The organism is Mycobacterium sp. 852014-50255_SCH5639931 (genome assembly GCF_001665605.1).
Taxonomy (GTDB): Bacteria; Actinomycetota; Actinomycetes; order Mycobacteriales; family Mycobacteriaceae; genus Mycobacterium; species Mycobacterium paraffinicum.
Map to the genome: position 1 here is coordinate 285,699 of NZ_LZSV01000017.1, position 56,650 is coordinate 342,348.

General features: G+C 67.4%; 58 protein-coding genes and 2 pseudogenes (2 of these 60 only partly in view). 43 read left to right on the plus strand and 17 right to left on the minus strand.

Features of this window, described 5'->3' with window-relative positions; genetic code table 11:
* Positions 1 to 89, plus strand: the 3' portion of a protein-coding gene (locus A5758_RS11110; RefSeq protein WP_067203551.1) for a GNAT family N-acetyltransferase. It extends 577 nt beyond the left edge of the window; only the last 89 of its 666 coding nucleotides appear in the window; its start codon lies off the left edge, out of view; its stop codon occupies positions 87 to 89.
* A 42-nt stretch (positions 90 to 131) separates the two neighbouring features.
* Here A5758_RS11110 and A5758_RS11115 read toward each other — a convergent pair whose 3' ends face one another.
* Positions 132 to 1,037, minus strand: coding sequence for a class I SAM-dependent methyltransferase (locus tag A5758_RS11115; RefSeq protein ID WP_067739799.1), 906 nt, complete (start codon positions 1,035 to 1,037; stop codon positions 132 to 134).
* 221 nt (positions 1,038 to 1,258) lie between these two features.
* On the opposite strand from A5758_RS11115, the gene secY reads away from it, so the two are divergent.
* The 8 genes from secY to A5758_RS11155 all read left to right on the plus strand — a co-directional run bounded on the left by secY (position 1,259) and on the right by A5758_RS11155 (position 7,840).
* The gene (gene secY / locus A5758_RS11120) at positions 1,259 to 2,584 is read left to right on the plus strand and encodes a preprotein translocase subunit SecY (RefSeq protein ID WP_067203547.1); all 1,326 of its coding nucleotides are present in this window, start codon (positions 1,259 to 1,261) and stop codon (positions 2,582 to 2,584) included.
* Complete coding sequence (locus A5758_RS11125) at positions 2,581 to 3,126, plus strand: adenylate kinase (RefSeq protein ID WP_067203546.1); 546 nt, start codon at positions 2,581 to 2,583, stop codon at positions 3,124 to 3,126. Before secY ends, A5758_RS11125 begins: the two co-directional genes overlap by 4 nt.
* Before the next feature lie 2 nt (positions 3,127 to 3,128).
* Positions 3,129 to 3,929 (plus strand): type I methionyl aminopeptidase, encoded by an 801-nt coding sequence (map, locus tag A5758_RS11130; protein ID WP_067203544.1) that lies wholly within the window; start codon positions 3,129 to 3,131, stop codon positions 3,927 to 3,929.
* 162 nt (positions 3,930 to 4,091) lie between these two features.
* Complete coding sequence (locus A5758_RS11135; protein WP_082939258.1) at positions 4,092 to 4,637, plus strand: sigma-70 family RNA polymerase sigma factor; 546 nt, start codon at positions 4,092 to 4,094, stop codon at positions 4,635 to 4,637.
* A 41-nt stretch (positions 4,638 to 4,678) separates the two neighbouring features.
* On the plus strand, positions 4,679 to 5,407 hold the full coding sequence (locus tag A5758_RS11140) for an anti-sigma factor (protein WP_156622598.1): 729 nt from the start codon (positions 4,679 to 4,681) through the stop codon (positions 5,405 to 5,407).
* A gap of 15 nt (positions 5,408 to 5,422) precedes the next feature.
* Positions 5,423 to 6,634: an NAD(P)/FAD-dependent oxidoreductase gene (locus tag A5758_RS11145; RefSeq protein WP_067739803.1), complete on the plus strand. Its 1,212-nt coding sequence runs from the start codon at positions 5,423 to 5,425 to the stop codon at positions 6,632 to 6,634.
* Between the two features lie 17 nt (positions 6,635 to 6,651).
* The gene (locus tag A5758_RS11150; protein ID WP_067740005.1) at positions 6,652 to 7,227 is read left to right on the plus strand and encodes a DUF4389 domain-containing protein; all 576 of its coding nucleotides are present in this window, start codon (positions 6,652 to 6,654) and stop codon (positions 7,225 to 7,227) included.
* Positions 7,214 to 7,840 carry a class I SAM-dependent methyltransferase gene (locus tag A5758_RS11155; protein ID WP_067739805.1) on the plus strand — a complete coding sequence of 209 codons (627 nt, stop codon included), beginning with the start codon at positions 7,214 to 7,216 and terminating at the stop codon, positions 7,838 to 7,840. The genes A5758_RS11150 and A5758_RS11155 overlap by 14 nt, the downstream gene beginning before the upstream one ends.
* Here A5758_RS11155 and A5758_RS11160 read toward each other — a convergent pair.
* Together A5758_RS11160 and A5758_RS11165 are read right to left on the minus strand one after the other, a co-directional pair.
* Entirely contained in the window at positions 7,827 to 10,226 is a 2,400-nt protein-coding gene (locus A5758_RS11160) for an FtsX-like permease family protein (protein WP_231987291.1), read from the minus strand. The genes A5758_RS11155 and A5758_RS11160 overlap by 14 nt on opposite strands.
* An 89-nt stretch (positions 10,227 to 10,315) precedes the next feature.
* Positions 10,316 to 11,011, minus strand: coding sequence for an ABC transporter ATP-binding protein (locus tag A5758_RS11165; protein ID WP_067203529.1), 696 nt, complete (start codon positions 11,009 to 11,011; stop codon positions 10,316 to 10,318).
* A gap of 116 nt (positions 11,012 to 11,127) precedes the next feature.
* Here A5758_RS11165 and A5758_RS11170 point away from each other — a divergent pair, with 116 nt between their 5' ends.
* From A5758_RS11170 to A5758_RS11190, 5 genes and pseudogenes are all read left to right on the plus strand, one after another.
* Entirely contained in the window at positions 11,128 to 12,870 is a 1,743-nt protein-coding gene (locus A5758_RS11170; protein WP_082939654.1) for a thiamine pyrophosphate-binding protein, read from the plus strand.
* Complete coding sequence (locus A5758_RS11175) at positions 12,851 to 13,498, plus strand: hypothetical protein (protein ID WP_067203524.1); 648 nt, start codon at positions 12,851 to 12,853, stop codon at positions 13,496 to 13,498. Before A5758_RS11170 ends, A5758_RS11175 begins: the two co-directional genes overlap by 20 nt.
* Positions 13,499 to 13,502: 4 nt before the next feature.
* The gene (locus A5758_RS11180) at positions 13,503 to 14,522 is read left to right on the plus strand and encodes a 3-oxoacyl-ACP synthase III family protein (RefSeq protein WP_067739810.1); all 1,020 of its coding nucleotides are present in this window, start codon (positions 13,503 to 13,505) and stop codon (positions 14,520 to 14,522) included.
* Positions 14,522 to 15,698, plus strand: a pseudogene (locus tag A5758_RS11185) (histidinol-phosphate transaminase). Before A5758_RS11180 ends, A5758_RS11185 begins: the two are co-directional and overlap by 1 nt.
* A complete protein-coding gene (locus A5758_RS11190) occupies positions 15,596 to 16,108 on the plus strand; it encodes a MarR family transcriptional regulator (RefSeq protein ID WP_066945783.1) in 513 nt (170 codons plus the stop codon). Before A5758_RS11185 ends, A5758_RS11190 begins: the two are co-directional and overlap by 103 nt.
* A gap of 98 nt (positions 16,109 to 16,206) precedes the next feature.
* Here the strand turns inward: A5758_RS11190 and mmsB are convergent, their stop codons facing one another.
* From mmsB to A5758_RS11205, 3 genes are read right to left on the minus strand one after another with little or no spacing between them, the layout of a single operon-like run.
* Positions 16,207 to 17,091 (minus strand): 3-hydroxyisobutyrate dehydrogenase, encoded by an 885-nt coding sequence (gene mmsB / locus A5758_RS11195; RefSeq protein ID WP_067203521.1) that lies wholly within the window; start codon positions 17,089 to 17,091, stop codon positions 16,207 to 16,209.
* Between the two features lie 11 nt (positions 17,092 to 17,102).
* On the minus strand, positions 17,103 to 18,263 hold the full coding sequence (locus A5758_RS11200) for an acyl-CoA dehydrogenase family protein (RefSeq protein WP_067739814.1): 1,161 nt from the start codon (positions 18,261 to 18,263) through the stop codon (positions 17,103 to 17,105).
* A 6-nt stretch (positions 18,264 to 18,269) separates the two neighbouring features.
* Positions 18,270 to 19,790 (minus strand): CoA-acylating methylmalonate-semialdehyde dehydrogenase, encoded by a 1,521-nt coding sequence (locus tag A5758_RS11205; protein WP_067739816.1) that lies wholly within the window; start codon positions 19,788 to 19,790, stop codon positions 18,270 to 18,272.
* A gap of 215 nt (positions 19,791 to 20,005) precedes the next feature.
* On the opposite strand from A5758_RS11205, the gene A5758_RS11210 reads away from it, so the two are divergent.
* From A5758_RS11210 to A5758_RS11280, 15 genes are all read left to right on the plus strand, one after another.
* Positions 20,006 to 21,199, plus strand: a complete 1,194-nt coding sequence (locus tag A5758_RS11210) for an NAD(P)/FAD-dependent oxidoreductase (protein WP_067739819.1) — start codon at positions 20,006 to 20,008, stop codon at positions 21,197 to 21,199.
* A 48-nt stretch (positions 21,200 to 21,247) separates the two neighbouring features.
* Positions 21,248 to 22,588: an FAD-binding oxidoreductase gene (locus A5758_RS11215; protein WP_067739821.1), complete on the plus strand. Its 1,341-nt coding sequence runs from the start codon at positions 21,248 to 21,250 to the stop codon at positions 22,586 to 22,588.
* A gap of 227 nt (positions 22,589 to 22,815) precedes the next feature.
* Entirely contained in the window at positions 22,816 to 23,577 is a 762-nt protein-coding gene (locus A5758_RS11220) for an anti-sigma factor (protein WP_067740009.1), read from the plus strand.
* A 48-nt stretch (positions 23,578 to 23,625) separates the two neighbouring features.
* A complete protein-coding gene (locus tag A5758_RS11225; protein ID WP_067739822.1) occupies positions 23,626 to 25,383 on the plus strand; it encodes a thiamine pyrophosphate-binding protein in 1,758 nt (585 codons plus the stop codon).
* Positions 25,364 to 26,035 (plus strand): hypothetical protein, encoded by a 672-nt coding sequence (locus A5758_RS11230; RefSeq protein ID WP_067739824.1) that lies wholly within the window; start codon positions 25,364 to 25,366, stop codon positions 26,033 to 26,035. Before A5758_RS11225 ends, A5758_RS11230 begins: the two co-directional genes overlap by 20 nt.
* The gene (locus A5758_RS11235) at positions 26,032 to 27,051 is read left to right on the plus strand and encodes a 3-oxoacyl-ACP synthase III family protein (RefSeq protein ID WP_067739826.1); all 1,020 of its coding nucleotides are present in this window, start codon (positions 26,032 to 26,034) and stop codon (positions 27,049 to 27,051) included. The genes A5758_RS11230 and A5758_RS11235 overlap by 4 nt, the downstream gene beginning before the upstream one ends.
* Positions 27,051 to 28,085: a histidinol-phosphate transaminase gene (locus A5758_RS11240; RefSeq protein WP_067740011.1), complete on the plus strand. Its 1,035-nt coding sequence runs from the start codon at positions 27,051 to 27,053 to the stop codon at positions 28,083 to 28,085. The genes A5758_RS11235 and A5758_RS11240 overlap by 1 nt, the downstream gene beginning before the upstream one ends.
* Positions 28,086 to 28,239: 154 nt before the next feature.
* Positions 28,240 to 29,481, plus strand: coding sequence for an NAD(P)/FAD-dependent oxidoreductase (locus A5758_RS11245; protein WP_231987280.1), 1,242 nt, complete (start codon positions 28,240 to 28,242; stop codon positions 29,479 to 29,481).
* On the plus strand, positions 29,474 to 30,577 hold the full coding sequence (locus tag A5758_RS11250; protein ID WP_067739828.1) for a methyltransferase: 1,104 nt from the start codon (positions 29,474 to 29,476) through the stop codon (positions 30,575 to 30,577). The genes A5758_RS11245 and A5758_RS11250 overlap by 8 nt, the downstream gene beginning before the upstream one ends.
* Positions 30,578 to 30,620: 43 nt before the next feature.
* On the plus strand, positions 30,621 to 32,048 hold the full coding sequence (locus tag A5758_RS11255; RefSeq protein WP_067739830.1) for an NAD(P)-binding protein: 1,428 nt from the start codon (positions 30,621 to 30,623) through the stop codon (positions 32,046 to 32,048).
* Positions 32,049 to 32,093: 45 nt separating this feature from the next.
* Positions 32,094 to 32,642: an RNA polymerase sigma factor gene (locus A5758_RS11260; protein ID WP_067739832.1), complete on the plus strand. Its 549-nt coding sequence runs from the start codon at positions 32,094 to 32,096 to the stop codon at positions 32,640 to 32,642.
* A complete protein-coding gene (locus A5758_RS11265; RefSeq protein ID WP_067739834.1) occupies positions 32,639 to 33,340 on the plus strand; it encodes a Rieske (2Fe-2S) protein in 702 nt (233 codons plus the stop codon). The genes A5758_RS11260 and A5758_RS11265 overlap by 4 nt, the downstream gene beginning before the upstream one ends.
* Positions 33,341 to 33,370: 30 nt before the next feature.
* On the plus strand, positions 33,371 to 33,757 hold the full coding sequence (locus A5758_RS11270) for a cupredoxin family copper-binding protein (RefSeq protein WP_067739836.1): 387 nt from the start codon (positions 33,371 to 33,373) through the stop codon (positions 33,755 to 33,757).
* Complete coding sequence (locus A5758_RS11275) at positions 33,754 to 34,674, plus strand: metallophosphoesterase (protein ID WP_067739837.1); 921 nt, start codon at positions 33,754 to 33,756, stop codon at positions 34,672 to 34,674. The genes A5758_RS11270 and A5758_RS11275 overlap by 4 nt, the downstream gene beginning before the upstream one ends.
* Complete coding sequence (locus tag A5758_RS11280; protein WP_067739839.1) at positions 34,671 to 35,081, plus strand: hypothetical protein; 411 nt, start codon at positions 34,671 to 34,673, stop codon at positions 35,079 to 35,081. Before A5758_RS11275 ends, A5758_RS11280 begins: the two co-directional genes overlap by 4 nt.
* A gap of 111 nt (positions 35,082 to 35,192) precedes the next feature.
* Here A5758_RS11280 and A5758_RS26045 read toward each other — a convergent pair whose 3' ends face one another.
* The 9 genes and pseudogenes from A5758_RS26045 to A5758_RS11315 form a co-directional block, all read right to left on the minus strand.
* Positions 35,193 to 35,432, minus strand: coding sequence for a hypothetical protein (locus tag A5758_RS26045; RefSeq protein WP_197503871.1), 240 nt, complete (start codon positions 35,430 to 35,432; stop codon positions 35,193 to 35,195).
* A gap of 297 nt (positions 35,433 to 35,729) precedes the next feature.
* Complete coding sequence (locus A5758_RS11285; RefSeq protein ID WP_067739841.1) at positions 35,730 to 36,890, minus strand: acyltransferase; 1,161 nt, start codon at positions 36,888 to 36,890, stop codon at positions 35,730 to 35,732.
* A gap of 244 nt (positions 36,891 to 37,134) precedes the next feature.
* Positions 37,135 to 37,743, minus strand: coding sequence for a dTDP-4-dehydrorhamnose 3,5-epimerase (gene rfbC / locus A5758_RS11290; protein ID WP_067740015.1), 609 nt, complete (start codon positions 37,741 to 37,743; stop codon positions 37,135 to 37,137).
* A gap of 1 nt (position 37,744) precedes the next feature.
* Positions 37,745 to 38,740, minus strand: a complete 996-nt coding sequence (gene rfbB, locus A5758_RS11295) for a dTDP-glucose 4,6-dehydratase (protein WP_067739843.1) — start codon at positions 38,738 to 38,740, stop codon at positions 37,745 to 37,747.
* Between the two features lie 26 nt (positions 38,741 to 38,766).
* The gene (locus A5758_RS11300) at positions 38,767 to 39,633 is read right to left on the minus strand and encodes an LLM class F420-dependent oxidoreductase (RefSeq protein WP_067739845.1); all 867 of its coding nucleotides are present in this window, start codon (positions 39,631 to 39,633) and stop codon (positions 38,767 to 38,769) included.
* A 25-nt stretch (positions 39,634 to 39,658) separates the two neighbouring features.
* Positions 39,659 to 40,501 carry an LLM class F420-dependent oxidoreductase gene (locus A5758_RS11305; protein WP_067739850.1) on the minus strand — a complete coding sequence of 281 codons (843 nt, stop codon included), beginning with the start codon at positions 40,499 to 40,501 and terminating at the stop codon, positions 39,659 to 39,661.
* 29 nt (positions 40,502 to 40,530) lie between these two features.
* The gene (locus A5758_RS26530) at positions 40,531 to 41,127 is read right to left on the minus strand and encodes a sensor histidine kinase (protein ID WP_369816425.1); all 597 of its coding nucleotides are present in this window, start codon (positions 41,125 to 41,127) and stop codon (positions 40,531 to 40,533) included.
* 585 nt (positions 41,128 to 41,712) lie between these two features.
* A pseudogene (locus A5758_RS26535) lies at positions 41,713 to 41,841 on the minus strand (hypothetical protein); the annotation flags it as partial.
* A 179-nt stretch (positions 41,842 to 42,020) separates the two neighbouring features.
* Complete coding sequence (locus A5758_RS11315; protein ID WP_067739853.1) at positions 42,021 to 43,706, minus strand: FAD-dependent oxidoreductase; 1,686 nt, start codon at positions 43,704 to 43,706, stop codon at positions 42,021 to 42,023.
* A gap of 273 nt (positions 43,707 to 43,979) precedes the next feature.
* Between A5758_RS11315 and infA the strand changes: the two genes are divergently transcribed.
* The 8 genes from infA (at position 43,980) to truA (ending at position 48,576) form a co-directional block, all read left to right on the plus strand.
* Positions 43,980 to 44,201: a translation initiation factor IF-1 gene (gene infA, locus A5758_RS11320; RefSeq protein ID WP_046182346.1), complete on the plus strand. Its 222-nt coding sequence runs from the start codon at positions 43,980 to 43,982 to the stop codon at positions 44,199 to 44,201.
* Between the two features lie 40 nt (positions 44,202 to 44,241).
* The gene (rpmJ, locus tag A5758_RS25190; protein WP_003879483.1) at positions 44,242 to 44,355 is read left to right on the plus strand and encodes a 50S ribosomal protein L36; all 114 of its coding nucleotides are present in this window, start codon (positions 44,242 to 44,244) and stop codon (positions 44,353 to 44,355) included.
* A 151-nt stretch (positions 44,356 to 44,506) separates the two neighbouring features.
* The gene (rpsM, locus tag A5758_RS11325) at positions 44,507 to 44,881 is read left to right on the plus strand and encodes a 30S ribosomal protein S13 (protein ID WP_007167900.1); all 375 of its coding nucleotides are present in this window, start codon (positions 44,507 to 44,509) and stop codon (positions 44,879 to 44,881) included.
* Between the two features lie 6 nt (positions 44,882 to 44,887).
* Complete coding sequence (rpsK, locus tag A5758_RS11330; RefSeq protein WP_067203479.1) at positions 44,888 to 45,304, plus strand: 30S ribosomal protein S11; 417 nt, start codon at positions 44,888 to 44,890, stop codon at positions 45,302 to 45,304.
* A 9-nt stretch (positions 45,305 to 45,313) separates the two neighbouring features.
* Positions 45,314 to 45,919, plus strand: coding sequence for a 30S ribosomal protein S4 (gene rpsD, locus A5758_RS11335; protein ID WP_067203477.1), 606 nt, complete (start codon positions 45,314 to 45,316; stop codon positions 45,917 to 45,919).
* Positions 45,920 to 45,996: 77 nt separating this feature from the next.
* On the plus strand, positions 45,997 to 47,040 hold the full coding sequence (locus A5758_RS11340) for a DNA-directed RNA polymerase subunit alpha (RefSeq protein ID WP_067739855.1): 1,044 nt from the start codon (positions 45,997 to 45,999) through the stop codon (positions 47,038 to 47,040).
* A 59-nt stretch (positions 47,041 to 47,099) separates the two neighbouring features.
* Entirely contained in the window at positions 47,100 to 47,738 is a 639-nt protein-coding gene (gene rplQ / locus A5758_RS11345) for a 50S ribosomal protein L17 (RefSeq protein ID WP_067739857.1), read from the plus strand.
* On the plus strand, positions 47,725 to 48,576 hold the full coding sequence (truA, locus tag A5758_RS11350) for a tRNA pseudouridine(38-40) synthase TruA (protein ID WP_082939655.1): 852 nt from the start codon (positions 47,725 to 47,727) through the stop codon (positions 48,574 to 48,576). The genes rplQ and truA overlap by 14 nt, the downstream gene beginning before the upstream one ends.
* Here truA and A5758_RS11355 read toward each other — a convergent pair.
* Both A5758_RS11355 and A5758_RS11360 read right to left on the minus strand, forming a co-directional pair.
* Positions 48,573 to 49,193, minus strand: a complete 621-nt coding sequence (locus A5758_RS11355) for a cutinase family protein (protein ID WP_067203573.1) — start codon at positions 49,191 to 49,193, stop codon at positions 48,573 to 48,575. The two genes, truA and A5758_RS11355, sit on opposite strands and share 4 nt — an antisense overlap.
* A gap of 57 nt (positions 49,194 to 49,250) precedes the next feature.
* On the minus strand, positions 49,251 to 50,111 hold the full coding sequence (locus A5758_RS11360; RefSeq protein ID WP_067739861.1) for a cutinase family protein: 861 nt from the start codon (positions 50,109 to 50,111) through the stop codon (positions 49,251 to 49,253).
* A gap of 119 nt (positions 50,112 to 50,230) precedes the next feature.
* On the opposite strand from A5758_RS11360, the gene eccB reads away from it, so the two are divergent.
* From eccB to A5758_RS11390, 6 genes are all read left to right on the plus strand, one after another.
* The gene (eccB, locus tag A5758_RS11365) at positions 50,231 to 50,926 is read left to right on the plus strand and encodes a type VII secretion protein EccB (RefSeq protein WP_082939656.1); all 696 of its coding nucleotides are present in this window, start codon (positions 50,231 to 50,233) and stop codon (positions 50,924 to 50,926) included.
* Positions 50,927 to 51,156: 230 nt separating this feature from the next.
* The gene (gene rplM / locus A5758_RS11370) at positions 51,157 to 51,600 is read left to right on the plus strand and encodes a 50S ribosomal protein L13 (protein ID WP_007172542.1); all 444 of its coding nucleotides are present in this window, start codon (positions 51,157 to 51,159) and stop codon (positions 51,598 to 51,600) included.
* A complete protein-coding gene (gene rpsI, locus A5758_RS11375; RefSeq protein WP_067739863.1) occupies positions 51,597 to 52,103 on the plus strand; it encodes a 30S ribosomal protein S9 in 507 nt (168 codons plus the stop codon). Before rplM ends, rpsI begins: the two co-directional genes overlap by 4 nt.
* Before the next feature lie 149 nt (positions 52,104 to 52,252).
* The gene (gene glmM / locus A5758_RS11380; protein ID WP_067739865.1) at positions 52,253 to 53,590 is read left to right on the plus strand and encodes a phosphoglucosamine mutase; all 1,338 of its coding nucleotides are present in this window, start codon (positions 52,253 to 52,255) and stop codon (positions 53,588 to 53,590) included.
* A 226-nt stretch (positions 53,591 to 53,816) separates the two neighbouring features.
* Positions 53,817 to 56,159 (plus strand): hypothetical protein, encoded by a 2,343-nt coding sequence (locus A5758_RS11385; RefSeq protein WP_067739869.1) that lies wholly within the window; start codon positions 53,817 to 53,819, stop codon positions 56,157 to 56,159.
* Positions 56,156 to 56,650, plus strand: the 5' portion of a protein-coding gene (locus A5758_RS11390; protein WP_231987281.1) for a hypothetical protein. It continues 339 nt past the right edge of the window; 495 of the gene's 834 nt are visible here — the first part of the coding sequence; the start codon lies at positions 56,156 to 56,158; the stop codon falls past the right edge of the window. The genes A5758_RS11385 and A5758_RS11390 overlap by 4 nt, the downstream gene beginning before the upstream one ends.

Consider the following 56,650-nt stretch of genomic DNA (forward strand, 5'->3'; position numbering starts at 1 on the left):
CCGCCCTGCGCAAATCGCGCACCGAGATGGCCTGGTGCTTCCCCGCCGTGCCGATGGTGGTGCGCGCGCCGTCCGCCAGGCCCGCCTGAGCTACGGCAAAGCCGCTGGCGGCGTAGGGCTTTCGCGGGCGCCTAGCTCAACGTCGCCGTGACGGCGACGATGTTGCGCAGCTGGGACATCTCGTCGTCCGGGAAGACGAGGCCGTAGTCGGCGAAGTACTCGCGCCGCTCCCGGGTGCTCACCCGCCAACCGCGGCCGGTCAGGTACTCCACGACGTTGCTGCGCTCCCCGTCGAAGAACAGCCCCGACAGGTCGATGTCGCATCCCAGGTTTGCCCACCGCTCGTTGAACTGCCGCGCGCGTTCGCTCATCGTCCGGCCGGAGTCGCCGTGGAATTCGGTGGCCAGCTTGCTCCCGGGCGCGCTGAGCTCGGTGATGTTGTCGAAGAGCCGGTCCTGGGCTTCGGGCGGCAGGTACATGAGCAGCCCCTCGGCGCTCCACGACGTCGGTTGCGCCGGGTCGAAACCGCTGCGCCGCAACGCTTCCGGCCAATCGTCGCGCAGATCGACACTCACGGTGCGCCGCTCGGCGGTCGGGGAGGCGCCCAGATCGGTCATGGCGGCGGTCTTGAACTCGACGACCTTGGGCTGATCCACCTCGTAGACGACGCTCCCGGGCGGCCAGCTCAGCCGGTACGCGCGAGCGTCGAGGCCGGCGGCCAGGATCACCGACTGGCGGATCCCGTCCCGGGCGGCGTTGAGAAAGAAGTCATCGAAGAAGCGCGTGCGCACCGCGATCGAATCCGTTTCCAGCTGCAGATCCCGTTCGCCGTCCTCCGCATCCGTGGGAGCGACTTCACCGTCGACCAGTTGGCGGAAGAATTCCAGGCCGACAGCTCGCACCAGCGGCGCCGCGAACGGGTCGTCGATGATCGGGTCGGTGCCCTCGCTGGCCAGCGCGCGGGCCGCGGCGACCATCGTGGCCGTGGCGCCGACACTGGAGGCCAAGTCCCAACTGTCTTGGTCAGTGCGTGTCATGCTGCTCCCCATTTACTTAGCAAATGCAACGAACGAAGAGCACTCTACGCCCCACGGCTTGCGGCTCCCTGTGCTTTTTATGGGTCGTCGTTGACGGCCCTGGACGGAGCTGCCCAGACCAGCTGTTAGTCTCGTACACGGTTTGACGCGCGACGCCGTACGTCCTGGCCTGCGGGTGTTGGGCGCGTAATGCAGGAGACCCCCGGCTCGCAGGAGGAAGAGTGCTTTCGGCTTTCATCTCATCGCTGCGGACAGTCGACCTGAGACGGAAGATCCTCTTCACGCTGGGAATCGTCGTTCTCTATCGGCTGGGCGCTGCTTTGCCGTCCCCTGGCGTCAATTTCCCGAACGTCCAGCAGTGCATCAAGGAGGCCAGCGGCGGCGCGGCCGGACAGATCTATTCGCTGATCAACCTGTTCTCCGGTGGTGCGCTGCTGAAGCTGACGGTGTTCGCGGTCGGGGTGATGCCCTACATCACCGCCAGCATCATCGTGCAGCTGCTCACGGTGGTCATCCCGCGGTTCGAGGAACTGCGCAAGGAAGGCCAGTCCGGCCAGGCCAAGATGACGCAGTACACCCGCTATCTGGCCATCGCGCTGGCGGTCCTGCAGGCAACCAGCATCGTGGCGCTGGCGGCCAACGGCGGGTTGCTACAGGGCTGCTCGCTGGACATCATCGCCGACCAGAGCATCTTCACGCTGGTCGTCATCGTGATGGTGATGACGGCCGGCGCGGCGCTGGTCATGTGGATGGGCGAGCTGATCACCGAGCGGGGCATCGGCAACGGCATGTCGTTGCTGATCTTCGTCGGCATCGCGGCGCGCATCCCGTCCGAGGGCAAGACCATCCTGGACAGCCGTGGCGGGATGATCTTCGCCGCCGTCTGCGTGGCCGCCCTGGTCATCATCGTCGGCGTGGTGTTCGTCGAGCAGGGACAGCGCCGCATCCCGGTGCAATACGCCAAGCGCATGGTGGGCCGGCGCATGTACGGCGGAACGTCGACCTACCTGCCGCTCAAGGTCAACCAGGCCGGCGTCATCCCCGTCATCTTCGCGTCGTCGCTCATCTACATTCCGCACCTGATCACGCAGCTGATCCGCAGCGGCAGCGGTGGAGTGGGCAACAGCTGGTGGGACAAGTTCGTCGGCAGTTACCTGTCCGATCCCAGCGATCCCATCTACATCAGCATCTATTTCGGACTGATCATTTTCTTCACGTACTTCTACGTGTCCATCACGTTCAACCCCGACGAACGTGCCGACGAGATGAAGAAGTTCGGCGGGTTCATTCCGGGCATCCGGCCGGGCAAGCCCACCGCCGACTACCTGCGTTATGTGCTGAGCCGGATTACCCTGCCGGGCTCGATCTACCTCGGCGCCATCTCGGTGCTGCCCAACGTGTTCCTGCAAATCGGCAATGGCGGAGCGGTTCAGAATTTGCCGTTCGGCGGTACCGCGGTTTTGATCATGATTGGCGTCGGCTTGGATACGGTCAAGCAGATCGAGAGCCAGCTGATGCAGCGCAACTATGAAGGGTTCCTGAAGTGAGAGTCGTTTTGCTGGGCCCGCCGGGGGCGGGCAAGGGAACGCAGGCCCAGAAGCTCTCCGAAAAGCTCGGGATCCCGCACATCTCCACCGGTGAGCTCTTCCGCAGCAACATCGAGAACGGGACCAAACTCGGCCTGGAGGCGAAGCGCTATCTGGACGCCGGCGACCTGGTGCCCTCGGAGTTGACCAACCAGCTCGTCGACGACCGCCTCAGCGATGCCGACGCGGCCGCCGGCTTCGTCCTGGACGGGTATCCGCGGTCGACGGAGCAGGCCAAGGCGCTGCACGAAATGCTCGAACGCCGCGGCACCGACATCGACGCGGTGCTGGAGTTCCGCGTCTCGGAGGACGAGCTGCTGCAACGGCTCAAAGCCCGTGGCCGCGCCGACGACACCGACGACATCATCCTGAACCGGATGAAGGTGTACCGCGACGAGACCGCGCCGCTGCTCGAGTACTACCGCGACGAACTCAAGACGGTCGACGCCATCGGCACCTTGGACGAAGTGTTCGCCCGCGCCCTGCAAGCGCTGGGCAAGTAATCATGAGCGCGCTGGCGCGGCTGCGGAGTCGCAAAGTCGTGCCGCAGCGCACCGCCGGTGAGCTGGACGCGATGGCGGCGGCAGGGGCGGTGGTCGCGGCCGCGCTGCAGGCGGTGCGGGCGGCCGCGGTTCCCGGGGTGTCGACGCTGGGCCTCGACCAGATCGCCGAGTCGGTGATCCGGGAGGCGGGCGCGATACCGTCGTTCCTCGGCTATCACGGTTACCCCGCGTCGATCTGCGCGTCGGTCAACGAGCGGGTGGTGCATGGGATTCCGTCGGCCGCCGAGATCTTGGCCCCCGGCGACCTGGTGTCCATCGACTGTGGCGCGATCCTGGACGGCTGGCACGGTGACGCCGCGATCACGTTCGGCGTCGGCACCCTCGACGCGGCCGACCAGGCGCTCTGCGACGCCACCAGGGAATCGCTCGAAGCCGGCATCGCGGCGATGGTCCCCGGCAACCGGCTGACCGACGTCTCGCACGCCATCGAAACGGGCACGCGCGCGGCGGCCGACCGGCACGGGCGCGCGTTCGGGATCGTGGAGGGCTACGGCGGCCACGGCATCGGGCGGCACATGCACATGGACCCCTTCCTGCCCAACGAGGGCTCACCCGGGCGCGGCCCGCTGCTGGCCCCCGGGTCGGTGCTGGCGATCGAACCGATGCTGACGCTCGGGACGGGCAAGACCGTGGTGCTCGACGACGCGTGGACCGTCACCACCTCCGACGGGTCCCGTGCGGCACACTGGGAGCACACCGTCGCGGTCACCGACGCCGGGCCGCGCATCCTGACCCTGGCTTAGCCGGCTGAACCGGCCGTGATCGCGAGCGCGGCGGAGCCGGGTGAAGCGGGTCGTGGCCATTGAACCGGCCGCGATCGCGAGCGCGGCGGAGCCGGGTGAAGCGGGTCGTGGCCATTGAACCGAGCAGCCGTTCGACTCGTTTCAGTAGTCGGAGGTGATGGAGTGGCCCGTGTTGCAGGGAATTGGAGGGCGTCCGGGACCGCCGAAGCCGCCCTGATGAAGGCGCTGTACGACGAACACGCAGCGGTTTTGTGGCGTTACGCGCTCCGGCTCACGGGGGATGCAAGCCAGTCCGAGGACGTCGTGCAGGAGACGTTGCTGCGGGCCTGGCAGCATCCGGAGGTCGTCGGGGATACCGAGCGCTCGGCGCGGGCCTGGCTGTTCACCGTCGCGCGCAACATGATCATCGACGACCGGCGCAGCGCACGGTTCCGCAACGTCGTCGCTTCGACCGACGAGGCGGGGGCACCCGAACGGTCGACGCCGGACGAGGTGAACGCGGCGCTGGACAAGCTGCTGATCGCCGACGCGATGGCGCAGCTCTCCGCCGAACACCGGGCCGTGATCGACCGGTCGTACTACCGCGGATGGACCACCGCGCAGATTGCTGCAGACCTCGGGATCGCGGAGGGAACGGTGAAGTCGCGATTACACTACGCCGTGCGGGCGTTGCGACTCACTCTGCAGGAACTTGGAGTTACCCGCTGAGGGGCTCCGAAAGCTTGAAGGGTGCGAAGGAAATGGATGACATGAAGACGCCGCTGCGGGGCATCGGCCCGCCGGACGATCCGTACGTGATGTGGGATGCCGCATATGTGTTGGGCTCGTTGTCGGCCGTGGAGCGACGCGAATTCGAGGCGCACCTGGCGCACTGCCCGGCGTGCCGGGGGGCCGTCGCCGACCTGAGCGGCGTGCCGGCGCTGCTCTCGCAGCTCGGCCCGGACGAGGTGGCGGCGATCAACGACTCAAACCCGGCCGCCGGATGGTCGGCGACACCGGAGATGTCGCCGGAGCTGTTGGCGTCGTTGCTGGCCAAGGTGAGCTGGCGCCGGCGCCGCACGCGGATAGTGACCTGGGTGGCCTCGTCGGCCGCGGCGGTGGTGCTGGCGATCGGCGTGTTCGTCGGGGTGCAGGGGTATTCCTCGTCCCCGTCGCAGCAGGTGACCGCGTCCTCGGCGCCCATGGCGCAGGTGGGCACCACCCTGCTGGCGTCGACGGTCGAGCTGGCCAGCCAGCACTGGGGAACCTCCATCAACCTGCGGTGCGTGTGCCTGGCCCCGCTCAACGCGCACCACGACACGCTGGCGATGGTCGTGGTGGGTCGCGACGGCAGCCAGACCCGGCTGGCGACCTGGGTGGCCGAACCCGGCCACACCGCGACGCCCGCGGGCAGCATCTCGACGCCGGTCGACCAGATCGCGGCCGTGCAGGTGGTGGCCGCCGATAGCGGCCAGGTTCTGTTGCAGCGTTCGCTCTAGGGGTCGGGAGCTACGGTGTCTGGCCACGGGCGTCCACTGCGGGCGCTGGTGGTGGGCGCCGGCGTCGGCGGGATTGCCGTTGCCCGCGGATTGTCGCGGGACGGGCACGACGTCACCGTCTTCGAGCGTCGACCGGATGTGCGGGCTGCCGGCGGTGCGGTGACGATCTGGTCCAACGGCGAGACGGTGCTTCGGCAGCTGGGCGTCGACATGGACCGGGCCGGTCAGCTGCTGTCGGCCGTGCGGGCGGTGACGGCCACGGGCCATCCGCTTGCCACGCTCGACGTGTCCGCGATGGCGGATCGGCTCGGCGCGCCAGTCCGGATGGTTCCGCGCCGGGTCCTGCTGGAGCGGTTGCTGGACGGGTTTCCGGCCGACCGCATTCGATGCGGGGCCCGCGCGATCGCGTTGGCCGCTACGGGCGACACCGTGCGGGTCGGGTTCGACGATGGCAGCTGCGCCGAGGGCGACCTGTTGATCGGCGCCGATGGCCTGCACTCGATGGTCCGGGACAGAGTCGGCGGGAGGCAGGCGAAACCCACCGGCTGGTGCAGCTGGCAGGGGCTCATCGCCCTGGCGGAGATCTCGGAGAAGGACACCGCACTCATGGTCATCGGCGACCGCGGAAACCTTGGCCTGTGGCCGGCCGGGGGCTCCGAGGTGCAGTGGTGGTTCGACCTGCCGTGGTCCTACGACTTCGTGCGGCCGCAACGCCCGATCGAAACGATCCGGTCCCACTTCGCCGGATGGTCGGACGCCGTCGACCGGGTGCTGGCGGCCCTGACCGACGATGATCTGGCGCACTCGCCGTATCCGCATTTCCGGCATCCGATACCCCCGGCGGGCCGGGGCCCGGTGACGCTGCTCGGCGACGCCGCCCACACGATGCCACCCACCCTGGCGCAGGGGACCAACCAGGCGCTGCTCGACACCATGGTGCTGTGCAAGGCGCTGTCGGGTCTTCAGGGCAGCGCCTCCACAGGCGACGTGCAGAGCGCGCTGCGCTGGTATGAGAAGACCCGCCGGCACAAGGTGATGGCCGTATCCAGGGTGGCGTCACTGCCGGTTTCGCACGGTGAGTTCGTGCTGCGCCCGGCCGCTCTGATCCCCGACCGGCTGCAGGCCCGCGCACTGACGATGTTTCTGCGCTGGACGAGTCACCCGCGGATGTCCGCGGAGATCAGCCGAGAACTGGGGGCGGCGACGACCAGCCGATCCAGCCCATGAACGACGAATTCATCAGGGTGCGAGGCGAATTCGATGCGCCCTCACGCTGGCTCTGGCTGTTGAAGTGGTGCGTGCTGGCGTTCCCGCACTACCCGATCTTGATCGGGCTCTACCTGATATATCCGCTGTCGACCGTCGTGGCCGGCGTCGCCATCCTGTTCACCGGGCGGTATCCTCGGCCCATCTTCGACTTCAACGTCGGCGTGCTGCGCTGGTCGTGGCGTGTGATGAATTTCCGGTTCCCGATGAACAGCACGGACAGGTACCCGCCTTTCACGCTCGCGTCGCGGCCCGACTACCCCGGTGATCTGCAGGTCGACTATCCGGAGCGGCTGAGGAACTGGGCCGTGCTGGTGAAGTGGCTGTTGGCCATCCCTCAGGTGCTGCTTTGCTGGTCGATGGAGCCGCTCCTGCAGGTGCTGTGCGTGATCGCCGCGGTGTCGTTGTTGTGCACCGGGACCATCCCGGCGGCCATGTTCGATCTTCTGCTGGGCATCGTCCGATGGCGCTATCGGGTGGCCGTGTACGTGTCCCTGATGCGTGACGAATACCCGCCGTTCCGAATGGATTTGGGTGTCAGTGACGCGCCGTAATCCCTTCTTTCCGTACGTGTACAGATTCGGCCAGCCGGTCTTCGACCGGCTCTTCTACCACCGCTATCGCCGCGAGGCTCTCAGCAACGCGACGGGCCGGCTGCTGATGCTCGGCTTGGGTCCGGGCAACGACTTGAGGTTCCTGCCCGCCGCGGTGACATCGGTCGCGGCCGTGGAGCCGGCGGCGCCGTTCCGGCGGATGGCTTCCCGGCTGGCCCGCCGCCGCGGCGTCGCCGTCGACATCGTCGAGGGAACCGGCGAATCGATTCCCTTCCCGGACAACGCTTTCGACTCGGTGCACATCGGGCTGGTGCTCTGCTCGGTCGAAGATGTGGCCGCCACGCTCGGCGAGATCCGGCGTGTGCTCACACCCGGGGGCAGGCTGGTGGTTCTCGAGCATGTGCGCGGGGTCGGTGCGACCGGCCGGCTCCAGGACCTGGTCGCCAAGCCGTGGTCGTGGTTTGCGGGGGGCTGTGAGCCGAACCGCCGAACCCTGGATTCCATCGCCGCCGCCGGGTTCGACACGACTGCGCTGCGCACCGTTCCGCGCACGCCGGTGCCCTTCCCGTGCAAACCCCATTTGCAGGGGTTCGCCATCCTCACTCCACGCTGACGGCCTCGATGATGTTCAGCCGCGCGGCCCGCCGGGCGGGTGGGAGCGAGCCGAGCAGGCAGATCGCCAGCGCCCCTGCGGTGAAGGCCAGGGACATCGGGCTCAGGCGGAAGCCGACCTGGAAATTCATGATCTCCCCGCTGATGAGGCTGAACAGCCACTGGTCGGTCAGGCCGAACAGCAGCCCCAAAAAGCCGCCGACGAAACCGATTCCGGCCGCCTCGGCCAGGACCGTCCGCAGGGTGAACCGGCGGCTGGACCCCATGGCCCGCAGCACGCCGATCTCGCGGCGGCGTTCCAGCACCGACAACGTCAGGGTGTTGAGCAGCGCGACGGCGGCCACGGCCACGACGATGACCCACACGGCGTTGGCGATGAACATGCTCTGATGCAGCGGGGCTTCCAGCCCCGCCAGCGCCGCGCGGCCGTCGTACACGTGGTTGGCTGCGGGCACCACCCGGCGCACCTCCGTCAACAGGCGCCGCGGGTCCACTCCCGGGGCCGCGGTGATCTGCAGGGTCGTCGCCGCCGGGCGATCGAACCACGCCCGCATCTGCCCGAGATCGATTCCGACCGTTCCGATCACGGTCGAGAAGAAGGGCACCAGGGCCAGCACCGTCGTCTGTCGCGGGCCGTGTGGCGTCTGCAGCTGCAGCCGGTCGCTGGCGCGGACGTGCAGAGTGGCGCCCAGATTCTGTGTGAGCACCACGCCGCGACCGGCCAGAACGTCGGCGCGCACCCGTTCGTCGAGCGCGCGGAACAGCGAATCGTGGGTTCCGCCGGAGAAGCCGTCGAGCAGGACGCGCGTGCCGCCGACGACGGCGAACCCGAACGCGCCCTCGGTCACCCGCGCCACCCCGGGCACCGCGGCCACCTTTTCCGAAAGGCCTTGCGGCAGTGCGTCGGTGGGATAGCTGTCGGGAGGGTTCGCGCTCACCCACACGTCGACGCCGGCGGCGGGAGCGAACATGGCGCGGGCCGAGCGGATCATGTCGGCGTTGGTGCCGGTGATCACCACCGTGGTGACCACCCCGATGAGCACGGTCATCACGGTGGCCCACACTCGCCGCGGCGCGCGTTCGACGGTGGCCGCCGCGAGTGCCCCGAACGGCCCGAAGACGCGGGCCACCGCGGCCGTGGCTTTGACGATGGGCGTTGTGAGCGCGAAGCCGAGTGCGATCTCGGCGGTCAGCAGCGCGGCCATCGCGGCGAACGCGAAGGTGCCGTGTTGGCCGAGGACCACCCAGATGGACACCGCGAACACCGCGAGTGCGCCCACCCCGGCAATGACCCGCAGCCATCGGGGCACGACGTCCGCCGCTGACGCCCCGACCGGCGCCAGCGCCTCGATGGGCGCGACCTTGTACACCTGGCGTGCGGCCATCACCGACGCGACCACGCTGGTGAGCGCCGTGGCCGCGAGGGCCAGCGGGATGGCATATCCGGGCAGCCAATATTGGACGCGGGCCTCGAGCCCCTGGGTCATCGCCGGGGGGAGTCGGCCAATTGCCGTGCGGCCGGCCAGGATTCCGATGGCCGAGCCGATGGCGCCCCCGAGGAGCCCGAGGACCGCCGCCTCCCCGAGCATGTCGCCGACGATGGTGACGCGTCGGCCGCCGATCGCGCGCAGCATGGAGATGACCGGCCGGCGCTGGGTGATCGCCATGGTCATCGTGGTGTAGATCAGAAATGCGCCGACCACCAACGCGACCGCCGCGCCCAGCAGGGCCATGTAGTTCATCAGCTTGACGCCGTCGCCGGCCCGGGCCGCCCGCAGGCTCGGGGCGGCGACGATGGCGCGGCCGTGCACCGCGGCGGTGACCGCGGCGCGGACGGCGTCCGCGTCGGCGCCCGGTCTGGTGGTGATGAGGATCGAGTCGAGCTGTCCGGGGCGGTCGGTGACATTCTGCGCCAACGCCAGTGGGGCGAGGACGTAGTGCCCGCCGTTGAGGTCCGCGAACTGCTTGTCCGAGAGCACCTCGCTCACCGTGACCGAACCCGAGCCCAGTTGCAGCGGCTGCCCTTTCGCATATCCCATCCGCGGCCCCACCTGGACGCCGTTGGGCGTCGAGGACAGCGCCTGCACCGGTCGTGCGACCGCGTCCTTCAGTGCGCCGCCCAGTGCGGCTGTGCTCGCGTCCGCGCCAAGCAGCAGCACCGGTCCCGTCGCCGTGGACGCGGAGGTTCGGATCATCGGCGCCGCGGTGGCGACGCCCGGTACCGCGGCGACGTCGGCCAGTATCGTTTCGGGGAACCCCGCGTCGGTGATGCCCGATACCTCGAGCGCGGCCACGCCGGCGATCCCGTCGGCCAGTCGGTTGACCGATCCGGTGATCGAGCCGAAGATGCCGAATATCGCGACCAGATACGTTGCGGAAACGGCCATTACGGCGATCGACGCGAGCGTGCGACGGCGATGCACGGCGAGCTCACGCAGGCTGAACACGCGCAGTCGGCTGGCCGCCGCCGTGATTTTCACGCAGGGACCGCCGGTAGGTCCGAACCGACCCGACCGTCCTGCAGCGTGATCACCCGATCGGTCGCCGCGGCGGCCTCCGCATTGTGGGTCACCATCACCACTAGCCGGCCGCGGCCGTCTTCGTGTGCCACCTCGGCGAGCAGCTCCAGGATCGCTGCGCCGGTCGCGGAGTCGAGGTTGCCGGTGGGCTCGTCGGCGAGGATGAGCGGCGGGTCCATCATCAACGCGCGCGCCACCGCGACGCGCTGCATCTGGCCGCCGGACAGTTCCGCCGGCCGGTGCTCGGTCCGGTTGCCGAGCCCGACGCGGTCCAGCAACCGAATCGCATCAGGTTTGGCCCTGCCCAGCCGGACACCGTCGAGCAGTTTGGGTACCGCGACGTTCTCCCACGCCGACAAGGTCGGCAACAGGTTGAAGAATTGGAAGATGAAACCCACCCGGTGATGGCGGAACTCCGACTGCTGCTGGTCGCCCAGGCGGCCGATCTCCTCGCCATCGAACGTGATCGAGCCGGAATCGGGGGAGTCCAGCGCGCCGAGGAGGTGAAGCAGCGTGCTCTTACCCGCGCCGGAGGGTCCGACCACCGACACGAACTGACCGCCCCCGAGGCACAGGGTGATCCCGTCGAGCGCCCGGACCGTTTGACCGCCGACCCGATACTCGCGCACCACGTTGCGCAGTTCGATGGTCATCTAGACACCACGAGGGCCGGCGGCACGCGGTTCACCTGCGGGGTGAACCGATCAAGTGCCGGGCTCGTGTCATCGGGTGAATGCACGGCCCTTTGTGGCGTCAGGAGCGTCAGCACATGTTCGGCAAGCACCGGGTGGTCGATCACATCGTCGGGCACCTCGCGTCGCTCGGGGTGGACCACGTCTTCGGTGTCGACGGCGCCAACATCGAGGATCTGTACGACGCCGCGCACTTCCGGCCTGAGGTCACCGCCGTGCTGGCCAAGCACGAATTCTCGGCGGCCACCATGGCCGACGGATACAGTCGCAGCGGCGCCGGACTGGGCGTGGTGGCGGCGACGTCCGGTGGGGGAGCGCTGAACCTCGTCGCCGGCCTGGGCGAGTCGTTCGCGAGCCGGGTTCCGGTGCTGGCCCTGGTCGGCCAGCCCGCGACCACGATGGACGGCCGGGGCAGCTTCCAGGACACCAGCGGTCGCAATGGATCGCTGGATGCCCGGGCACTGTTCTCGGCGGTGTCGGTGTTTTGCGAGCGGCTGGTTTCGCCGGCGGACATCGTGTCGGCATTGCCCAGGGCGATCTGCGCTGCGCGCGCCGGTGGCCCGGCGGTGTTGTTGCTGCCCAAGGACATTCAGCAGGAATTCATCGCCGTCGACGGCAGCCCCGAGCACTTCGGTTTCAGCGCGTCGATCGGCAACCCGCATCTCATCGCCCGGGAACTGCGCCAGACGACCGGTCAGGTCACGATCATCGCCGGCGAGCAGGTGGCCCGCGACGACGCCCGGGCCGAACTCGAGGACCTGCGGGCGCTGCTGCGCGCGCGGGTGGCCACCGTGCCCGACGCCAAAGACGTCGCCGGCACACCGGGTTTCGGATCGTCGTCGGCCCTCGGCGTGACCGGCGTCATGGGCCACCCGAGCGTGGCCGAAACGCTGGCCGCCAGCGCCCTGTGCCTCATCGTCGGCACCCGGCTCACGGTAACCGCGCGCGGCGGCCTGGACGACGCGCTGGCGGCGGTGCGAACGGTATCCATCGGGTCGGCGCGGCCCTATCTGCACTGCACGCACGTGCACACCGACGACCTGCGTGGCTCGTTGCGCCTGCTGACCGAGGCGCTGCGCGGTCACGGACGCCCGAACGGCGTGCGAGTGCCCGATCTGGTGCGGCGCACCGAGCTGACGCCCAGGGACTGCGACGGGCCGGGCGTGCGGTACCGCGACGCCATGGCGGTGCTGGACCGCGCCCTGCCCGACGGTGCCGACATCGTCGTCGACGCCGGCAACACCGGCGCGGCCGCGATTCACTACCTGCCGGCGCGGCGCGGCGGCAGGTTCGTCGCCGCGCTCGGGATGGGCGGCATGGGCTACAGCTTCGGGGCCGGGATCGGCATGGCGTTCGGGCGGGCGAACGGCGGCCGGCCGGGCGGCCGCACCGTGGTGATCGCCGGGGACGGCGCCTTTTTCATGCACGGGCTGGAAGTGCACACCGCGGTGCAGTACCGGCTTCCCGTGACGTTCGTGTTGTTCAACAACAGCGCCCACGCGATGTGCGTGACCCGTGAGCAGCTGTTCTACGAGAACCGCTACAGCTACAACCGCTTCCGGCCCAGCGCGCTGGGAACCGGTCTGGCGGCGATGTTTCCCGGGCTGACATCGGTCGATGTCAGCGACCCCGCCCAACTTGCCGCGGCGCTTCGGGAGGCGCTGGACATCGAGGGCCCGGCGGTGGTCAGCGTCGAATGCGACGCCGACGAAATCCCGCCGTTTGCTCCATTTCTCGCCGCGCTGTCAGGCAGTGCGGCTGTCACAGAACAGTTTTCGACCGCGAAGGAGAACCGGTCCGATGTCGTTGCCAGCGCTTGAGGATATCCCCACTCCCATCGACGGGGTGGTCCGCATCGAAACCAGCCCGCGGGAGAAGGCGACCCCGATCATCATGGAGATGATGCGGTCGGTCTACCCGCACGATCAGGTCTTCGGGGAGTACTGCACGGTCAACGATTACGTTGCGTGCCCGCCCGATGAGTTGTACGAGTACCTGGCCGACACCCGCAGCCTCGAGGAGTGGACGTACAGCCTGCGCGGTTTCACGCCCACCGACGAACCCGGCCTGTGGCTGGCCTACGACCGTCTCGGCTCGGAGACCGAGATCTATACCCGGACCATCGCCAACGCGGCGGCGCGAACCGTCGACTACCACTGCGCGTGGGATCAGGGCAAGCACCTGTGGATGATCTATCTGATGCGCGTCGTCGACGCACAGGTGGTCCTCGACAAGCCGGGATCGGTTGTGCTGTGGACAAACTGCCACCACCCGTTCTATGACCACAACCCGTACCCGGAGACCGCACCTGAGCAGCGGCCGGTGTGGGTCGGCGACTTCTGGGACATGTTCGGCGCCGGCCACGCGCTGGAGCTGCAGAACCTCAAGGCGATCGCCGAATACCGGCACCGCAACGGCCTGCCGGTGACGCCGAAATGGATGAGGTAGCAACATGAGCCAACCGAGCGTCAGCCTGATCGACGTTTCCACCTATCTGCCCGGCGAGCCCATCGGCGCCGACTACTACGCGCAATTCGCCGAATCCGACGACCTGCGCGAGAACGTGATGTTCCGCGCCCCGAAGTTTCGCCACCACGTCGGGCCTGACGAGAGTTCGATCGACATGATCGAACGCGCGGCGCAGGGCCTGATCGAGCGGCACGGCCACGACGTGGTCGAGGGCGCCGACGTGCTCATCACCCACACCCAGGTGCCGGACATGGCCTTCTACGGGCAAGGCGGCGGCATCGCACACCGGCTGGGCATGCGACCGTCCTGGGTGCTCGACCTCAACAACGGCGGCTGCGCGGCGTTCGTGTTGGCGCTCAACGTGGCTCGCAAACTGCTGGCCTCCGGTAACGGGCACACCGCGCTGATCGCCATCGCCCAAAACGCGGCCGGACAGTTCTTCGATCAGCCGACCATCCGCCGCAAGGCACAGTCCGCGGTGCCCGGGGACGGTGCGGCGGTGGGTCTGGTCATGCTCAGCGACCAATCACCCATCCTCGACGTCGAGTGCCGCACCTACGGTGAATACGCCGGCGAGATGACGCTGTCCTACGACCCGCCCCGCAAATGGTGGCAGGCCGGGGCCGGCGAGGGCAGCATCGGCTTCACCGAAAGCAAGATCACCAAGGTGCTGGCCCGCGGCAACCGGCAGGTCCCCGAGGTGGCGCTGACGGTATGCGACCGAATAGGCCTGCCCGCCAAGGATATCGACCTGCTCGTCACCAACCAGCCGAACCGGATCTTCCTGCGCAACTGGCGCGAGGCGCTCGAGTTGCCGCCCGAACGCCATCGAGACACCTTTGACGAGTGCGGCAACCTGTTCGGCGCCGGGATCCCGATCAACCTGGATCGCGCGATCTCCGATGGGCAGGCCGAGGCCGGGGATGTCGTCATGATGGCCGCCTTCGCGCATGCCGGCGACTTCGCCGGTGCGGCGGCGGTGCGCTGGGGCGGGCGAGGATGATGCAGCCCGCCCCGAGCCCGGTGGCCGGCGACGGCTGCGACGCGCTGCCCGACCCGGTGGATCCGTTTGCGTTGTCGCTCAACGAGAATCCGTTCCCGCCGTTGTCGGCGGTGCGGTCGGCGTTGATGCGGTCCGTCCACGCCGTCAACCGCTACCCCGAGTTCCTGCCCGAGCGGCTGCGCGGCGTGATCGCCGACCACATCGGGGTGCCCGCCTCCCGGGTGGTGCCGGGCGCCGGCGCGACGGGCATCGTGCTGCTGGCCCTACAGGCGCTGACCGCTGCGGGTGACACGGTGGCGATGGCGACGCCCACCTTCGACGGTTACCCGATCCTCGCGCGGATGGCGCGGCTGAAGACGCGGACGGTTCCCCTGGATGCGCATGGCCACCACGACCTCGACGGTTTGGCCCGCGCCGCCGCCGATGCCCGGGTGGTCGTCCTGTGCCGGCCGCACAACCCCACCGGAACGATGGAATCCGCGGCCGCCGTTTCGGCGTTCCTGCGCCGCGTGCCGCGTGACACCGTCGTCCTCCTCGACGAGGCCTACATCGAGTTCGCCGCGCCCGAGCACCGCATCGCCGTGGCGGCGTTGGTCACCCGCTTCCCCAATGTGGTGGTGGTGCGGACCTTCTCCAAGGCCTACGGCCTGGCGGGGCTGCGAATCGGTTACGGCGTGGCGTCGCGGGAGCTGGCCGCCACGCTGTGGTCCCATCAGCTGCCGTTCGGCGCGCCGATCACCAGTCTGGTCGCGGTCGCCGCGTCCTACGCGGCGGAAGACCAACTGCTGCACCGGGTCCGGTTGATCAACGCCGAACGCTGTTATCTGCGGATGCGCCTCAGCGCGCTGGGGATCTACACGACGAACGCGCACGCGAACTTCATGTATCTGCCCGCGAAGAAGGATGGGCGGGGTGTGCCGTGGCATGAGGTTTTCGCCGACGACCGGCTGCGGGTGCGGTGCTACCCGGACGGTGGTGCGCGGATCACCGTGGGCAACCGCACCTCGACACTGGCGGTGCTGTCGGCGCTGGGGAAAGGCCACGCTCGCGCGCCAAGTGCGGTATGAAGGGGCGTGGCCGCCTCACGACCGCCGAAGCGTGACCCGATCGCCGCGGCGCGCGACAACTGGGAGCGCTCCGGTTGGAGCGACGTGGCGCAGGGCATGGTCGCGGTGACATCGGTGATGCGGGCGCACCAGATCCTGCTGGCCCGCGTCGAGACGGCGTTGCGTCCCTACGACCTGAGTTTCTCCCGCTACGAGTTGCTGCGCCTGCTGGCGTTCAGCCGGACCGGCGCGCTGCCCATCACCAAGGCGTCGGATCGGCTGCAGGTCCACGTCACCAGCGTGACGCATGCGATCCGCCGGCTGGAAGCCGACGGGCTGGTGCAGCGGGTGCCGCACCCCACCGATGGGCGCACCACCCTGGTGCAGATCACCGACCTGGGCCGCTCGACGGTCGAGGACGCCACGGTGACGCTCAACGAGCAGGTGTTCGCCGATATCGGGATGTCCGAAACCGAAGCGCGGGCGCTGGTTTCATCGATCGAAACACTCCGCCGAGACGCGGGAGACTTCGCGGATTGAACGAGAAGAAGGCCATCCTTCGCCGAACGTGCACTGAGTGCGATTTTTCCCGCATTATTTCGCAGTGAGTACACGCTCGGCGCGCCGCTGCGCCCGATCTAGCCGTCGCGCAGCATTTCGATCACCGCGCTGAAGTCCTTGTCGGCGTGGTCGGCCGCGAATTTGGCGTAGATCTCGGCGGCGTGCCTGCCCAGCGGCGCGGCCGACCCGGTCGAGGTCACCGCGTCCATGGCCAGGCCCAGGTCCTTGTTCATCAGTGCGGTCGCGAAACCCGGCTTGAAGTCGTTGTTGGCCGGCGATGTCGGCACCGGTCCCGGCACCGGGCAATTGGTGTGCACGGCCCAGCAATTGCCGGTCGCGCCGGTGATGACGTCGAAGAGGGATTGCGCCGAAAGCCCGAGCTTTTCGGCCAGCACGAAGGCCTCGCCGACGGCGATCTGCTGCACCGCCAGCACCATGTTGTTGCACACCTTGGCCGCCTGGCCGGCCCCGGCTGCGCCGCAGTGAATAACCTTGCCCGCCATGGGTTCCAGCACGAGCCGGGCGCGCTCCAGGGCGGCCTCGTCACCGCCGACCATGAACGCCAGCGTCCCGGCGACGGCGCCCTTCACGCCGCCGGAAACGGGCGCGTCCAGCTGCGCAACCCCGTGCGATTCGGCGAGCGCGTGCACCTCGCGGGCGTCGTTGACCGAGATCGTGGAGCTGTCGATGAACAGTGCGCCCGACCGGGCGGCCGGCAGCACGTCGGCGTAGCACCGCTTCACCAGGTCGCCGTTGGGCAGCATGGTAATCACCACGTCGGCCCCGGTCACCGCGTCGGCCGCGCTGTCGAACGTCGTGACCCCGTTGCCTGCCGCCGCCGCGACGGCGGCGGGCACGGGGTCGAACCCGCGCACCGCATGTTTGGCGGCAACAAGATTCGCCGACATCGGTCCACCCATATTGCCCAGACCCAGGAAAGCCACCGTCAGGTGCTCGGTCATCGCCGACCTTTCTACGCGCTCGCCTGCACGCGCGCGGCCGCGGCCCTGCCGATGACCACCCGCATGATTTCGTTGGTCCCTTCCAGGATTCGATGCACCCGCAGATCGCGGACGATCTTTTCCAGACCATACTCACGCAGATACCCGTAGCCGCCGTGTAGCTGCAGGGCCTTGTCGGCCACCTCGAAGCAGGTGTCGGTGACGTAGCGCTTGGCCATCGCGCACAGCTCGACCTTGTCGGGGTCGTCGTTGTCCAACGCATCCGCGGCCCGCCACAACATCATTCGCGACGTTTCCAGCCCGGTGGCCATATCGGCCAGGGTGAACCGGATGGTGGGCTCGTCGAGCAGTGCCTTGCCGAACGCTTGCCGTTCCCGGACGTAGGCGCCCGCCTTGTCGAAGGCGGACTGTGCGCCGCCCAGCGAGCACGCCGCGATGTTGAGCCGGCCGCCGTTGAGGCCGTTCATCGCGATGCCGAATCCGGCGCCCTCGCCCTCCGCGCCGCCCAGCATGGCCTCGGCGGGTACCCGCACGCCCTCCAGGATCACCTGTGCGGTGGGCTGGGCATGCCAGCCCATCTTCTCTTCCAGCGCCCCGAAACTGAGCCCGGGAGCGCCCTTTTCGATGACGAAGGCCGAGATTCCGCGCGGGCCCTCGCCGCCGGTCCTGGCCATCACCACGTAGACGTCCGAGGCCCCGGCGCCGGAGATGAACTGCTTGACGCCGTCGAGCACGTAGTCGCCGCCCTCCCGGACGGCCCGGGTGCTCAACGCGCTGGCGTCCGAGCCGGCGCCCGGCTCGGTGAGGCAGTAACTGGCGATGACGTCCATCGAGGCCAGCCGCGGCACCCACGCCTTGCGCTGTTCGGCGGTGCCGAACTTGTCGATCATCCACGCGCACATGTTGTGGATGGACAGGAACGCGGCGGTCGTCGGGTCGGCGATGGCCAGCTGCTCGAAGATGCGGACCCCGTCGAGCCGGCGCAGGCCGCTGCCACCGACGTCCTCGCGGCAGTAGATCGCCGCCATGCCGAGCTCGGCCGACTCGCGCAACACGTCGGTCGGAAAGTGTTTGGCGGCGTCCCATTCCAGGGCGTGCGGGGCGAGGCGTTTGGCGGCGAACGCGGCCGCCGTCTCGGTGATGACCCGCTCGTCGTCGTTGAGGGTGAACATCGAGCCCTAATCCATTGTGGGGATGACGAATTCGGCGCCATCCTTGATACCGGACGGCCACCGAGACGTCACCGTCTTGGTCTTGGTGTAGAAGATGATGGACGAAGGGCCATGCTGGTTGAGGTCGCCGAAACCGGAGCGCTTCCAACCGCCAAAGGTGTGGTAGGCCACCGGAACCGGGATCGGCACGTTCACACCGACCATGCCCACCTGCACCCGGGAGATGAAGTCGCGGGCGGCGTCGCCGTCGCGGGTGAAGACCGCCACGCCGTTGCCGTACTCGTGCTCCGAAGGCAACCGCAGCGCCTCTTCGTAATCGTGGGCGCGCACGATGCACAGCACCGGCCCGAAGATCTCGTCGGTGTAGATCGACATGTCGGAAGTGACGTGGTCGAACAGCGTTGGGCCGATGAAGAATCCGCCCTCGAGGCTGACATCGTCGAACGTCAGGTCGTCGCTGGCGCGCTCGCGGCCGTCGATCACCAATTCGGCGCCCGCCTCGACGCCCTGGCCGATGTAGTCGCGCACCCGCGCCAATGCGGCCTCGGTGACCAGCGGGCCGTAGTCGGCCTTGGGGTCCAGGCTGTGCCCGACGCGCAGGTTATTGATCCGGTCAATGAGCCTGGCGCGCAACCGTTCCGCGGTCCGCTCGCCGACGGGCACTGCGACGCTGATCGCCATGCACCGTTCGCCCGCGCTGCCGTACCCGGCGCCGATCAGCGCGTCGACGGCCTGGTCCAGGTCGGCATCGGGCATCACGATCATGTGGTTCTTGGCGCCGCCGAAGCACTGCGACCGTTTGCCCGTGGCAGCGGCCGTCGCGTAGATGTACTGGGCGATGTCGGAGCTGCCGACGAAACCCACCGCCTGGATGTCGGGGTGGTGCAGGATGGCGTCGACGGCCTCCTTGTCGCCGTGCACGACCTGGAACACACCGGGCGGCAGGCCCGCTTCCAAGAACAGTTCGGCCAGTCGCACCGGAACCGACGGGTCGCGCTCGCTGGGCTTGAGCACGAAGGCGTTGCCGCATGCGAGGGCGGGCCCGGCCTTCCACAGCGGGATCATGGCCGGGAAGTTGAACGGGGTGATGCCGGCGACCACCCCCAGCGGCTGGCGCAGCGAGTAAACGTCGATGCCCGGGCCGGCGCCTTCGCTGTACTCGCCCTTGAGCAGGTGGGGGATGCCGATGGCGAACTCGATGACCTCGATGCCGCGCTGGACGTCGCCGCGCGCGTCGGCCACCGTCTTGCCGTGCTCGAGGGACAGCAGCTCGGCGAGCTCGTCCATGTGGTCGTTGACCAGCTCGACGAATCGCATCAGCACCCGCGCGCGCCGCTGCGGATTCCACGCCGCCCAACCCTTTTGTGCCTCGACGGCCGAGGCCACCGCGGCATCGATGTCGGCCTTGCCGGCCATCGGCACCTGCGCCTGCACCTCGCCGGTGCTGGGGTTGAAGACGTCGGCGCTGCGGGTGGACTGGCCGGCGGTCCGCTGCCCATCGATGAAGTGGGGGATCTGTGTGGTCATGGTGTCCTCGAGTTGTACGCACGTGAGAGGCGGATATACTTGGATATCCTAGTAACCGCGGACGGGCGTCGCAAGGCCGGCGGTTCAGGCGGGCGGAGCCACCCCGGATGCGGCCAGTCCCGTCTGCCCTCGTGAACCGCGCGCGGTTGCGGATCGTGTCAGTGCTGGGGGCCCGAGGTTCGCGGCACCCGGGTGACATGACAGGAGAAGCGCGGATGACGACGCAGATCCGGGTCAGTCCCGACGCGGTCGTCATCGGCGCGGGGCCCGCGGGTCTGGCGGTCGCACGCCAACTCGATCATCAGCACGGCATCACAGCGCTCGTCGTCGACCGCGCGGCGGCCCCCGCGATCTCGTGGCGTACGCGCTATGACAACTTCCGCCTCAACACGACCGGGTTCTTGTCGCATCTTCCCGGACAACGGATTCCCTGGACCGCCGGGCGCTGGCCGACCAAGGAGGACATGGTCCGCTATTTCGATAGCTACGTCGCGCGCCAGCACATCGCGATCATGCTCGGATGTGAAGTCCACCGCATCGACCGTGTGGGCGCTCTCTGGCGACTCGCCACCTCGTCGGGTGAAATCCGGACCCCGGCTATCGTTCTCGCGACGGGAAACTACGCTTCACCCACCATCCCCGCATGGCCCGGACTCGGCCGTTTCGACGGCGAGATCGTCCACTCCGGTGACTTCACCAACGCGTGGCCCTACCGCGGCCGCGACGTCCTGGTCGTCGGCGCGGGCAATTCGGCCGCCGACATCGCTGTTCAGCTCGCTAACGACGGCGCGCGACGGATCTGGCTTGCGGTTCGCACACCTCCCCATCTCGTGCGTCGGGCCATCGGGCCGTTTCCATCGGACATCTTCCTCGAGCTGTTCTCGAGAGTTCCCGCGCGCGTGGTCGATCCGGTGATCGCGCGCATGAACCGCCTGATGTGGGGTGACCTGTCCGCCTACGGTTTCGACCGGCCGACCCTCGGCCTCAAGGCGACGGTGGAGACGCGAGGCCGAATCCCGACACTGGCCGACGAACTCATCGACCTTGTGCGGATCGGGCGCGTCGAGGTCGTCGGCGCCGTCGAGGGGGTCGAATCCGACGCCGTGATCCTCGCCGACGGCGCGTCCGTGGCGCCGCAGGTGATCGTCGCCGCCACCGGGTTCGGCTCGGATCTCGACCGCCTGGTCGGACACCTTGGCGTCCTCGACGAGCACGGCAAACCCCGCGGCGGCTTCGCGTCGCACCTTGGCGACGGAATGTTCGCGATCGGATACGGCATTCCGCCCAACGGCCCGCTGCGGGCGATCCGCATGAGGGCGACACCATTGGCCCGCGAGATCGCGGTCTATCTGGAGCGGATACCGCTATCCGCGCGGACGCCACGTGTAGCAGCGATTTCGAACGTTTGACTGCGGTGTCTTCTTAATCAGGACTTCCGCGAAAAATAAAGGGATGCAATGATTTTACTTACCGCCGAAAAGACCTTCTTCCGGGGCGCGGACGGGTACGAACTGGCCCGTCGGGAAACGGTATGGAACGGCCTTCTCCCGGAACGCTTTCCCGAGGTAATCGTGCAGGCACACGACACCGACGACGTCGTCGCGGCGATCCGCTATGCCCGGACCCACGGATACCCTGTCGGTGTGCGTTCCGGGGGGCACAGCTGGACGGCCAGTCACCTACGCGACGGTGGTCTGCTGCTGGACGTCAGCCGCCTCGATCACTGCACCGTCGAACCGGACGGGATGACCGCCGACGTCGGCCCGGGCAAGGTCGCCAGCGTCTTCGCGGCGGAACTGGACGCCCAAGGGCTGTTCTTTCCGGCCGGCCACTGCGAAGGCATTTGCCTCGGTGGCTATCTCCTGCAGGGCGGATACGGCTGGAACAGTCCGGTGCTCGGTCCGGCTTGCGAGAGCGTGCTCGGACTGGAAGTTGTCACCGCCGACGGGGACAAGATCTACTGCGACCCCGAGAACCATCCCGACATGTATTGGGCGGCTCGCGGCGCTGGGCCGGGCTTCTTCGGTGTGGTCACCGCGTTCAAACTACGGGTTCACCCACGTCCCGCGGTCTGGGGCACCTGCCTGTACATGTATCCGATCGAGGTGGCCGACGAGGTGTTCACCTGGGGGCGCTCGATCATTCCCGAGATCGACGACCGGGTCGAATTGCAGATCCACACCGCGCGCAGCTTTCCGGGAGCCGGGCTCGACCAGCCCGGCATCACGATCGCTTCGCCGGTCTTCGCCGACTCGGAGGACGAGGCCATGAAAGCCCTTGCCCTGCTTGGCAGTTGCCCGGTCATCGATAAAGCTATCGTCAGCCTTCCCTATGCCTCGACAACTTTGGCGAATTGGTACACCGCCGTAATGACCAGCTACCCGAAGGGGTACCGCTATATCGCGGACAACATGTTCACGTCGGCCTCCGCCGAAGAGCTACTGCCGGGCATCCGCAAGATCATCGAAACCATGCCACCGCACCCCTCGCACTTCATCTTCACGGGTTGGAACACGTCCCCAGAGCGCGCGGACATGGTGTACGGCTTGGAAGACGAGGTCTACATGGCGCTCTACACCATCTGGCAAGACCCGGCCGACGATCACCGGTATCGCGACTGGGCCGCGTCCAACATGGCGGCGATGTCGCACTTGGCGACCGGCAGCTCGCTCGCCGACGAGAATCTCTGCCGGCGTCCGGCGCGGTTCATCACCGAATCGAACATGGCGCGCCTCGACAAGGTGCGCTCGGCCTACGATCCGGATGGCCGCTTCCACAGCTGGATGGGCGGCGCCTGAGGACTACCCGGCGAACGGTGGTCGTGCGCCACGAGTGAACCAAACAGGACCCTCGATCGTTTCACCAGCAAGCAACATAAGCCATTTACCAGAGCCGTAGCGAACGGGCTGCAAGCAAGTCAGCCTGGATTGACGGCCGATCGCCGACACTACCGGCCATCCGAACGGCCACCGGCGACGAATGCCCTACATACCAAGGAATTCCCCAGGAGGGAACTTACACGATGATGCCGCAAAGGCGGCTCGGGACGCCGGCCGACGGCGACTCGTCCGGGCATGGCGAGTACGCGATGTGGGATGCCGCATACGTGCTGGGATCACTGTCGCCCGTCGAACGGCGGGAATTCGAAGCGCACCTGGCCGACTGCCTGTTGTGCCGTAACGCCGTTGGCGAGCTCAACGTCATCCCGGCCTTGTGGTCGCAATTGGATCGCGACGAGGTGGCGCGGATCGACGAGACCGACATCCGGGTGGCAGAGCCGCCCAAGCACTTGCTGCCGTCGCTGCTGGCCCAGGTGAGCTGGCGGCGGCGCCAGCGCCGCATCGTGAGTTGGACCGCCGGGGCCGTCGCCGCCGCGGTGCTGGCGACTGGTGTGCTCGTCGGCCTTGCGGGCCAATCCTCGACATCCGCGCCGATGCCGCCGCTGGCGAGCGTGTCGGCTCAGCCCATGGCACAGGTCGGGACCGACAAGCTGGCCTCGACGGTCTCGCTCACCGGCCAGCGGTGGGGAACATCCATCTCGATGAACTGTGTCTGTCTGGCCCCGCTGGACGCCCATCACGATGGGTTAGCGATGGTCGTGGTAGGTCGCGACGGCAGCCGCACCCGATTGGCCACCTGGGTGGCGAATCCGGGCCATACGGCATCGCCCGCTGGCCGTACTTCAACACGTGTCGATCAAATCGCCTCTGTACAAGTGGTTTCCGCTGACGACGGCCGGGTTCTCCTCGAGCGTCCACTGGGAGTTTTCGCCCCCCGGGTGAACTGAACTCACTCGCGACTCGTGTCACTGGCAGCTACACAAGTTAGGTGACACATGCCCAGGCAACACAGAGTGGTCGATCATATCGTCGAGCACCTCGCGAGAATCGGCGGCGGTCACATATTCGGTGTCGACGGCGCCAACATCGAAGATCTTTACGACGCGGCACATTTCAGTTCGGACATCACCGCGGTGTTGGCCAAACACGAGTTTTCCGCGGCCACGATGGCCGACGGGTACAGTCGTAGCGGCGCCGGTTTGGGGGTGGTGGCGGCGACGTCGGGCGGAGGTGCGCTCAATCTCATTCCGGGCCTTGGCGAATCATTGTCCAGTCGAGTGCCGGTGTTGGCATTGGTCGGTCAGCCCGCAAGCACGATGGACGGTCGGGGCAGCTTTCAAGACACCAGTGGCCGCAACGGATCAATGAATGCAGAAGCATTGTTTTCGGCGGTATCGGTCTTTTGTCGGCGGGTGTTGACACCCGCCGACATCGTTTCGGCGTTGCCCAGCGCCATCGCGGCGGCACGTACCGGAGGCCCCGCGGTTTTATTACTACCCAAGGATATTCAGCAAGCGAGGATCGGCATCGACGGCTACGGCGGTAACGACCACCATGGCCTCGCGTGCCCAGGCCGACGGATCGGGGATCCACACGCGATTGTGCGCGCCCTGCGCCGAGCGACTGGAGCCGTCACGATCATCGCCGGCGAGCAGGTAGCGCGTGACGATGCCCGGGCCGAACTCGAGGAGCTGCGGGCCCTGCTGCGCGCACGGGTGGCGTGTGTGCCCGACGCCAAAGATGCCGCCGGCACACCGGGTTCCGGTTCGTCGTCGGCGCTCGGCGTGACCGGTGTGATGGGCCATCCCGGCGTGGCCGACGCGGTGGCGGCCAGCGCCGTGTGTCTGGTGGTCGGCACCCGACTTTCGGTGACCGCCCGCACCGGCCTCGATGACGCACTGGCGGTGGTGCAGACGATCTCCATCGGCTCAGCACCGCCGTACCTGCCGTGCACGCATGTGCACACCGAAAACCTGCGAGGGTCGCTGCGGAAGCTGACCCGGGCGTTGTCCGGGCCAGGTCGGCCGAGGTGGCTACGCGTGCCCGATTTCGTCGCAGAAGCCGAACTCAGTCCACCCCCCTTCGCGGGTGCGGGCGTGCGCTACCGCGATGCCATGGTCACGCTCGATCGCGTGTTGCCCGACGGAACCGACATCGTCGTCGATGCCGGCAACACCGGCGCGGCCGCGATCCATCACCTGTCCGTTCGCCGGGGCGGTCGGTTCGCGGTCGCGCTTGGCATGGGCGGCATGGGCTACAGCTTCGGTGCCGGTATCGGGATGGCCTTCGGCCGTGCCAACAGCGGACGCAGCGGCGGTCGCACCGTGGTGATCGCCGGGGACGGTGCATTCTTCATGCACGGCATGGAGGTGCACACCGCGGTGCAGTACCGGCTTCCGGTGACGTTCGTGTTGTTCAACAACAACGCCCACGCCATGTGCGTCACGCGCGAGCAGCTGTTCTACGACGACCTGTACAGCTACAACCGGTTCGCTCCCAGCCGGCTGGGGGCCGGTTTGGCGAGCATGTTCCCCGGGCTGTCCTCGGTCGACGTGGCAGATATCGCAGCACTGCCGGCAGCGCTGGAACGGGCGATGGCCGTCGACGGTCCATCCGTGGTCAGCGTCGAGTGCGCCGCCGACGAAATCCCGCCGTTCGCAGCATTCCTGAACAGACAACCCACCAACCACGTTGTCGAACAACAGATCACAACGCAGAAGGAGAACCAATTCCATGTCCGCAGCAGCGCTTGACGATATCGCCGTTCACAGCGGCAGCAGCGAGCCGATCGAGGGAGTGGTACGCATCGAGACCTCGCCGCTTGAGGAGACCGCCCCGGCGTTCATGGCGAAGATGCGGTCGGTCTACCCGCACGACCAGGTCTTCGGCCAGTACTGCACGGTCAACGACTACGTCGATTGCCCGCCCGACGAGCTGTTCGAGTACCTGGCCCACACCCGCAGCCTCGAGGAGTGGACCTATACCCTGCGTGACTTCACGCCGACCGAGCAGCCCGGGCTGTGGCTGGCCTACGACCGGTTGCTTCCGGATACCAAGATCTACACGCGCACGGTGGCCAACGCCGGGGCCCGCACCGTCGACTACCACTGCGCCTGGGACCAGGGCGAGCACCTGTGGATGATCTACCTTATGCGGGTGATCGACGCGCAGCCGGTGCTCGGCAAGCCCGGTTCCGTTGTGCTGTGGACCAATTGCCGCCACCCGTTCTACGACCACAACCCGTATCCCGAGGCCGCCCCGCCGGATCGAACGGGCTGGGTGGGCGACTTCTGGGACATCTTCGGTGCCGGTCATGGGCTGGAACTGAACAACCTCAAGTCAATCGCCGAATACCGCTACCGTAACGGGCTGCCCGTCACGCCGTCCTGGATGAGTACATCATGAAACAACCCAGCGTCAGCCTCACGGACGTTTCCACGTATCTGCCGGGCGAACCCATCGGCGCCGACTACTACGCGCGGTTCGCCGGCTCAGACGACCTTGCGGCCAACCTGATGTTCCGCGCGCCGAAGTTCCGCCATCACGTCGGGCCGGACGAAACGGCGACCGACATGATCGAGCGAGCCGCACAGGGTCTGATCGAACGGCACGGCCAAGGTGTCATCGCCAACGTCGACGTGCTGATCACCCACGCCCAAATGCCCGACATGCCGTTCTACGGCGGGGGTGGCGCCATCGCGAACCGGCTGGGCATGCGCCCCAACTGGGTGCTGGATCTGCATAACGGCGGGTGTGCCGCGTTCTTGCTGGGTCTCAATGTGGCCCGCCAGCTACTCGCGTCGGGGGAGGGGAGCACCGCGCTGATCGCGATCGCCCAGAACGCCGCCGGGCAGGCATTCGACCAGCCCGGGGTGCGCCGCAAGGCGCAGGCCGCAGTTCCCGGTGACGGTGCCGGCGTCGCATTGGTGACACTCTCGGATCGATCACCCATCCTTGGCATCGAGTGCCGCACCTACGGCGAATACGCGGGCGACATGACACTCGTCATCGACCCACCACGCAAGTGGTGGCAGGCCGGCCCCGGTGAGGCCTCCATCGGGTTCACCGAAACCCAGATCGCCAAGGTGCTGGCGCGGGGCAATCGGCAGGTCCCCGAAGTGGCGCTCGCAGTTTGCGATCGAATCGGCCTGTCGTCCAAGGATATCGACCTGCTGGTCACCAACCAGCCCAACCGGGTGTTCCTGCGCAACTGGCGCGAAGCGCTCGAGGTGCCGCGCGAACGTCATCGCGACACGTTTGACGAATGCGGCAACCTGTTCGGCGCCGGGATCCCGATCAACCTGGATCGTGCGATATCGGACGGCCAGGTCAAGGACGGCGACGTCGTGATGATGGCCGCCTTCGCGCACGCCGGTGACTTTGCGGGTGCGGCGGCGGTCCGGTGGGGCGGGCGAAGCTGATGCTGCCCCTGGTGCAGGCGAGCCCTGCCGCCGCGGAGATCCACGATGCGCTGCCAAACGCGACCGATCCGTTCGCATTGTCGCTCAACGAGAACCCGTTTCCGCCGTTGCCGGCGGTGCGCTCGGCGCTGATCCGCTCGATCGACGTCGCCAACCGGTATCCGGAGTTTCTGCCCGAACGGCTGCGCCGCTTGATCGCCGGTCATATCGGGGTCCGCGACGAGCAAGTGGTGCTGGGATCGGGTGCGAGCGGGGTGGTGATGCAGGTCCTGCACGCGGTGACCCAGCCCGGTGACCGGATTATGCTGAGCGAGCCGACTTTTGACGGGTATCCGATCTTCGCCCGGATGGCCCGCCTGACATCGATCATTGTTCCGCTCGACAAGCACGGCCACCACGACCTGGAGGCGATGGCCGAAGCGGCAGCGGACGCACGCGTCGTCGTCCTGTGCCGGCCCCACAACCCGACCGGCACCCTGGAACCCGTCGCGGATGTGAATCGATTCCTGCGGCGGGTGCCGGTCGACACGATCGTGCTGCTCGACGAGGCCTACATCGAGTATGTCGCCCCCCAGCATCGCATCGACGGGCCCGACCTGATCCGGCGCTTTCCGAATGTCGTTATTTTGCGGACGTTCTCGAAGGCCTATGGGTTGGCCGGACTTCGCATTGGGTACGGATTCTCCTCACCCGACTTGTCCACGACACTGTGGGGGATGCAATTGCCCTTCGGCATGGGCATCACCAGCCTGGTCGCGGTGGCGGCGTGCTACGACGCCGAAGACCAATTGCGGCGACGCGCTCTGCGAATCAACGGCGAGCGCGATTACCTGCGCCGGCGCCTTCGGGCAAAGGGCGTATACACCACCGATGGGCACGCGAACTTCGTCTACCTGCCGGCCATCGGGCGCGGATGGCGAGAGGTCTTCGGCGACAGCGGGCTGAAGGCCCGCCACTACTCCGACGGCGCCGCTCGGATAACGATCGGAACGCGCATGTCCACCCGAGCGGTGCTGGCCGCAGTGGCCAAGTAACAACTGGGAATGAATCCGATGCTGACGCTTTGCTTTTCAGTGGTCATGGCGGTCGCTGGAGTAGGCCTGACGCACCCGCAGACGCGACTCGGGCTATGGTCGTACGAACGGCGCGCAGAGGACTGAAGTGGGTAATTCTGCGAAGCTGAGGCCGGTGCCCGACGCGACGTCGGCACGGCCCCTTCGGATCCTCGTTGTCGGCGCCGGTGTGGGCGGCATTTCCATCGCCCGCGGATTGTTGCGGGATGGGCATGACGTCACCGTCTTCGAACGTCGGCCGGACGTGCAGGCGGGCGGCGGTGCGGTAACCATCTGGTCCAATGGCTCGACCGTTTTGGGGCAGCTGGGGGTCGATATGGAGGGGGCCGGTCAGTCGCTGTCCACCCTGCGGGTCATGACAGCCGCGGGTCGTCGGGTCACCACCGTGGATTTGACGTCGATCGTGGACCGGCTGGGGGCACCGGTTCGGATGGTTCCACGTCGAGTCCTGCTGGAGCGGCTGCTGGAAGGCTTTCCGTCCGAACGCATTCGGTGCAATACGCGGGCGACCGGGGTCGTTGACCGGGAAGGCGGAGTTTCGCTCGAGTTCGAAGACGGCGGGTCGGCCGAAGGAGATCTGTTGATCGGTGCCGATGGTCTGCATTCGACGGTGCGCGGCATCCTCGGCGCGCCGCCGGCGGAACCGACCGGCTGGTGCAGCTGGCAGGGGCTGGTCACCCTTCCCCACGTCACCGACAAGCAAGTCGCACACATGATCATCGGCGAGCACGGCAGCATCGGCCTGTGGCCCGCGGGAGGATCGGACGTGCAGTGGTGGTTCGACTTGCCGTGGTCGCCGGACTTCGTCAGGCCGCGCTGCCCGATCGACATGATCCGGTCCCACTTCGAAGGCTGGTCCGACTCGGCCGACCGGGTACTCGCGACTTTGACCGATGAGGATCTGGCCCGCTCGCCGTTCCCGCACTTCCGGCATCGGATCCCGCGCTCGAGCCGAGGGACCGCGACGTTGCTCGGCGATGCCGCCCACACAATGCCGCCTACCCTGGCGCAGGGGACCAATCAGGCCCTGCTCGACACGATGGTGCTATGCAAGGCGCTTTCGCGTTTCGCAACGAGTGGCGACGGCATGTGCCGCGGCCAACGTGATCTCACGGGCGCGCTGCGCTGGTACGAGGACACCAGGCGGCGCAAGGTCAAGGCCGTCTCCTGGGTGACCACGCTGCAAGTGTCCCGCAGCGAGGCCGCCCTCAGGCCGGCGGCGATGATCCCGGGCCGGTTGATGACTTGGGTGCTGACAACGTTTCTTCGTTCGGTGAGTCACCGCAGGATGTCCGCGGAGATCAGCCGAGACCTCTGGGCCGCGACGCACACCCATCTGGTCGATGCCAATGACTAACCCGATATCGGCCACCACCAAGGTGCCACCCGCCAAGTTGGCCCGCGCAGTCGAGTGGATTCGCCACTACCTGTATCGGCTCCATCAAAGGCTGACACCTGCGCCGGCGGCGATGATGGAGGCGATCGTTGCCACCTGGACATCGCAGGCGATCACCGTGGCGGCCCAACTAGGAGTCGCCGATGCCCTGGCCGACGGCCCGCTGCCGATCGAGCAGCTGGCCGCCCGGGTGGGCGCCGATGCCGACGCGCTGGGCCGGCTGCTGCGGGCATTGATCGGTAAGGGCATCTTCCGTCATCGCCGTGACGGGCGCTATGAGCTGAATTCCCTTGCCGGTACCCTGCGTTCGGACGCGCCGATCTCGATGACGTGGGCGGCGCAGTTCTACGGGTCGGCCGAACAGCGCGAACGCTGGACCCTGTTGGTCGACTCGATCCGCACCGGGAGTTCGGTCGTCCCGGCGTTGCGCGGCAAGACCAGTTTCGACTACTTCGACCGGTACCCCGAGCTTGCCAAACTCTTCAACCGGACGATGACGAGCGTTTCGGAGCTGACAGACGGGCCGGTTGGCGCCGGTTACGACTTCGGCGTTTACCCCACAATCGTCGACGTGGGCGGTGGGCACGGCACGCTGCTGGCCGTCATCCTGGCGGGCGCGCCGGCGTCGCGGGGTGTCCTTTATGACCTGCCGGGGGTGGTCGTGGATGCCCCGAAGGTGTTGCGCAAGTATAACGTTGCCGACCGTGTCTGCGTCGCGGAGGGGTCTTTTTTCGATAGCGTTCCGGGCGGTGGTGACGCGTACATTCTCAAGAACATCATCCACGACTGGCCCGACGAGAAAGCGGTCCAGATCCTGCGGAACGTTCGTCGGGCAGCCGGCCCCCGAGCCACCGTGTTGCTGGTCGAATTGGTCATCCCCGACCACGATCGGGACTTCCCGGGCAAATGGGTGGACTTGGAGATGCTGCTGAACTTGGGGGCCCGCGAACGCACCGCCATCGAATACCGAGACCTGCTCAGTCGAGGCGGATTCCAGGTGACGCGGGTGGTGCAAACCGCTTCGCCCCTCAGCGTTATCGAGGCCCGAGCGGCATAACCGCCACCAGCTCCGCGCCGGCCGGGTTAGCCTTTATCCCGTAATGCACACCATTGAGGCCGACTACCTGGTGGTCGGCGCGGGCGCCATGGGCATGGCGTTCGTCGACACGCTGGTGTCCGAAACGGACGCCCGCGTGGTGCTGGTGGACCGCAACCACCAGCCGGGCGGGCACTGGAACATGGCCTACCCGTTCGTGCGGCTGCACCAGCCCTCGGCGTTCTACGGCGTTAATTCGCTGCGCCTCGGCAGCGACTCCATCGACCAATTCGGTTGGAACCAAGGGCTTTACGAGTTGGCGACCGCCGCGGAGGTGTGCGCCTACTACGACCATGTGATGCGCCGACAGCTATTGGCGAGCGGCCGGGTCTCCTACTTCCCGATGAGCGAATACCGCGGCCAGTACGACGGTAAAGGCCGCTTCACCACGCTCGCCGGCGCCGACCACACCGTCAGCGTGGCGCGCCGCATCGTCGACGCCACCTACATGCACGTCACGGTGCCTGCCATGCGGCCGGCGCCCTACGCCGTCGCGCCCGGCATCACCTGCGTGCCGCCCAACGACCTGCCGAAACTGGGTGCGCACGAGCGTTACGTGATCGTCGGCGCGGGCAAGACCGGCATCGACACCTGCCTGTGGCTCCTCGGCCAGGGCATCGCGCCGCACCGGCTGACCTGGATCATGCCCCGCGACTCCTGGCTGCTGGATCGCGCGACGATGCAGCCGGGACCGCTGTTCGCCGAGAAGATCAAAGCCGGCTTCATCGCGCAGCTGCGCGCGATCAACGACGCCGCGTCGGTCGATGATTTGTTCACCCGGCTCGAGGACGCCGGCAGCGTGCTGCGGATCGATCCGGCGATCCGGCCGACGATGTATCGCTGCGCGACCGTCACCCGGGCCGAACTCGAACAGCTGCGACGCATCGGCGACGTGGTGCGCAAGGGGCACCTGCTGCGCATCGACGCGGACCAGATGGTCCTCGAGGACGGCACGGTGGCGCGCGACGGCGACGCCCTGTTTATCGACTGCACTGCCGACGGCGCCGAAAAGCGGCCGGCAACACCCATTTTCGACGCCGGCCGGATCACGCTGCAAAGCGTGCGAGGATGCCAGCAGATCTTCAGCGCCGCGCTGATCGCCCACGTCGAAGCCGCGTACGCCGACGACCAGGTGAAGAACTCGTTGTGCGTGCCGTTGCCCCACCCGGACACCGAGGTGGACTGGTTGCGATTGGCGCTGGCGGATTACAGCAATCAGCTGCGCTGGCTCGACGATCCGGACCTGACCGCCTGGCTGTCCGCGGCGCGCCTGGACCTGTTCGGTCATCTGGTCGGTCATCTGCTGCCGCCGGCTTCGGCGAAGCCCCGCGTGCGCGACCGGCTGCTGAGCATCGCCAAGTCGGTGTTCTCGGCCACCGCCACCAGACTCGACCAGCTGCTCAGTGAACGAACCTCACTTGCCGCACCGTGATAACCGGTGTAACCCGGCTCGATATTCATCGGGTAGAGGAGGCACGTGGCGGCACAAAGCGAACCCGTCAAACGGCCGCTGCGGGCGGTGCCCGACAGCGGCCTTGACGACGGCTATCCGGACTGGGAAGCGGTGTACCAGGACAACGCGTCCTGGGTCTACCGCACGCTGTTCGCCCGGGTCGGCAACCGGGCCGACGCCGAGGATCTCACCGCCGAGGTCTTCCTCGCCGCGCTGCGGCCGCTGCGGCTGACCGCGAGCGTCGGCGAGGTGCGCGCCTACCTGCGGGTCACCGCGCGAACGGTGCTGGCCGCGCATTGGCGGGAGACCCTGGGTCGGGAGATAACCTCGATCGACGACATCGAACAACCACCGGAAAGCGAGGAAGCGATCAGCACCGCGCCGCAGCGTGTCGCCCAGGTTCTGGACAACCTGCCGGACCGTTACCGGCATATCCTGGAATTGCGCTTCCTGCAAGGGCATTCGATCAAGGATTCCGCCGCGGAACTCGGGGTCAGCGTCGCCAACGCTAAGGTGCTCCAGCATCGCGCGCTGCGGTTGGCGGCGCAGGTCAACGATGGGGGCTCACCATGAACGCGCGAGGGCTGCGCCGCTACGTCGACGACCTGTTGCGGGGCCGGCGGCCCAGGCCGTTCGCTCCCGACGACTTCGAGGCGGCGCAGCTGCGCACGGCGATCGAATTGCGCGCGGCCGGGCGCCGGGGCGAGGCCCCGCGCCCGGAATTCCTCGACGAGCTGCATGGTCGCCTCGCCGAGCAGATGTCCGACGCGCGACCCCAAGCGGCGCTGAAGCACAGCAGCACCCGCCGCCAGGTCATCGTCGGCACGTCGGCAGCGGCGGCCGCCGCGGTCACCGCGGTGTCCATCGACCGAGCCGTTATCGCCGGCCACCCCGGCGGGGTTCCCGCCGCCGACAACGCGCCGCTCACGCCCAACGCCGGGACATGGCAGCGGGTGGCAGCCAGTTCGCAGGTACCCGACGGGGTCATGCATCCGTTCGACCTGGGTTCGGTGAGCGGATTCGTCCGCCGCGTCGACGGTAAGCCGCAGGCCGTCTCCGGGGTATGCACCCACCAAGGGTGCCGGCTGTGGTTCGACGCGCCCGACGACACACTGCGCTGCCCCTGCCACTCGACGTCGTTCTCGCCCACCGGGCAGGTGCTCACCCACCAACTGCCGATCGCCCCGAAGCCGTTGCCGGCGTTGCTGGTTCGTGAGATCGACGGCGTCATCGAGGTGTTCGCGCCCGCGCGTCCCGACCAGCCCGCCTGAGTGGTGTAACCCGCCGCCCTATTCCTGGGCATGATGCTTCGAAAACATTCGGCGGTCGCCGTGGCCGCCGCAGTCCTCCTGGCGGGTTGCTCGGCCTCGCGGCCCGCCACCGGCTCCGGCACCAGCATGTCCATGGGCTCGGTGACCCCACCGGCGGCGCCGGTCAGCGGCAACCAGGTCAACATCGACGGGTTCGCGTTCGCGCCGGCCACGCTGACCGTCCCCGTGGGCACCACCGTCACGTGGACCAACCGCGACGAAGAACCGCATACGGTGGCCGCATCCGACGGTTCGTTCCACTCACCCGGGATGGGGACGGGGGCCACTTTCACCCACACCTTCTCCGACGCCGGAACTTTCGACTACGTCTGTTCCATTCACCCGATGATGCACGGGAGCGTGGTGGTAACGCGATGAACCCGAACATGAGTCGTCGCCAGCTGATGCGACACACGGCGTGGTTCGGAGCGGCGGTGGGCTTCGCCGTGGTTGGCGGCGAAGTGATTTCGCATGTAGCGGGTACCGCGGCGGCAGAGCACGCGCACGCCCGGCCCACCCTGCGGTTCGCCCAGATCAGCGACAGCCACATCGGTTTCACCGGGGCGCCCAACCCGGACGTCGCCGGCACGTTCGGCCATGCGATCGATCAGGTCAACAATCTCGGCTACACGCCGGATTTCGTCGTGCACACCGGCGACCTGACGCACCTGTCCAGCCCCGAGCAGTTCGACCAGGTGAAGCAGATGATGACTGCCCTGAAGGCGCCGCATGTGTTCACCGTGCCCGGGGAGCACGACTCGGTCGACGACGCGGGCCAGAAGTATCGAAGCGCCTTCGGTGCGGGATCCGTCGGCGACGGCTGGTACAGCTTCGACACCGCAGGCGTGCACGTGATCGCACTGGTCAACACGCTGAACCTGCACAAGCTCGGACATTTGGGGGCCGACCAGTTGGAGTTCGTCGAGAAGGACGTCGCGCGGCTGTCGAGCGATACCCCCATCATCGTGTTCAGCCACATCCCGTTGTTCGCGATGTACCCCAACTGGGGCTGGGGCACCGACGACGCGGCCCAGGCGCTGAGCTACCTGCGCCGGTTCTCGTCGGTCACCTGCCTCAATGGGCATGTGCACCAATTGTTTTCCAAGACGGAAGGCAACGTGACGTTCTACAGCGGGACGACGACCGCGTACCCGCTGCCGCGGCCGGGTGACGGGCCGGCGCCCAAGCCGGTCACCCTGCCCGCCGGCAAGCTCCGCGACGCCCTCGGCATCCGCGAGGTCAGTTACACCCGGGGCGAGGCCGCCCTGGCGTTGAAAGAGCAGGCGCTGCAATGACTCTTCTGCTTCGCATCGGGCTGGCCGCGTCACTGGCGGTCAGCGCCGCCAGCCACGCCTACCTCTATGTGCACGGCTACCGACACATCCCGGATATCGGCGCCGCCTTCCTGGTTCAGGCCAGTGCGTCGTTCGCCATAGCCCTGCTGATCCTCCTGGGCGGTCCCGGCTGGCTCCGCTGGGCCGGCGCGGCCGTGGCGGGCGGCTCGCTGATCGCGTTCGGCCTATCGAGAACGATTGGGGTCATGGGCTTCTCGGAGCAGGGCTGGCAGCCCGCACCCCATGCCGCGATCAGTGTGACCGCGGAGGTGTTGACGGTGCTGCTGTGGGCGGGGGATCTGGCGACTGCGCGGGGTCGGGGAGTTCGCCAACTTCAGCAAGCTCGCGAACAGGCCACTTCCGCTTGAGGCGCGACCTCAGATTCTGCGCGGGCTTTTCGATCAGGAACCGGCGGTTGGCGAGCCCCGCCACGCCGATGGCGGCTACGGCGAAGTAGCAGCCCAGCTCGAACATCAGCGTCACAGCGAACTGTTCCAGGTCCGCGGAAAGGGGACCCCGTTTGGAGTTCCGCCGACATCGACCTTGAGCGTCGCCACCGCGCTGTTCATCAGGACGTACTCGATCGGCGCGGTGGACAAAAGAAGTTTCATGGCGGAGCCGCCGTGTATCGCAACTCCAATCGGGGCGATGACGAATTCGGTGACGACGACGCAGACATAAAAAGCGGGAGGATTCGTAGAGTGCGACGAGATAGTCACGGAGATGCGGGTGAAGCCAACTCGCGGTGATCAGGAAACCTGAGAGGGCAAAGAACCCGTCGATTCCCCCGCAGCCGCGGAAGCTTCTGATCGTCGGAGACGACAACTGGTAGCCCACGAGGGTGAAGAAGTGGCCAAAGATGACCGAAGTCGCGAGGACCAACCGCCATGCGTTCAGCGCATTTTCTCGCGGATCGACACCTGCCCGAGTTTCACACGCCTCCGCTCGTCGTTGTCCCCGAGCTGTCGGCCGACATCTCATGCCAGGCCGTCGATGGCCGGTGAATGATTCCGCGACTAGGCGGTATCCGGCGCCTCTCGAGCCGACTGGTCAGCGACAGGTTCGCCCACGATGGCCTCCCCATCGCCCTCCGCTCCATCCGGGGCGGGCGGCTTTCGTTTGAAGCGATGCTTGAGAGATCTCGCCGGCTTCTCGACAAGAAACCAGCTCGCCGCGGCGAGGGGCAAGGTGGCCGCCGCCACAACGAGGGTGAACACCATAGAGGGCAAGCTGAGAAGTCCGCTGACGGCGAGCAGCTGCTGAGTGGGGTACGCGTATATGTAAGTGCCGTAGGACAGATCGGTACGCAGCCTCAAGCGTTTGTTGTGGATCAAAGAGCCCGAGACGATGACGGCATACGCCAGCGGGAGGGCGGCGACGACCCGGTAGTCGGGTAGCGAACCGGCCGCCAGGACGATGGCGACGCTCAAAGCGACGAGCCACCATCGGGCGGGGATCACGTCTCGCCACTGATACAAGAGCGCTCCGGCCGCGAACATGATCGCGGAGCGACAAGCCAGGAACATCAGGGCGGTGCGCGGATCACCGCCCCCGGATTGGGTCAGTACCTCGGGAAAGGTGATGGGTGGCAGCAATGCCGCCCCGACCGTTGCCAGTGCCAATATCGCGGGGGACACCCAACGGTTGTGGGCAAGGCCGACTATCCCGATACCAGCAACGACTAGGTAGCACATGATTTCCCAAATGAGGGACCACAGCGAACCGTTCCACATCCCCGCATTGGGAATGCCGCGCGGCGTGCCACCGATATCGAATTTGACCAGCGCCACGGCGCTGTTCTTCAGAACGTATTCCAGCGGCGCGCCTGATGATATGAGTTTGGTGGGCGACCCGCCTTGAATCGCCACGCTTATCGGAGCTATCACGAACGCGGTCACCAGCAGGCAAACGTAAAAGCCGGGCAGGATGCGAAGAGCTCGAGCGGCGAGATAGTCGCGTATCCGCGGGTTGCTCAGCCAACTCGCAGTGATCAGGAATCCGGAGATCGCAAAGAACCCGTCCACCCCTATGCAAAGAAGAAGCTGCAGCACCGCCCTGGCCGACGGGAGGTGACTCCTGACCGACAATGTGTGCCAGAAGATCACTTCCGCGGCCAGCGCCAAGCGCCACGCATTGAGTGCGTTATTCCGCGGATCGAATACCTGCCCGAGTTTCATCCGCCTCCCCAGTCGTCCGCGTAGGGCGCTGCGGGTGTCGTCGAATCGTCACAGATCGCCAAAGCGGGCGAATTCACGCTACCTGAGGGATTTCTCGGTGGCAAAACAGCCGCTGCCTTATATCTGGTGAGGCATAACGCCGCTCGCCGTCACTTGTGCAAACGCGATCAGCACACGCCGCCATAAAACTCCTCCCACGACTCCGTGACTGGGTCGCCCCGCAACGCCACTGTGTTCGCGCGGCTTACCCGTCGCGCTTGCCGTTGATGAACCGCTGCGTCTCCTCCCATGACGGCAGCAGGCCCGAGGCGCGGACCTCTTCGAAGCTGGGGGCCGCCGCATCGCGTTCGGACAAGCTTGGGGCGGCGCCGTTGACCAGCGGCCAGTCGATTGCCAATGTCGGATCAGTCGGACAAATGGTGTGCTCGCGCTGTGGGTTGTACTCGGCCGAACACAGATACATGACCGTCGAATTGTCCTGGAGCGCAAGGAAGCCGTGCGCCAAGCCCTCCGAAATGTAAATCGTCTTGTGGTTCAGGTCGTCGAGCAGAACCGAATCCCACTGGCCGAATGTGGGTGAGCCCACGCGGATGTCGACCACCACATCGAATACCGAGCCGGACACGCACGTCACGTACTTGGCCTGGCTCGGCGGAACCTGGGCGAAGTGCAGGCCGCGTAGTACGCCGGCCGACGACACCGAACAGTTGGCCTGCCGCACGTCCAGGCGGTGACCGGCGAAGCCGGTGAAGTCGTGGTCGGTGAGCCACTCGAAGAGCAGGCCTCGAGAGTCACCATGAAGCGCAGGGGTGATCTCCCAGGTTCCGGGGATATCGAGTTCGCGAACTTTCATCTCACTGACCACGTCCTTCGTAACGGGCTTCCGCAGCGTCCTTCAAAGGGCGCCACCATGATTCGTTGGCGCGATACCAGTCGATGGTGGCGCTCAAGCCCTCCTCGAAATCGGTATGCTTTGGCGCCCAGCACAATTCGTCGTACAACATCGACGGGTCGATGGCATAGCGCAGGTCGTGACCGACGCGGTCGGTCACGTGGTCGAAGTCATCGGGTTCTTGCCCCATCATCTTCAGCAGCGTGCGCAGCACACTCAGGTTGTCGCGCTCGCCCTCGGAGCTGATCAGATACGTACGGCCGATTTCGCCCTTTTCCAGGATCCGTCGCACGGCGCTGTTGTGGTCGTCGACGTGGATCCAGTCGCGGACGTTGGCGCCGCTGCCGTACAGCTTGCACCGCCGGCCGGTGAGCACATTGGTGATCTGGCGCGGAATGAACTTCTCGACGTGCTGATACGGCCCGTAATTGTTGGAGCAGTTCGAGATCGTCGCGCGCACGCCGTAGGACCGCACCCATGCCCGCACCAGCATGTCGGCGCCGGCCTTGGTGGCCGAGTACGGGCTCGACGGGTTGTACGGCGTCGACTCGGTGAATCGGTGAGGGTCGTCGAGCTCGAGGTCGCCGTAGACCTCGTCGGTCGAAATGTGGTGCAGCCGCCCGCCGTGGCGCCGCACCGCTTCCAGGATGGTGAACGTCCCGACGACATTGGTGTGCAGGAACGGCCCCGGGTCGTCCAGCGCGTTGTCCACGTGGCTTTCCGCGGCGAAGTGCACTACCGCGTCGGACTCGGCGACCAGCCGCGAGACCAGCTCGGCGTCGCAGATGTCGCCCACCACCAGCCGGATGGCGTCCTCGACGCCGGCCAGCGACTCCCGCCGGCCGGCGTAGGTCAAGGCGTCGAGCACCGTCACGGAATCTTCGGGGTGCTCCCGGACCGTGCTGTGCACGAAATTCGCGCCGATGAAGCCAGCGCCGCCGGTGACCAGTAACCGCATGCCCAAACCCTAACCGAGCGCGTCGGTCAGCTTGCGCCAGTCAGCCCCAGCGGCCCGGCCAATTCGCTCAGCACGCGAATCACCTCGTCGTCGCCGGCCGCGTCGAGCACTTGGACCGCCACGTGGTCGGCGCCGGCGTCGATGTGTTCGTTGAGGCGTTGCGCAATGGCCTCGACGGTGCCGTACGCCACCACCGCGTCGATGAGCTTGTCGCTGCCCGGCTTGCGGACATCGGCCTCGCTGAAGCCTGTGCGCAGCCAGTTGTTCACATAGTTACTCAGGTCGAGGTAGAAGTCGGCATACCTGCGGCCGACGGCGCGGGCTTCGTCCGCGTCGGTGGTGAGCACCACCTTGTGTTCGGGCGCGAGGAACACGGAGTTCCCGATCAGTTCGCGCGCCTTGGCCGTGTGTTCCGGGGTAGTCAGGTATGGGTGCGCACCGGCGCTGCGCTGCGCGGCCAGCCGCAGCACGCGCGGCCCGAGCGCCGCGAGCACCCGGCGGCTGGTGGGCACCACCGCCGCGTCGAGCTCGTCGAGGTAGGAGGCCAGTGCGTCGTACGGCTTGACGTACTCCTTGGTGTGCTCGGGGTGTCCCACCCCGACTCCGAGCAAAAACCTTCCGGGATGGGCGTTTTCGATGCGCTTGAAGGACTCGGCGACGGCCGGCGCCGGCGCGGTCCAGATGTTGACGATCCCGGTGGCCAGTTGCAGCGACGTCGTCCGCTCCAGGGCCGGTTCCACCCACGACAGCTCGGCATCCGGTGAACCGCCGATCCAGGCGGCGCCGTAACCCAGCGACTCGATCCGCGCCGCCAGTTCGGGGGTGATGGAGCGGGTGGGCAGCCACACGCCGAACCGGCCCAGGTCGGGTTTGAGTGCTACTGGCTCGGTCATCTACGTCCCCCTCGTGCGTCGTCTGCTAGCTCAGGCCGAGCGGCCCGGCCAATTCGGCCAGAGCCGGAACCAGGTTTTCATCCTTCGTCAGGACCTGCACGGGCACGTGGTCGGCGCCAGCATCGAGGTGCTCTTTCAGCCGGGCCGCGATCGCGTCGGGCGTGCCGTAGGCCACCACCGCGTCGACCAGGCGGTCGCTGCCCGGCTTGGTGACCTCCTCGTCGGTGAAACCGAGCCGCTTCCAGCTGTTGCGGTAGTTGGCGAGCTGGAAATAGATGTCGAGCGCCCTGCGGCCTACCGCACGGGCCTTCTCTGGGTCGGTGGTCAGCACCGCCTTGTGTTCGGGCGCCAGGAACGCCGACGGGCCGATCAACTGGCGCGCCTGAGCGGTGTGCTCGGGCGTGGTGAGGTACGGGTGCGCCCCGGCGGCGCGCTCGGCCGACAGCTTGAGGACGCGCGGGCCCAGGGCGGCCACCACCCGGCGGTTGGCGGGCACCCCGTAGTCGTCCAGCTGCTGCAGGTACTCGGCGAGCGCGTCGTAGGGCTTGCGGTACTCGGTGTGCGCCTCGGGATGGCCGACCCCGATGCCCAGCAGGAAGCGGCCGGGGTAGGCCTTGTCGATGCGGTGGAACGACTCCGCCACCGGCTTGGCCGCCGCCGTCCAGATGTTGACGATGCCGGTGGCCACCTGCAGGGTGGTCGTCGCTTCGAGGATGGGCTCCACCCAGGCCAGCTCGGCCGGCGGCGAACCGCCCACCCACACGGCCCCGTAGCCCAGGGATTCGATGTCTTTGGCTTGTTGTGGCGTCACGCCGCGTCCGAACGATCCGAACCGGCCGAGGTTGGGCTTGCTCGCTGCATCGGTCATGGTTGTTCCCAACCGGGGGCGTGGTGCGGCTATTCCGGAAGGTCTACCTCCACGGGCGGCGGCGTCTCGAGCGGCAGCAGCACGATGAACCGGGTATCGCCGGGCGTCGATTCCACGCGCAGATCCCCGCGATGCTTCTTGACGACGATGTTGAAGGCCAGATCCAGCCCCAGGCCGGTGCCCTCGCCGAACGGTTTGGTGGTGAAGAACGGCTCGAAGATGTGCTCGCGCACGTCCTCGGGCACCCCGGGCCCGGTGTCGCAGATCTCGACGCGGGCCATGTTCTCGCCCTCCCGGCAGGTGCGGATGGTCAGCGTGCCGCCGGTGTCGCGCATTGCGGCGATTGCGTTGTCGATGATGTTGGTCCACACCTGATTGAGATCGCCTGGGTAACAAGGGATTTCGGGAAGCGATTGGTCGAAGTCCTTGGCCACGGTGATCACGGGGTGCTTGCCGGCCTCCTTGCTCGCGTCCTTGGTCAACCGGTCGGCGAACATCACCAGCGTGCTGCGCAGCAACTCGTGCACATTGGCCACCTGGAACGGGGCCCGATCAAGCTGCGAGTACTGCTTGGCGTCGGCGACCAACGCCGAAATCCGTTTGCTCGCTTCCAAAACCTGGTTCATCAGCAGCTCGCTCTCGATGGTGTAGTTGATCCACCGGATCGCCTCCTCCAACGAGGTCGACGCGAGTTCCTCACTGACCGTGGAAATCCGCTCCAGCCAGTCGGTGTCGATGCCGCCTTCGACGAAGGTCGGCGCGATGTCCCACCCGCCCTCGACGCCGTGGTCTTCCAGCCAGTCGCCGACGGCGTCCTCGCGGTCGGCGGTTTCCATGGCGCTCAGGTGCTCCGACGCCGACTTGGCGACCTGCTCGGCCACCTCCTGCTGCAGGTGGACCAGCGCGCTGAGCGCCTCGGGACTGACCGTGCCGTCGGCGAGCATCGCCAGCTTGCCCCGCATGCCGGCGACCCGGCCGCGCAGGTCGGCCGCCGCACGGGCGATGGCCGCCGCGGGGTTGTTCAGCTGATGCGTCAGCCCGGCCGATAACCGGCCCAGCGCCAGCAGCTTCTCCCGGTTGTCGATGATCCGGCGGGTCCGGTCGGTGCCGACGGCGATGCCGTCGAGCAGGTGGACCGCCATCGGGAACTGGTCCTTCATGAACCGGGCGAACACCGGCGCGTCCATCACGAAGAACCGCGACGGCTTGGTCACGTGCACCGAGGCGTCGTAGCTCTTCTGCTTCCCGCCGGTGAACGCCCGCCACGCTCCGCAATACACGCCGCGCTGCGAGGTGCGGTTGGTTTCGATGTCCTGGCCGCCGGAGAGCTTGGACATCATCAGCTCGCCCTCGATGAGGACGTAGAAGCAGGTCGCCGGCTCGCCCTCGACGCAGATCGGGCCCGGTTCGTAGTTCTCGATGTGCCCGTTGGCGCACAACACCGCCAGCTGCTCGTCGGTGAGCGCCTCGAACAGGAACAGGCTGCGCAGCTCGTCGGGCTCGCACGGCGTCTTGGCGGTCACGATTCCGCCAGGTAGCGGTGCACCAGCATCACGGCCATCGATCCCTCGCCGACGGCGGCCGCGACGCGCTTGGCGGACTCGGCCCGCACGTCGCCGGTGGCGAACACACCCGGCACGCTCGTCTCGAGGTGGTGGGGCGGGCGGTCCAACGTCCAGCCGCAGACGTTGCGCAGGTCCGGCCCCGTGAGCACGAAGCCGTGGTTGTCGCGGGCGAGCACCCCGTCCAGCCACTCGGTGCGCGGCGCGGCGCCGATGAAGATGAACATGCGGGCGCAGGTGACGTCCTCGGTGTCCCCGGTCCGGTTGTCGACCAGGGTCAGCCGCTCCAGGTGGTCGTCCCCGACGGCGCGGCGCACCTCGGTGCAGGTGCGCACCGTGATGTTGGGTCGTTGCCGGATCTGCTGGATGAGGTAGTAGGACATCGAGGCGTCCAGCGACGGCGCGCGAACCACGATGGTCACCGACTTGGCCTCCCGGGACAGGTACATCGCGGCCTGGCCGGCGGAGTTGGCCCCGCCGACGACGTAGACCTCCTCGCCCGCGCATTCCGACGCGATGGAGACGGCGGCCCCGTAGTAGACGCCGCGGCCGGTCAGCTCGCCGCAGCCCTCCGCCGGGAGCTGGCGGTAGGCGACGCCGGTGGCCAGGATGACGGCGTGCGCGTCGACCGAACCGCCGTCGGCGAACCGCACGGTGCGCTTGGGGCCGTTGACCTCGAGCGCCGTGGCGGTGCGGGCGGTGATGAGTTCGGCGCCGAACTTCTCGGCCTGCCTGCGGGCCCGATCGGCTAGCTGGCCGCCCGACACCCCGTCGGGGAAGCCCAGGTAGTTCTCGATGCGTGAGCTCTGGCCCGCCTGGCCGCCCGTCGCGGTGCGTTCGATGAGCACCGTGCGGAGCCCCTCGGAAGCGCCGTACACGGCGGCGGCCAGGCCCGCCGGCCCGCCGCCGATGACGATCAGGTCGTAGAACTCCTGCGACGGCGTGGTGGTCAGGCCCAGGGTGTCGGCCAGCTGCGCGTCGGTGGGCTCGATGAGGGTGTCGCCGCGTTCGGTGACGACGATGGGCAGCCGCAGGCCGTCCTCGCCGGCGGCCTTGAGCAACCGCTCGCCGTCGGGGTCGTCGGCCATGAACCACGAGTAGTGCAGCCCGTTGCGGGCCAGAAAGTCGCGCACCTGCCACGACCGCTCCGACCAGCGGTGCCCGATCACCTTGGTGTGCGGGATGGGGTGTTCGGGCGCCGCGCGCCAGGCGTCCAGCAGCGCGTCGATGACGGGGTAGAACTTCTCCTGCGGCGGATCCCACGGCTTGAGCAGGTAGTGGTCCAGGTCGACGACGTTGATCGCGTCGATGGCGGCGTGGGTGTCGGCGTAGGCGGTGAGCAGCACGCGGCGCGCCGCCGGATACAGATCCATCGCCTGCTCGAGGAATTCGATGCCGCTCATCTGCGGCATCCGGTAGTCGGCGATCAGTACCGCGACCGTCTCGCCCCGCAGCTTGAGCTCCTTGAGCGTCTCTAGGGCGTCGGGGCCCGACTCGGCGCGCACGATTCGGTGGCGGTCCCCGTATTGGCGACGCAGGTCGCGGGCGACCGCGCGGGAAACCGAAGGATCGTCGTCGACGGTCAACAGGACCGGCTTGCGAGGCTGAACTGAGGCGGTTGCGGGGCTCGCGGGACTCGTCATCGGGGTTAAGTATGCCCTCGTCAGGGCCCTCACGGCAGGTCGAGGAGGCGGTTTATCGGCCGGCCGGATTTCGCTGCCAGCGATTTTGGGTCAGGGCGCTGACCAGGTATCGTGGGACAACGGTGCGTCATCCGCGCCGACTTTTTGCGTGCCCTGTCTTAGGAATTTCCTGGAATTTCCTGCCCTTGGCTCACGTTTCTAGTCGGGCGAATGCTGCGCCGATATGGGCGCACACAAGGATACGAAACCAAAGACGAGGATTTCTGAGAAGTTATGGCCAAGAAGGAAGGCGCCATAGAGGTCGAGGGCCGCGTGGTCGAGCCCCTGCCCAATGCGATGTTCCGCATTGAGCTGGAGAACGGTCACAAAGTGCTCGCCCACATCAGCGGCAAGATGCGGCAGCACTACATCCGCATCCTGCCCGAGGACCGGGTGGTGGTGGAGCTGTCTCCCTACGACCTGTCCCGGGGCCGCATCGTGTACCGGTACAAGTAAGCCCGAATCTGACAACGAGAAAGAACAGGATCGATCAGCCGTGAAGGTGAACCCGAGCGTCAAGCCAATCTGTGACAAGTGCAGGGTGATCCGTCGGCATGGGCGGGTCATGGTGATCTGCTCCGATCCGCGCCACAAGCAGCGCCAGGGCTAGCCGCTAAGCGCTTGCTACACAACTGAATGCAGACCTCCCAGCACCACTGAGCGGATAGGCCGCTCACCCACGCCCGGACGGAGGCCGGGCCCCGCGAAGCGGGAACGGGCTGGGAAAAGACCTCCGCCGAGAAAAAGAGGAAACGCCACCTATGGCTCGACTAGTAGGCGTCGATCTGCCGCGCGACAAGCGGATGGAGATCGCGCTGACTTACATCTTCGGCGTCGGCCGTACCCGGTCGAACGAGATCCTGGCAGCTACGGGGATCGACAAGGACCTGCGCACCAGGGACCTGACCGACGACCAGCTGACCCACTTGCGTGACTACATCGAAGCGAACCTCAAGGTTGAGGGTGATCTGCGCCGCGAGGTGCAGGCCGACATTCGCCGCAAGATCGAGATCGGCTGCTACCAGGGCCTGCGGCACCGCCGCGGACTGCCGGTGCGCGGCCAGCGGACCAAGACCAATGCGCGCACCCGCAAGGGCCCCAAGCGCACCATCGCCGGCAAGAAGAAGGCCAGGTAATCGCCCATGCCACCAGCCAAGAAGGCATCCTCTGCGCCCAAGAAGGGGCAGAAGACCCGCAAGCGGGAAAAGAAGAACATCCCGCACGGTGCCGCGCACATCAAGAGCACGTTCAACAACACGATCGTGAGCATCACCGACCCGCAGGGCAACGTCATCGCCTGGGCGTCGTCGGGCCACGTCGGCTTCAAGGGTTCGCGTAAATCGACCCCGTTCGCCGCGCAGCTCGCCGCCGAGAACGCCGCGCGCAAGGCGCAGGAGCACGGCGTGAAGAAGGTCGACGTGTTCGTCAAGGGCCCGGGCTCGGGCCGGGAGACGGCGATCCGCTCGCTGCAGGCCGCTGGCCTCGAGGTCGGCGCGATCTCCGACGTCACCCCGCAGCCCCACAACGGCTGCCGTCCGCCCAAGCGCAGAAGGGTCTAGGAAACAATCATGGCTCGTTACACCGGACCCATCACCCGCAAATCGCGCCGGCTGCGCACCGACCTCATCGGTGGCGACCAGGCCTTCGAGAAGCGCCCCTACCCGCCCGGCCAGCACGGCCGCGCGCGGATCAAGGAGAGCGAATACCTGCAGCAGCTGCAGGAGAAGCAGAAGGCCCGCTTCACCTACGGCGTCATGGAGAAGCAGTTCCGCCGCTACTACGAAGAGGCTTCCCGGCAGTCCGGCAAGACGGGTGAGGAGCTGCTGAAGATCCTGGAGAGCCGGCTGGACAATGTCGTGTACCGCGCCGGGCTGGCCCGCACGCGCCGGATGGCCCGCCAGCTGGTCAGCCACGGCCACTTCAGCGTCAACGGCGTGCACGTGAACGTCCCCAGCTACCGGGTGTCGCAGTACGACATCATCGACGTGCGGGACGGCTCGCTGAACACGGTGCCGTTCCAGATCGCGCGGGAGACGGCGGGCGACCGCCCGATTCCGAGCTGGCTGCAGGTGGTGGGGGAGCGTCAGCGCATCCTCATCCACCAGCTGCCCGAGCGGGCGCAGATCGACGTGCCGCTCGCCGAGCAGCTGATCGTCGAGTTCTACTCGAAGTAAGAGCACCCTGCACCGAACCCGGTGCAGGTCTGAACGGCATCAAATAGCGGGTGCCGAGAAGGAGAAGAAGAAACACCATGCTGATCTCTCAGCGACCCACATTGTCGGAGGAAGTCCTCACCGACAGCCGCTCGCAGTTCGTCATCGAGCCCCTGGAGCCCGGATTCGGTTACACCCTGGGCAATTCGCTGCGCCGGACGCTGCTGTCGTCGATTCCTGGCGCGGCCGTCACCAGCATCCGCATCGACGGCGTGCTGCACGAGTTCACCACCGTCGCCGGGGTGAAGGAAGACGTCACCGCGATCATCCTGAACCTCAAGAGCCTGGTCGTGTCCTCCGAGGAGGACGAGCCGGTCACCATGTACCTGCGCAAGCAGGGCCCGGGCGCGGTCACCGCGGGTGACATCGTCCCGCCCGCCGGCGTCACGGTGCACAACCCCGACATGCACATCGCGACGCTGAACGACAAGGGCAAGCTCGAGGTCGAGCTCGTCGTCGAGCGTGGCCGCGGTTACGTCCCGGCCGTGCAGAACCGGGCCTCCGGCGCCGAAATCGGCCGCATCCCGGTCGATTCCATCTACTCGCCGGTGCTCAAGGTGACCTACAAGGTCGACGCCACCCGTGTCGAGCAGCGCACCGACTTCGACAAGCTGATCCTGGACGTCGAGACCAAGAACTCGATCACCCCGCGCGACGCGCTGGCATCGGCCGGTAAGACTCTGGTCGAATTGTTCGGCCTGGCACGCGAACTCAACGTCGAGGCCGAGGGCATCGAGATCGGGCCGTCGCCGGCCGAGGCCGACCACATCGCCTCGTTCGCGCTGCCGATCGACGACCTGGACCTGACGGTGCGGTCGTACAACTGCCTCAAGCGCGAGGGCGTGCACACCGTCGGCGAGCTGGTGAGCCGCACCGAGTCCGACCTGCTCGACATCCGCAACTTCGGTCAGAAGTCCATCGACGAGGTGAAGGTCAAGCTGCACCAGCTGGGTCTGTCCCTCAAGGACAGCCCGCCGAGCTTCGACCCGTCGCAGGTCGCGGGCTACGACGTGGCCACGGGCACCTGGTCCACCGAGGGCGCCTACGACGACCAGGACTACGCGGAAACCGAACAGCTGTAAAGAATTCCGTCCCGGCCCTACCTGATACGGGGGCCGGCCCCCAATGAGGAGATAGTGCAATGCCCAAGCCCACCAAGGGCCCCCGTCTCGGCGGGTCGTCTTCCCACCAGAAGGCCCTTTTGGCCAACCTGGCGACATCGCTCTTCGAGCACAACCAGATCAAGACGACCGAGCCGAAGGCGCGGGCGCTGCGGCCGTATGCGGAGAAGCTGATCACGCATGCGAAAAAGGGCACGCTGCACAATCGTCGCGAGGTGCTGAAGAAGATTCGCGACAAGGACGTCGTGCACAAGCTGTTCGACGAGATCGGGCCGTTCTTCGCCGACCGCAACGGCGGATACACCCGCATCATCAAGGTGGAACCGCGCAAGGGCGACAACGCCCCGATGGCCGTGATTCAGCTGGTGCTGGAGAAGACGGTGACCTCGGAGGCCGACCGGGCGCGCCGGGCGAAGTCTTCCAAGAAGTCTGACGCGCCGGTTGCGGCCGCGGCGGCGCCTCAGGCGGCGGTCGAGCCCGAGGAAGCCGTCGGCCCGACCGCCGAAGAGGTGACCGAGCCGGCCGAGACGTCGGAAGCCGAAGCCGGCGAGACCACCGAAGCCCAGGCCAAGGCCGAGGAGAAGGCCGATAAGGCCGTCGCCGCGAGGGCCGAAGCCGAGGCCGCCGAGAAGGCGGACGACGAGGCTGACGAGAGTTAGCGACGCCGTCCGTCTGCGGCTCGACATCGCCTACGACGGAACGGAATTCGCGGGCTGGGCACCTCAGTCCGGCCAGCGCACCGTCGCCGGAGTGCTCGACGAGGCGCTGACGACGGTCTTCCGTGCCCCGATGCGGCTGCGGGCGGCCGGGCGCACCGACACCGGCGTACACGCCACCGGTCAGGTGGCCCACGTCGACGTGCCGCCGTCCGCGCTGCCGCATGCCTACCCGCGCTCGTCGCGCGTCGGGGAAACGGAATTCGAGCCGCTGGTGCGCCGGCTCGGCCGGTTCCTGCCCACCGATGTCCGGGTGCTCGACATCGCCCGCGCCCCAGCCGGTTTCGATGCCCGGTTCTCGGCGCTGCGGCGTCATTACGTGTACCGGCTGTCGACGGCGCCTTACGGGGTAGAGCCGCAGCAGGCCCGCTACATCACCGCGTGGCCGCGCCCCCTGGATGTGGACGCGATGGCCGCCGCGTCGCGAGACCTGTTGGGGTTGCACGACTTTGCCGGGTTCTGCCGTCACCGGCCCAACTCCACCACCATCCGCGACCTGCAGCGCCTGGACTGGTCGCGCGACGGTGACCTGATCACCGCGCACGTCAGCGCCGACGCGTTCTGCTGGCAGATGGTGCGCTCTTTGGTCGGGGCGCTGCTGGCCGTGGGCGAGCACCGCCGCCCGGTGCCGTGGTGTCGTGAATTGCTCACCGCCACAAGCCGGCCCAGTGACTACGCGGCCGCGCCGGCGCACGGGCTGACGCTGGTCAGCGTCGACTACCCGCCCGATGACCAGCTGGAGGCGCGCAACCTGGTCACCCGGGACCTGCGCAGTCGCTAGACCTTGGCCGCGACGAAATTGGCCGCCTGGTTGGTCAATCCGGGCACGTAGCTCAGGTGCGATGCCCACCGGGTGCCGCCCGAGCAGATCGGGTCGCCCGGGTTGCACAGGTCGATGGTCTTGCCGGCGAATTCCGGGGTCAGCGCGCTCATCAGCTGGCCCGCCCGGCTCGACGGATTCCCGAAAAGGGCGACGGCGGCGACGTGATCGGCGGCCGCGGCCGGCAGGGGCTGGCGAAAGCCCAGGCCGGGCAACGGTGCGGCCGTGACGATGTCGACGACGGCGGCCCCCTGGGAGTAGCCGCCGAGCACCAGCTTGGTGTTGGGGCAGTTGCCCGCCATCTGCTGGATGTGGTTGCTGGCGTCGTTGGCGCCGTCCGCGGCGGCCAGGAAGTCCTTGTTCGCCGGGTAGTTCACCCCATATGAGCCAACGCTTTTGCCGGTCTGCTGGCGCAGCGAGTTCACGAACGCCCCGCCGACCTTGCCGACGCCGGGCGGTTCGTCGGTTCCGCGGGCGAACACCACCTCAACGCCGGGGCACGAGGCGAAGGCCTGCGGAAGCAGTTGGGGAGCAACCACTATCGCGGCGCCGGCGAGCAGCCCGGCGCCCAGCGTCAATGGAATGAGCCGCACCCCACGATGTTAGGGGCGCGTTGGTCTCATGCCGGTAACGATTCAGACGAGAGGAGCTTGCGGAGTCACCGTGGTCGGCGCGGCGGGCGCGGCCGGCGCGGGCGCCGGGTCGGTTCCGCCGTGGATCGACGGCGCCGACCCGGGTGGGTTCTGGCCGTACACCGGTGACGGCGTGCCGCCGGGCTGGTTCGGAACGGGGCCCAGCGGCGGCCCGAACGCGGGGCTGGACGGGCTCGAGCCGGCCAGTTTCTGGGCGACGAACGCCGCGGCCTGGGTCGTGTACACCGGGACGTAGCCCTCGGTGTGCCCGCTCCACTCGTTACCGGACCCGGCGTGGCAGATCGGGTCGTTGGGGTTGCAGTAGTCGGCGGCCTTCGAGCCCAGCAGCGCGCTCTGGCTGGGCAGCGTGCCGCCGGCGCGGTCGGCCACGTCACCGAACGTGACGACGGCCGCGATGTTGTTGGCGTACTGCGCGGGCAGCTTGTTGCCCCAGCTGATGCCGCCGATCGGGACGCCGGCCACGATGTCCATCACCGACGCGCCCTGCGAGTAGCCGCCCAGCACGATCTTGGTGTTCGGGCAGGTCTCCACGCTCTTCTTGACGCGGTCGATGGTGTCGTTGGCGCCGTCGCCGCCGTGCAGCTGCAGCTTGCTGGCGGCGTAGTTCACGCCGTAGGGCAGGATGTTCAGGCTGGTCTGCTGGCGCAGCGAGTCCACCAACGCGTCGCCGACGCGGCCCAGGCCGGCCGGTTCGTTGGTGCCGCGGGCGAAGATGACCTCGACGTCCGGGCAGTCGAAGGCGGAAGCTGTTGGTGCCGCGGCGGGGGATACGAGCAGGCCAGACGCGGTGACCAGTGCAGAGGCCCCGAGCCCGACGCAGCGACCTATCCGGTGAGAAAACACGCCGTAACTTTACCTACCCTAAGCACGGATCGAAAGTTCGCTGACCTGTGGATCAATTAAGCGGCCCCGCCGACGTGCGCTGTAGCGCGTGCGCAACGACTACGCAGGGTGGGGGTTCAGTGCCGCGTCAGGTGACCACATCGCTGCAGGTCAGCGGCTACCGATTCCTACTGCGTCGCGTCGAGTGCGCGTTGCTGGGCGGTAACATCCACACCCTCAGCGCCGGCTCGCGTGCGCAGACGGCGGCGCTGACGATCGGGTGCGTGCTGGCGGCGATCACCGTCGCGGGGGCTGCGCTCCTTGCTTTGCTGCGGCCACGGGTGGCGCTCGATGGGGCCCAACTGGTGATGGGGCAAGAATCCGGAGCGCTGTACGTACGGGTGGGCGATACCTGGCACCCCGTCATGAACCTGGCGTCGGCGCGGTTGATTGCGGCAGTGGCGGCGAACCCCCGGCCGGTGCCCGAAGCAGACTTGGCCCGCGCCAAACGCGGCCCGCTGCTGGGTATCCCGGGTGCGCCGAACTTCATCGGCGATCCGTTGTCGGCGGACGAAGCGGCTTGGACGATCTGCGACGCCGACGGCGCCGGCGCCGTCGCGACGACGGTCGTCGTAGGCCGCACCGACGACGCGGCGGCCGGGCAACTGAGTTCCGGGCGGGCCGCACTGGTCGCGCCGGCCTCGGGTTCGCCGGCCTACCTGCTCTACGACGGGAAGCGGGCCGTGGTGGACGTCGCCGACGTCGGGGTCGTGCGTGCGCTTGGGCTGGAAGGCCGCAAACCGCGAATCGTCTCCCCGGCGTTGCTGAACGGGTAGCCGGGCCCATAGTCGTCTGTGTGGTCCCGGTGGGGGAGAGCCGTCGGGACCACACAGTCGTTTTGACCTGCGGGGACGTGCATCGGTAAGCTGCTCGGTTGGCGTGCGGTACGCCGGGGCCTCGGGTCAATGTCGGTCGCCGAGAACCCTTCCTTTTGGACCCACCGCGAACGCCTGACCGGCACCCGGCTCGACCCGGGATCCACCTCGAGAAGAAAAAGGTAAGCGCTGTGCCCACCTACGCGCCAAAGGCGGGTGACACCACGCGGTCGTGGTACGTCATCGACGCCACGGACGTGGTGCTTGGCCGCCTTGCCGTCGCGGCAGCCACCCTGTTGCGCGGCAAGCACAAGCCGACGTTCGCCCCCAATGTCGATGGCGGTGACTTCGTCATCGTCATCAACGCCGACAAGGTCGCCCTGTCCGGCGACAAACTGCAGAGCAAGCTGGCTTACCGCCACTCGGGGTATCCCGGCGGCCTGCACTCGCGCACCACCGGCGAGCTGATGGAAAAGCACCCTGACCGCGTCGTCGAAAAGGCGATCGTCGGCATGCTGCCCAAGAACAAGCTCAGCCGTCAGATCCAGCGCAAACTCCACGTCTACGCCGGCCCGGAGCACCCGCACGCCGCTCAAAAGCCGGTTCCGTACGAGATCAAGCAGGTGGCCCAGTGACCGAAACGACCGAGGCCCTGGAAACCACGGCCACCCCGGAAACCCCGGCCACACCGGAAACTCCGGACGTTCCGGCCGAGGCGCCCGCCCCCGCGGCCGCCGAGTCCTACGTCTTCGACCGGCCCATCCAGACCGTCGGCCGCCGCAAGGAGGCCGTGGTGCGGGTGCGCATGGTGCCCGGCACCGGCAAGTTCGACCTCAACGGCCGCAGCCTGGAGGACTACTTCCCCAACAAGGTGCACCAGCAGCTCATCAAGGCCCCGCTGGTCACCGTCGACCGGGTGGAGAACTTCGACATCTTCGCCCTGCTGCACGGCGGCGGCCCGTCCGGCCAGGCCGGTGCGCTGCGCCTGGGCATCGCCCGGGCGCTGATCGTGGCCCAGCCCGAGGACCGGCCCGCGCTGAAGAAGGCCGGCTTCCTCACCCGCGACCCGCGCGCCACCGAGCGCAAGAAGTACGGCCTGAAGAAGGCCCGCAAGGCGCCTCAGTACAGCAAGCGCTGATCAACCATCACGTTCTGGCCGCAACGGGGCCTCAAACGGGGAAGTCACGCGCTTTCTTCGGCGTGTCTGCGCGCAAACGCGCCCCGTTTCGGTCAGAAAAGAACGGGCACCTTAGGTGCTAAACCGTCGATTGTGAGAGGTTTGTCCGCATGGGCCGACTATTCGGCACCGATGGTGTCCGCGGGGTCGCCAATCGGGAGTTGACCGCCGAGCTGGCGCTGGCGCTGGGTGCCGCCGCCGCGCGGCACTTGGCGAGCTCGGGTGGACCGGGCCGGCGCGTCGCCGTGATCGGGCGCGACCCGCGGGCCAGCGGCGAGATGCTGGAGGCCGCGGTGATCGCCGGGCTGACCAGCCAGGGCGTCGACGCGCTGCGGGTCGGGATCCTTCCCACGCCCGCGGTGGCCTACCTGACCGGCGCGTACGACGCCGACTTCGGGGTGATGATCTCGGCGTCGCACAACCCGATGCCCGACAACGGCATCAAGATCTTCGGCCCCGGCGGCCGCAAGCTCGACGACGACACCGAGGACCGGATCGAGGCGCTGCTGACCGCGGAACCCGGGCTGCGCCCGGTCGGAGCCGGCATCGGCCGCGTCATCGACGCCGAGGACGCCGACGACCGCTACCTGCGCCACCTGAGCAAGGCCAGCACGCTGCGGCTCGACGGCCTGACCGTGGTGGTCGACTGCGCCCACGGCGCGGCCTCGTCGGTCGCGCCGCGCGCCTACCGCGCGGCCGGCGCCCGGGTGATCGCGATCAACGCCGACCCCAACGGCCTGAACATCAACGACAACTGCGGCTCCACCCACCTGGACTCGCTGCGCTCGGCGGTCATCGCGCACCGGGCCGACCTCGGCCTGGCCCACGACGGGGACGCCGACCGCTGCCTGGCCATCGACTCCAACGGCGAACTCGTCGACGGCGACGCGATCATGGTCGTGCTCGCGCTGGCCATGCGGGATGCCGGCGAGCTGGCCTCGGACACGCTGGTGGCCACCGTGATGAGCAACCTCGGGCTGCACCTGGCCATGCGCTCCGCCGGGATCACCGTGCGCACGACCGGTGTCGGCGACCGCTACGTTCTCGAGGAACTGCGGGCCGGCGAGTACAGCCTCGGCGGCGAGCAGTCCGGCCACATCGTGATGCCCGCGCTGGGCTCCACCGGGGACGGCATCGTCACCGGGCTGCGCCTGATGAACCGCATGGTGCAGACCGGCTCGTCACTGACCGCGCTCGCCGCGCCGATGAAGACGCTGCCGCAGGTGCTGATCAACGTGCGCGTCGCCGACAAGGACACCGCCGCCGCGGCGCCCGCCGTGCGCACCGCGGTCGGCGACGCCGAGGCCGAACTCGGTGACACCGGCCGAATCCTGTTGCGCCCCTCCGGAACCGAGCCCGTGATCCGGGTCATGGTGGAAGCCCCCGAGGCGGACGTCGCCCAGCGCGTCGCGAATCGGGTGGCCGAGGCGGTCAGCGCCGCGCGCTGAACGCGGCCGGAAGCCCCGAGCTTTCCCCGGCGTCGGGGGAGCTATACCACGCCGCCGACGGGCGTGACTGAATTGATCCCCAGGCCTGGGACAGTAATCTTGTCGCCAGCGCGGAAGGGGTGGTGATGCTCGTCGGTAGCGGTTCGCGGCGAATCGGGGCTCGCTCCGCTGATCGGCGTGCGAAAAAGGCGGTCGGCCGGCGATCGCGGGGCGGTGTGGAGCTGCGGTGCAGCTGAAGCATCTCACCATCGGGGAGCTGGTGGCCGGGGCCGGTGGTGATCCGTGGGAGGTCAACCGGACTCTGCAAGCCGGCCAGCCGGGGCAGATCTCCAACCTGGCCAACGCCTTTCATGGCGCTGGGCGCTCGACCGCCGAGGCCGACCACGCCTTCGAGCAAGCCCGCAAGCGCTTCGAGGCGGCCTGGAATCGTCAGAACGGGGATCACCCGATCAACGACGCCGCCGAAGTGCAGCGCACCGCCCAGGCGCTGGGAACGCAGTCCGAGCAGTTGCCCAAGATCGGCGCTGACCTGGAAAATATCGCCGCCGCGTTGGCCGAGGCGCAAAAAGCCGGCGCCGGAGAGATCGCCACGTTGGAAGGTCAGTTGCAGCAGCTCGACCATCTGATCGACTTGGCGATGCTGGATCTGCGGGACCATCCCGACGCGGCGAGCCAGCAGGAGCTGCAGTCGATCATCAGGGTGCTCAAAGCCGCCGCGGTCAGTGACACCAAAGATGCCCTCGACCAGCTGCATGCCACCCGCGACACCTATTCGAGTTCTCTTCGCCAAGCGCAGACCACCTTGGCTAACGACGGGTACGACCCCGGCCATGTCTTGGGGGTTGACGGTCACGAAGCCGAGACGCCCGAGCAAGCCGAACAAGACGTCAAGGGCGCGCTCGGGGGTGACAAGGGGGCCGCCGCCCGCGTCAACGGGGTGCTGAACTCGATCACGCCCGATCAGCGTGCCGGGAAGGTGCCGCTGACCGCCGAGCAGGCTTCGGTTTTGAGCCAGCTGCAGGCTCAAGAACACGGCATGTCGATCGATGCACTCAACACCGCCGAACAACGGCTCGGCGACGAGAAGGGCATGATCGGCAACTCCTGGCAGCTGATGAGTAACCCCAACCTCACGTTTCCCAAGACGCCGCTCCAGGTCGGCGCGAAACAGGGGACCGACACGGTCAAAGGTGGGGCCGCGCAGCTGCCGGAGAGTGTCCAGCAGGCGCTGAATTCCTCCGGCCTGGAATACATGCGCCAAACCAACGACATCGCCAACATCGTCAAGGACGGCGACAAGTCCTTCCAGACGAACACCGATCTGGATCGGGCGATGATCCGCAAGGCGGGGGCCATGATGGATACCCCGCTCTGGCAGCACGACCCGGCCAGCCAGGGCCAAAACGTCGAGCGCGATCCCGCCATGGACCCTGCGGTGTCCAACGTGCTGTCCGCGGTGTCTCCGGATCACCAGGTCGTCCACGACACCATGACCGGTAGCGATCACGACAAGTTCCTGCAGAACCTGACCCATCACGCCTGGAAGGACAACGGCCAGGCGGTCGGTTCGCTGTTCTCCTGGACTGGCGACGCAGCGCAGGGACCCGAAGCCAAAATCGCCGGTGAAACCGCCCGCGCGTACTCGGATTACCTCGGCCATCATGCGTCCACAGACTTGCTGCACCTCCCGGGCAACCACACCTTGGGGCAAGTGAACCCCAACCTCGTCCAAGCGATGGGCCACGGCCTCGACCCGTACGTCAACAACATCGCGGGAACATCGGGCGGACTTCCGGAATTCGGCAAACCGCTCGATAACAACGGTGACATCCATTCCGGCGCACTGCCTCTCGCCAAGGGCATCTTCTCGGTGATCGACAGCGACCCCACCGCGGCGCGGGACTTCAACAAGAACGCGTACACGCAGGCATTGCTTCACGACTCTTCGTTCGCGTTGAATCCGCATCATGACGGTTACAGCGACCAGCTCTACGACGCCGCCACATTGAGGGGGCTCGTCGACGTCGGCACCCACAATGCCTACCAAGCCAACGAACAAAACGGTTACCACCAACAGCTTTCGGAATACGACTCGAAGAAGCTGGCCTACGAAGACGGCGTCCAGGCCGCCAGCACGGCCGGTGGTTGGGTCCCGGGGGTGGGCAAAGTCACCGGGCCCGCGATTGGAATGCTCGGGCACAACCTCGAAAACGACATGTTGGGGCCGGCGCCCACCGCGCCGGGCCAGACGCCGATCCAACCCATGGACATCGGAAACGCCGACGAACACATGCTCGATGCGATGCTCGGGGCAAACCAACACATCTCGGGATTGCCGCCCGAATATCTTGTCTACGACCACGATCACCCCAACGGGCGAATTGCGACCCTAGACGAGATGCAAGCCAAACACCCTGATCTCACCGCCGGTCAATACAACAATGTCCTCGGCCCCGCGTTGTCCCAGACGCTTGACCTGCCGCCGAACGAGAAGATGTCGCCGGACCAATACATGGTCGACCGCTACAACAACATCATCGGGGTGCCCGAACCCCCTGGGAAGAAATGATCAGCATCCCGCGCGCACTGCGCGCTTTCACGGCGCTGTCGACCATCACGGTCTCGATGGTCACCGGCTGCGCCTCAGGCAGTCACCCCGGCCAGCCCGCGTCGCCCACGTCGACGACGCCGGCCGGGTGGCCGCCGACGCTGAACGATTTCAGCGTGGTGTGGAGCGCGGAACCGGGTATTGCCGTGACCACCTGGCCCGCCGTGGTGGTGCGGGCCTACACCGAGTCCTACCTGCTGGCCTCCATCACGGGTGAGGACAAGTTCCTGTACCCGGGATTCAAGCAGGCGGTAGATCCCAATAAGTCGATCGATAACCCGACCGGCAGCCGGTTCCTGTGGCCGAAAACCGATCGCAGGCCGGAAAAACCCTGGGTGGGAACCGAACAGGCCCATATCCTTTCGGTCGCGACATCTGGCCGTGACGTGACGGTGGTGGTCTGTGAATATCTGTTCGGCACCGCGCAAGCACAGGGTCACGGATACACCCCG

Coding starts and splice junctions, on each gene's coding strand:
- A5758_RS11165 (WP_067203529.1), bottom strand. CDS start 11,011: ATGACCATCGAACTGCGCAACGTGGTGCGCGAGTATCGGGTCGGCGGT.
- glmM (WP_067739865.1), top strand. CDS start 52,253: ATGGGCCGACTATTCGGCACCGATGGTGTCCGCGGGGTCGCCAATCGG.
- A5758_RS11235 (WP_067739826.1), top strand. CDS start 26,032: ATGAAACAACCCAGCGTCAGCCTCACGGACGTTTCCACGTATCTGCCG.
- A5758_RS11265 (WP_067739834.1), top strand. CDS start 32,639: ATGAACGCGCGAGGGCTGCGCCGCTACGTCGACGACCTGTTGCGGGGC.
- A5758_RS11300 (WP_067739845.1), bottom strand. CDS start 39,633: ATGACCGAGCCAGTAGCACTCAAACCCGACCTGGGCCGGTTCGGCGTG.
- A5758_RS11180 (WP_067739810.1), top strand. CDS start 13,503: ATGAGCCAACCGAGCGTCAGCCTGATCGACGTTTCCACCTATCTGCCC.
- A5758_RS11280 (WP_067739839.1), top strand. CDS start 34,671: ATGACTCTTCTGCTTCGCATCGGGCTGGCCGCGTCACTGGCGGTCAGC.
- A5758_RS11255 (WP_067739830.1), top strand. CDS start 30,621: ATGCACACCATTGAGGCCGACTACCTGGTGGTCGGCGCGGGCGCCATG.
- A5758_RS11175 (WP_067203524.1), top strand. CDS start 12,851: ATGTCGTTGCCAGCGCTTGAGGATATCCCCACTCCCATCGACGGGGTG.
- rpsD (WP_067203477.1), top strand. CDS start 45,314: ATGGCTCGTTACACCGGACCCATCACCCGCAAATCGCGCCGGCTGCGC.
- A5758_RS11340 (WP_067739855.1), top strand. CDS start 45,997: ATGCTGATCTCTCAGCGACCCACATTGTCGGAGGAAGTCCTCACCGAC.
- A5758_RS11215 (WP_067739821.1), top strand. CDS start 21,248: ATGATTTTACTTACCGCCGAAAAGACCTTCTTCCGGGGCGCGGACGGG.
- A5758_RS11240 (WP_067740011.1), top strand. CDS start 27,051: ATGCTGCCCCTGGTGCAGGCGAGCCCTGCCGCCGCGGAGATCCACGAT.
- rpsM (WP_007167900.1), top strand. CDS start 44,507: ATGGCTCGACTAGTAGGCGTCGATCTGCCGCGCGACAAGCGGATGGAG.
- A5758_RS11160 (WP_231987291.1), bottom strand. CDS start 10,226: ATGGCCGTTTCCGCAACGTATCTGGTCGCGATATTCGGCATCTTCGGC.
- A5758_RS11220 (WP_067740009.1), top strand. CDS start 22,816: ATGCCGCAAAGGCGGCTCGGGACGCCGGCCGACGGCGACTCGTCCGGG.
- map (WP_067203544.1), top strand. CDS start 3,129: ATGAGCGCGCTGGCGCGGCTGCGGAGTCGCAAAGTCGTGCCGCAGCGC.
- A5758_RS11115 (WP_067739799.1), bottom strand. CDS start 1,037: ATGACACGCACTGACCAAGACAGTTGGGACTTGGCCTCCAGTGTCGGC.
- A5758_RS26530 (WP_369816425.1), bottom strand. CDS start 41,127: ATGAACCAGGTTTTGGAAGCGAGCAAACGGATTTCGGCGTTGGTCGCC.
- A5758_RS11250 (WP_067739828.1), top strand. CDS start 29,474: ATGACTAACCCGATATCGGCCACCACCAAGGTGCCACCCGCCAAGTTG.
- A5758_RS11270 (WP_067739836.1), top strand. CDS start 33,371: ATGATGCTTCGAAAACATTCGGCGGTCGCCGTGGCCGCCGCAGTCCTC.
- A5758_RS11285 (WP_067739841.1), bottom strand. CDS start 36,890: ATGAAACTCGGGCAGGTATTCGATCCGCGGAATAACGCACTCAATGCG.
- A5758_RS11230 (WP_067739824.1), top strand. CDS start 25,364: ATGTCCGCAGCAGCGCTTGACGATATCGCCGTTCACAGCGGCAGCAGC.
- A5758_RS11140 (WP_156622598.1), top strand. CDS start 4,679: ATGAAGACGCCGCTGCGGGGCATCGGCCCGCCGGACGATCCGTACGTG.
- infA (WP_046182346.1), top strand. CDS start 43,980: ATGGCCAAGAAGGAAGGCGCCATAGAGGTCGAGGGCCGCGTGGTCGAG.
- A5758_RS11210 (WP_067739819.1), top strand. CDS start 20,006: ATGACGACGCAGATCCGGGTCAGTCCCGACGCGGTCGTCATCGGCGCG.
- rfbB (WP_067739843.1), bottom strand. CDS start 38,740: ATGCGGTTACTGGTCACCGGCGGCGCTGGCTTCATCGGCGCGAATTTC.
- rpsK (WP_067203479.1), top strand. CDS start 44,888: ATGCCACCAGCCAAGAAGGCATCCTCTGCGCCCAAGAAGGGGCAGAAG.
- A5758_RS11225 (WP_067739822.1), top strand. CDS start 23,626: ATGCCCAGGCAACACAGAGTGGTCGATCATATCGTCGAGCACCTCGCG.
- rplQ (WP_067739857.1), top strand. CDS start 47,100: ATGCCCAAGCCCACCAAGGGCCCCCGTCTCGGCGGGTCGTCTTCCCAC.
- A5758_RS11305 (WP_067739850.1), bottom strand. CDS start 40,501: ATGACCGATGCAGCGAGCAAGCCCAACCTCGGCCGGTTCGGATCGTTC.
- A5758_RS11205 (WP_067739816.1), bottom strand. CDS start 19,790: ATGACCACACAGATCCCCCACTTCATCGATGGGCAGCGGACCGCCGGC.
- A5758_RS11200 (WP_067739814.1), bottom strand. CDS start 18,263: ATGTTCACCCTCAACGACGACGAGCGGGTCATCACCGAGACGGCGGCC.
- mmsB (WP_067203521.1), bottom strand. CDS start 17,091: ATGACCGAGCACCTGACGGTGGCTTTCCTGGGTCTGGGCAATATGGGT.
- A5758_RS11315 (WP_067739853.1), bottom strand. CDS start 43,706: ATGACGAGTCCCGCGAGCCCCGCAACCGCCTCAGTTCAGCCTCGCAAG.
- rfbC (WP_067740015.1), bottom strand. CDS start 37,743: ATGAAAGTTCGCGAACTCGATATCCCCGGAACCTGGGAGATCACCCCT.
- A5758_RS11275 (WP_067739837.1), top strand. CDS start 33,754: ATGAACCCGAACATGAGTCGTCGCCAGCTGATGCGACACACGGCGTGG.
- A5758_RS11170 (WP_082939654.1), top strand. CDS start 11,128: ATGTTCGGCAAGCACCGGGTGGTCGATCACATCGTCGGGCACCTCGCG.